Source organism: Polaromonas sp., from assembly GCF_030689685.1.
GTDB lineage: Bacteria > Pseudomonadota > Gammaproteobacteria > Burkholderiales > Burkholderiaceae_C > Polaromonas.
Genome location: NZ_JAUYEY010000041.1, coordinates 1 through 54,662, shown reverse-complemented (window position 1 = coordinate 54,662; position 54,662 = coordinate 1). Strand labels below are relative to the sequence as shown.

General features: G+C 61.3%; 62 protein-coding genes and 1 pseudogene. 42 read left to right on the top strand and 21 right to left on the bottom strand.

Features of this window, described 5'->3' with window-relative positions:
- Positions 1–334: 334 nt before the first annotated feature.
- Positions 335–730: a hypothetical protein gene (locus Q8O29_RS10640; RefSeq protein ID WP_305562565.1), complete on the top strand. Its 396-nt coding sequence runs from the start codon at positions 335–337 to the stop codon at positions 728–730.
- 86 nt (positions 731–816) lie between these two features.
- The gene (locus Q8O29_RS10635; protein ID WP_305562563.1) at positions 817–1,374 is read left to right on the top strand and encodes a DUF3455 domain-containing protein; all 558 of its coding nucleotides are present in this window, start codon (positions 817–819) and stop codon (positions 1,372–1,374) included.
- Positions 1,375–1,465: 91 nt separating this feature from the next.
- Here Q8O29_RS10635 and Q8O29_RS10630 read toward each other — a convergent pair whose 3' ends face one another.
- Positions 1,466–1,915, bottom strand: a complete 450-nt coding sequence (locus Q8O29_RS10630; RefSeq protein ID WP_305562561.1) for a hypothetical protein — start codon at positions 1,913–1,915, stop codon at positions 1,466–1,468.
- 146 nt (positions 1,916–2,061) lie between these two features.
- On the opposite strand from Q8O29_RS10630, the gene Q8O29_RS10625 reads away from it, so the two are divergent.
- The 10 genes from Q8O29_RS10625 to Q8O29_RS10580 all read left to right on the top strand — a co-directional run bounded on the left by Q8O29_RS10625 (position 2,062) and on the right by Q8O29_RS10580 (position 9,208).
- Positions 2,062–3,843 carry a glutamine--tRNA ligase/YqeY domain fusion protein gene (locus Q8O29_RS10625; protein WP_305562559.1) on the top strand — a complete coding sequence of 594 codons (1,782 nt, stop codon included), beginning with the start codon at positions 2,062–2,064 and terminating at the stop codon, positions 3,841–3,843.
- Between the two features lie 3 nt (positions 3,844–3,846).
- A complete protein-coding gene (locus tag Q8O29_RS10620) occupies positions 3,847–4,080 on the top strand; it encodes a hypothetical protein (protein ID WP_305562557.1) in 234 nt (77 codons plus the stop codon).
- The gene (locus tag Q8O29_RS10615) at positions 4,077–4,292 is read left to right on the top strand and encodes a DUF2283 domain-containing protein (RefSeq protein WP_305562555.1); all 216 of its coding nucleotides are present in this window, start codon (positions 4,077–4,079) and stop codon (positions 4,290–4,292) included. Before Q8O29_RS10620 ends, Q8O29_RS10615 begins: the two co-directional genes overlap by 4 nt.
- 43 nt (positions 4,293–4,335) lie before the next feature.
- Positions 4,336–4,527, top strand: a complete 192-nt coding sequence (locus Q8O29_RS10610; RefSeq protein ID WP_305562553.1) for a DUF2283 domain-containing protein — start codon at positions 4,336–4,338, stop codon at positions 4,525–4,527.
- A gap of 178 nt (positions 4,528–4,705) precedes the next feature.
- Positions 4,706–4,924 carry a hypothetical protein gene (locus tag Q8O29_RS20370; RefSeq protein WP_371134206.1) on the top strand — a complete coding sequence of 73 codons (219 nt, stop codon included), beginning with the start codon at positions 4,706–4,708 and terminating at the stop codon, positions 4,922–4,924.
- Positions 4,925–4,966: 42 nt separating this feature from the next.
- Positions 4,967–6,364, top strand: coding sequence for a phospholipase D-like domain-containing protein (locus Q8O29_RS10600; RefSeq protein WP_305562549.1), 1,398 nt, complete (start codon positions 4,967–4,969; stop codon positions 6,362–6,364).
- A gap of 99 nt (positions 6,365–6,463) precedes the next feature.
- A complete protein-coding gene (locus Q8O29_RS10595) occupies positions 6,464–7,267 on the top strand; it encodes a cyclopropane-fatty-acyl-phospholipid synthase family protein (protein WP_305562547.1) in 804 nt (267 codons plus the stop codon).
- Between the two features lie 110 nt (positions 7,268–7,377).
- Entirely contained in the window at positions 7,378–7,596 is a 219-nt protein-coding gene (locus tag Q8O29_RS10590) for a hypothetical protein (RefSeq protein WP_305562545.1), read from the top strand.
- Between the two features lie 17 nt (positions 7,597–7,613).
- Positions 7,614–8,492: a peptidoglycan DD-metalloendopeptidase family protein gene (locus tag Q8O29_RS10585; protein ID WP_371134205.1), complete on the top strand. Its 879-nt coding sequence runs from the start codon at positions 7,614–7,616 to the stop codon at positions 8,490–8,492.
- A 191-nt stretch (positions 8,493–8,683) separates the two neighbouring features.
- Positions 8,684–9,208: a hypothetical protein gene (locus tag Q8O29_RS10580; RefSeq protein WP_305562543.1), complete on the top strand. Its 525-nt coding sequence runs from the start codon at positions 8,684–8,686 to the stop codon at positions 9,206–9,208.
- 92 nt (positions 9,209–9,300) lie between these two features.
- Here Q8O29_RS10580 and Q8O29_RS10575 read toward each other — a convergent pair whose 3' ends face one another.
- Positions 9,301–12,168, bottom strand: coding sequence for a PAS domain S-box protein (locus Q8O29_RS10575; RefSeq protein WP_305562541.1), 2,868 nt, complete (start codon positions 12,166–12,168; stop codon positions 9,301–9,303).
- Positions 12,169–12,330: 162 nt separating this feature from the next.
- On the opposite strand from Q8O29_RS10575, the gene Q8O29_RS10570 reads away from it, so the two are divergent.
- The gene (locus tag Q8O29_RS10570; protein ID WP_305562539.1) at positions 12,331–13,044 is read left to right on the top strand and encodes a haloacid dehalogenase type II; all 714 of its coding nucleotides are present in this window, start codon (positions 12,331–12,333) and stop codon (positions 13,042–13,044) included.
- The gene (locus Q8O29_RS10565) at positions 13,044–13,613 is read left to right on the top strand and encodes a pseudouridine synthase (protein WP_305562537.1); all 570 of its coding nucleotides are present in this window, start codon (positions 13,044–13,046) and stop codon (positions 13,611–13,613) included. Before Q8O29_RS10570 ends, Q8O29_RS10565 begins: the two co-directional genes overlap by 1 nt.
- 169 nt (positions 13,614–13,782) lie before the next feature.
- Here Q8O29_RS10565 and Q8O29_RS10560 read toward each other — a convergent pair whose 3' ends face one another.
- The 4 genes from Q8O29_RS10560 to Q8O29_RS10545 form a co-directional block, all read right to left on the bottom strand.
- Entirely contained in the window at positions 13,783–14,298 is a 516-nt protein-coding gene (locus Q8O29_RS10560) for a DUF2242 domain-containing protein (protein ID WP_305562571.1), read from the bottom strand.
- 161 nt (positions 14,299–14,459) lie between these two features.
- The gene (locus tag Q8O29_RS10555) at positions 14,460–14,735 is read right to left on the bottom strand and encodes a zf-TFIIB domain-containing protein (protein WP_305562535.1); all 276 of its coding nucleotides are present in this window, start codon (positions 14,733–14,735) and stop codon (positions 14,460–14,462) included.
- Positions 14,736–14,774: 39 nt separating this feature from the next.
- The gene (locus Q8O29_RS10550) at positions 14,775–15,104 is read right to left on the bottom strand and encodes an HPF/RaiA family ribosome-associated protein (RefSeq protein ID WP_305562533.1); all 330 of its coding nucleotides are present in this window, start codon (positions 15,102–15,104) and stop codon (positions 14,775–14,777) included.
- A 220-nt stretch (positions 15,105–15,324) separates the two neighbouring features.
- Positions 15,325–16,185: an MBL fold metallo-hydrolase gene (locus tag Q8O29_RS10545; protein ID WP_305562531.1), complete on the bottom strand. Its 861-nt coding sequence runs from the start codon at positions 16,183–16,185 to the stop codon at positions 15,325–15,327.
- A 105-nt stretch (positions 16,186–16,290) separates the two neighbouring features.
- Here Q8O29_RS10545 and Q8O29_RS10540 point away from each other — a divergent pair, with 105 nt between their 5' ends.
- The 5 genes from Q8O29_RS10540 to Q8O29_RS10520 are packed head-to-tail and all read left to right on the top strand — an operon-like array spanning position 16,291 to position 19,658.
- Positions 16,291–16,623 carry a helix-turn-helix transcriptional regulator gene (locus Q8O29_RS10540; protein WP_305562529.1) on the top strand — a complete coding sequence of 111 codons (333 nt, stop codon included), beginning with the start codon at positions 16,291–16,293 and terminating at the stop codon, positions 16,621–16,623.
- Complete coding sequence (locus Q8O29_RS10535; RefSeq protein ID WP_305562527.1) at positions 16,620–17,054, top strand: YeeE/YedE family protein; 435 nt, start codon at positions 16,620–16,622, stop codon at positions 17,052–17,054. The genes Q8O29_RS10540 and Q8O29_RS10535 overlap by 4 nt, the downstream gene beginning before the upstream one ends.
- A 23-nt stretch (positions 17,055–17,077) precedes the next feature.
- The gene (locus Q8O29_RS10530) at positions 17,078–17,512 is read left to right on the top strand and encodes a DUF6691 family protein (RefSeq protein ID WP_305562525.1); all 435 of its coding nucleotides are present in this window, start codon (positions 17,078–17,080) and stop codon (positions 17,510–17,512) included.
- Between the two features lies 1 nt (position 17,513).
- A complete protein-coding gene (locus Q8O29_RS10525; protein WP_305562523.1) occupies positions 17,514–17,858 on the top strand; it encodes a TIGR01244 family sulfur transferase in 345 nt (114 codons plus the stop codon).
- Between the two features lie 51 nt (positions 17,859–17,909).
- Positions 17,910–19,658 carry a SulP family inorganic anion transporter gene (locus Q8O29_RS10520; RefSeq protein ID WP_305562521.1) on the top strand — a complete coding sequence of 583 codons (1,749 nt, stop codon included), beginning with the start codon at positions 17,910–17,912 and terminating at the stop codon, positions 19,656–19,658.
- A gap of 244 nt (positions 19,659–19,902) precedes the next feature.
- On the opposite strand, the gene Q8O29_RS10515 is transcribed toward Q8O29_RS10520, so the two are convergent.
- Positions 19,903–21,231, bottom strand: coding sequence for an ATP-binding protein (locus tag Q8O29_RS10515; protein WP_305562519.1), 1,329 nt, complete (start codon positions 21,229–21,231; stop codon positions 19,903–19,905).
- Positions 21,228–21,893 (bottom strand): response regulator, encoded by a 666-nt coding sequence (locus Q8O29_RS10510; protein WP_305562517.1) that lies wholly within the window; start codon positions 21,891–21,893, stop codon positions 21,228–21,230. Before Q8O29_RS10510 ends, Q8O29_RS10515 begins: the two co-directional genes overlap by 4 nt.
- 113 nt (positions 21,894–22,006) lie before the next feature.
- On the opposite strand from Q8O29_RS10510, the gene dsbD reads away from it, so the two are divergent.
- From dsbD to Q8O29_RS10450, 12 genes are all read left to right on the top strand, one after another.
- Positions 22,007–23,794 (top strand): protein-disulfide reductase DsbD, encoded by a 1,788-nt coding sequence (gene dsbD, locus Q8O29_RS10505; RefSeq protein ID WP_305562515.1) that lies wholly within the window; start codon positions 22,007–22,009, stop codon positions 23,792–23,794.
- 2 nt (positions 23,795–23,796) lie between these two features.
- On the top strand, positions 23,797–24,606 hold the full coding sequence (locus tag Q8O29_RS10500; protein ID WP_305562513.1) for a TlpA disulfide reductase family protein: 810 nt from the start codon (positions 23,797–23,799) through the stop codon (positions 24,604–24,606).
- A gap of 34 nt (positions 24,607–24,640) precedes the next feature.
- Entirely contained in the window at positions 24,641–25,408 is a 768-nt protein-coding gene (gene dsbG, locus Q8O29_RS10495; protein ID WP_305562511.1) for a thiol:disulfide interchange protein DsbG, read from the top strand.
- A gap of 187 nt (positions 25,409–25,595) precedes the next feature.
- Positions 25,596–26,090 (top strand): hypothetical protein, encoded by a 495-nt coding sequence (locus tag Q8O29_RS10490; RefSeq protein WP_305562509.1) that lies wholly within the window; start codon positions 25,596–25,598, stop codon positions 26,088–26,090.
- A 325-nt stretch (positions 26,091–26,415) separates the two neighbouring features.
- Positions 26,416–27,120 carry a substrate-binding domain-containing protein gene (locus Q8O29_RS10485; RefSeq protein ID WP_371134203.1) on the top strand — a complete coding sequence of 235 codons (705 nt, stop codon included), beginning with the start codon at positions 26,416–26,418 and terminating at the stop codon, positions 27,118–27,120.
- Complete coding sequence (locus Q8O29_RS10480; protein WP_305562507.1) at positions 27,110–28,621, top strand: multicopper oxidase family protein; 1,512 nt, start codon at positions 27,110–27,112, stop codon at positions 28,619–28,621. The genes Q8O29_RS10485 and Q8O29_RS10480 overlap by 11 nt, the downstream gene beginning before the upstream one ends.
- 12 nt (positions 28,622–28,633) lie before the next feature.
- The gene (locus tag Q8O29_RS10475) at positions 28,634–28,936 is read left to right on the top strand and encodes a hypothetical protein (RefSeq protein ID WP_305562505.1); all 303 of its coding nucleotides are present in this window, start codon (positions 28,634–28,636) and stop codon (positions 28,934–28,936) included.
- Positions 28,937–28,971: 35 nt separating this feature from the next.
- The gene (locus Q8O29_RS10470; RefSeq protein WP_305562503.1) at positions 28,972–29,601 is read left to right on the top strand and encodes a c-type cytochrome; all 630 of its coding nucleotides are present in this window, start codon (positions 28,972–28,974) and stop codon (positions 29,599–29,601) included.
- A complete protein-coding gene (locus Q8O29_RS10465; protein ID WP_305562501.1) occupies positions 29,601–30,695 on the top strand; it encodes a c-type cytochrome in 1,095 nt (364 codons plus the stop codon). Before Q8O29_RS10470 ends, Q8O29_RS10465 begins: the two co-directional genes overlap by 1 nt.
- Complete coding sequence (locus Q8O29_RS10460) at positions 30,692–31,453, top strand: MBL fold metallo-hydrolase (RefSeq protein ID WP_305562499.1); 762 nt, start codon at positions 30,692–30,694, stop codon at positions 31,451–31,453. Before Q8O29_RS10465 ends, Q8O29_RS10460 begins: the two co-directional genes overlap by 4 nt.
- 51 nt (positions 31,454–31,504) lie before the next feature.
- A complete protein-coding gene (locus tag Q8O29_RS10455) occupies positions 31,505–32,950 on the top strand; it encodes a bifunctional UDP-sugar hydrolase/5'-nucleotidase (RefSeq protein WP_305562497.1) in 1,446 nt (481 codons plus the stop codon).
- Position 32,951: 1 nt separating this feature from the next.
- Entirely contained in the window at positions 32,952–33,197 is a 246-nt protein-coding gene (locus tag Q8O29_RS10450; RefSeq protein WP_305562495.1) for a hypothetical protein, read from the top strand.
- Positions 33,198–33,275: 78 nt separating this feature from the next.
- Here Q8O29_RS10450 and Q8O29_RS10445 read toward each other — a convergent pair whose 3' ends face one another.
- Complete coding sequence (locus tag Q8O29_RS10445; protein ID WP_305562567.1) at positions 33,276–33,500, bottom strand: hypothetical protein; 225 nt, start codon at positions 33,498–33,500, stop codon at positions 33,276–33,278.
- 397 nt (positions 33,501–33,897) lie between these two features.
- Here Q8O29_RS10445 and Q8O29_RS10440 point away from each other — a divergent pair, with 397 nt between their 5' ends.
- The 7 genes and pseudogenes from Q8O29_RS10440 to Q8O29_RS10410 form a co-directional block, all read left to right on the top strand.
- A complete protein-coding gene (locus tag Q8O29_RS10440; RefSeq protein WP_305562493.1) occupies positions 33,898–34,623 on the top strand; it encodes a DUF1028 domain-containing protein in 726 nt (241 codons plus the stop codon).
- On the top strand, positions 34,620–35,624 hold the full coding sequence (locus Q8O29_RS10435; RefSeq protein ID WP_305562491.1) for an ABC transporter ATP-binding protein: 1,005 nt from the start codon (positions 34,620–34,622) through the stop codon (positions 35,622–35,624). The genes Q8O29_RS10440 and Q8O29_RS10435 overlap by 4 nt, the downstream gene beginning before the upstream one ends.
- Positions 35,621–36,712, top strand: a complete 1,092-nt coding sequence (locus Q8O29_RS10430) for an ABC transporter ATP-binding protein (RefSeq protein WP_305562489.1) — start codon at positions 35,621–35,623, stop codon at positions 36,710–36,712. The genes Q8O29_RS10435 and Q8O29_RS10430 overlap by 4 nt, the downstream gene beginning before the upstream one ends.
- Positions 36,713–36,803: 91 nt before the next feature.
- Positions 36,804–38,351 (top strand): ABC transporter substrate-binding protein, encoded by a 1,548-nt coding sequence (locus tag Q8O29_RS10425; protein ID WP_305562487.1) that lies wholly within the window; start codon positions 36,804–36,806, stop codon positions 38,349–38,351.
- A gap of 50 nt (positions 38,352–38,401) precedes the next feature.
- Positions 38,402–39,343 carry an ABC transporter permease gene (locus Q8O29_RS10420; RefSeq protein ID WP_305562485.1) on the top strand — a complete coding sequence of 314 codons (942 nt, stop codon included), beginning with the start codon at positions 38,402–38,404 and terminating at the stop codon, positions 39,341–39,343.
- A gap of 3 nt (positions 39,344–39,346) precedes the next feature.
- Positions 39,347–40,231: an ABC transporter permease gene (locus tag Q8O29_RS10415; protein ID WP_305562484.1), complete on the top strand. Its 885-nt coding sequence runs from the start codon at positions 39,347–39,349 to the stop codon at positions 40,229–40,231.
- Between the two features lie 236 nt (positions 40,232–40,467).
- Positions 40,468–40,879: pseudogene (locus Q8O29_RS10410) on the top strand (IS6 family transposase); the annotation flags it as partial.
- A 70-nt stretch (positions 40,880–40,949) separates the two neighbouring features.
- Here the strand turns inward: Q8O29_RS10410 and Q8O29_RS10405 are convergent.
- Positions 40,950–41,339, bottom strand: coding sequence for a DUF302 domain-containing protein (locus tag Q8O29_RS10405; protein WP_305562482.1), 390 nt, complete (start codon positions 41,337–41,339; stop codon positions 40,950–40,952).
- Between the two features lie 160 nt (positions 41,340–41,499).
- On the opposite strand from Q8O29_RS10405, the gene Q8O29_RS10400 reads away from it, so the two are divergent.
- Together Q8O29_RS10400 and Q8O29_RS10395 are read left to right on the top strand one after the other, a co-directional pair.
- A complete protein-coding gene (locus tag Q8O29_RS10400; RefSeq protein ID WP_305562480.1) occupies positions 41,500–41,799 on the top strand; it encodes a MarR family winged helix-turn-helix transcriptional regulator in 300 nt (99 codons plus the stop codon).
- Between the two features lie 241 nt (positions 41,800–42,040).
- On the top strand, positions 42,041–42,427 hold the full coding sequence (locus Q8O29_RS10395) for a TerB family tellurite resistance protein (RefSeq protein ID WP_305562478.1): 387 nt from the start codon (positions 42,041–42,043) through the stop codon (positions 42,425–42,427).
- A gap of 13 nt (positions 42,428–42,440) precedes the next feature.
- On the opposite strand, the gene Q8O29_RS10390 is transcribed toward Q8O29_RS10395, so the two are convergent.
- The 10 genes from Q8O29_RS10390 to Q8O29_RS10345 all read right to left on the bottom strand — a co-directional run bounded on the left by Q8O29_RS10390 (position 42,441) and on the right by Q8O29_RS10345 (position 48,962).
- Positions 42,441–43,511, bottom strand: coding sequence for a flavodoxin family protein (locus tag Q8O29_RS10390; RefSeq protein ID WP_305562476.1), 1,071 nt, complete (start codon positions 43,509–43,511; stop codon positions 42,441–42,443).
- A 219-nt stretch (positions 43,512–43,730) separates the two neighbouring features.
- Positions 43,731–44,033, bottom strand: a complete 303-nt coding sequence (locus Q8O29_RS10385; RefSeq protein WP_305562474.1) for a P-II family nitrogen regulator — start codon at positions 44,031–44,033, stop codon at positions 43,731–43,733.
- A gap of 4 nt (positions 44,034–44,037) precedes the next feature.
- Positions 44,038–44,985 carry a sodium-dependent bicarbonate transport family permease gene (locus Q8O29_RS10380; RefSeq protein ID WP_305562473.1) on the bottom strand — a complete coding sequence of 316 codons (948 nt, stop codon included), beginning with the start codon at positions 44,983–44,985 and terminating at the stop codon, positions 44,038–44,040.
- A 25-nt stretch (positions 44,986–45,010) separates the two neighbouring features.
- Complete coding sequence (locus Q8O29_RS10375; RefSeq protein WP_305562471.1) at positions 45,011–45,526, bottom strand: universal stress protein; 516 nt, start codon at positions 45,524–45,526, stop codon at positions 45,011–45,013.
- Positions 45,523–46,497 carry a TerC family protein gene (locus Q8O29_RS10370; protein ID WP_305562469.1) on the bottom strand — a complete coding sequence of 325 codons (975 nt, stop codon included), beginning with the start codon at positions 46,495–46,497 and terminating at the stop codon, positions 45,523–45,525. The genes Q8O29_RS10375 and Q8O29_RS10370 overlap by 4 nt, the downstream gene beginning before the upstream one ends.
- A gap of 101 nt (positions 46,498–46,598) precedes the next feature.
- On the bottom strand, positions 46,599–47,618 hold the full coding sequence (locus Q8O29_RS10365) for a TerC family protein (RefSeq protein WP_305562467.1): 1,020 nt from the start codon (positions 47,616–47,618) through the stop codon (positions 46,599–46,601).
- Positions 47,619–47,680: 62 nt separating this feature from the next.
- Positions 47,681–47,836, bottom strand: a complete 156-nt coding sequence (locus Q8O29_RS10360; protein WP_305562465.1) for a hypothetical protein — start codon at positions 47,834–47,836, stop codon at positions 47,681–47,683.
- Complete coding sequence (locus tag Q8O29_RS10355) at positions 47,833–48,249, bottom strand: TerB family tellurite resistance protein (RefSeq protein WP_305562463.1); 417 nt, start codon at positions 48,247–48,249, stop codon at positions 47,833–47,835. Before Q8O29_RS10355 ends, Q8O29_RS10360 begins: the two co-directional genes overlap by 4 nt.
- Before the next feature lie 29 nt (positions 48,250–48,278).
- Positions 48,279–48,539: a zf-TFIIB domain-containing protein gene (locus Q8O29_RS10350; protein WP_305562461.1), complete on the bottom strand. Its 261-nt coding sequence runs from the start codon at positions 48,537–48,539 to the stop codon at positions 48,279–48,281.
- 195 nt (positions 48,540–48,734) lie between these two features.
- A complete protein-coding gene (locus Q8O29_RS10345; protein WP_305562459.1) occupies positions 48,735–48,962 on the bottom strand; it encodes a hypothetical protein in 228 nt (75 codons plus the stop codon).
- A 98-nt stretch (positions 48,963–49,060) separates the two neighbouring features.
- On the opposite strand from Q8O29_RS10345, the gene Q8O29_RS10340 reads away from it, so the two are divergent.
- On the top strand, positions 49,061–49,951 hold the full coding sequence (locus Q8O29_RS10340; protein ID WP_305562457.1) for a LysR family transcriptional regulator: 891 nt from the start codon (positions 49,061–49,063) through the stop codon (positions 49,949–49,951).
- A 1-nt stretch (position 49,952) separates the two neighbouring features.
- Here Q8O29_RS10340 and Q8O29_RS10335 read toward each other — a convergent pair whose 3' ends face one another.
- A complete protein-coding gene (locus Q8O29_RS10335) occupies positions 49,953–52,295 on the bottom strand; it encodes a xanthine dehydrogenase family protein molybdopterin-binding subunit (protein ID WP_305562455.1) in 2,343 nt (780 codons plus the stop codon).
- A gap of 298 nt (positions 52,296–52,593) precedes the next feature.
- On the opposite strand from Q8O29_RS10335, the gene Q8O29_RS10330 reads away from it, so the two are divergent.
- Positions 52,594–54,492: a galactose oxidase early set domain-containing protein gene (locus tag Q8O29_RS10330; protein WP_305562453.1), complete on the top strand. Its 1,899-nt coding sequence runs from the start codon at positions 52,594–52,596 to the stop codon at positions 54,490–54,492.
- Positions 54,493–54,662 lie beyond the last annotated feature (170 nt).

The window sequence follows — 54,662 nt, the reverse complement described above, 5'->3', positions numbered from 1 at the left end:
GAGTCTGGGCGGCAGAAGGCGTCGAAGCGAGAAGTGGCCCCGGCGAGGACAGTTTTTGCCGGGTTTGCAGCCTCATAGCCGTAGCTATGGGGCAAAAAGCCGGTGAAAAATGGACCGTCGCGGCCGCTTTGCAGCCGACGTACCTTCTGCCGCCCAGGCTCCTAGGACAAACCCGAAGGCCGCAGATCGCGCCAGGAAGCGCACCTGCATGCCTTGGGGGTGACCGCCTACACCTTTTGGCCTCCTTCGGCGGTGTACTGGCTACAAGCAAGAAAGCAGCGCAAATAGGCAGCGCAACAGCCAGCAGAGCAAAAGTTGACAAGGGGTGATTGCAATGAGAAGCACACACAACACAATTCGCGCATTGGCCATAGGCATTGGCTTGACCCTGCTGGTCATCACCGGCACGGCCGGCATGATGGCTGTTTTTTCCGGGCCCGCGCCGGCGACCGATATTTACCGCCGTGTCGCCATCACCCCCACTTTCGAGCCCACAACCCACCAGGCCACCGGCCATGACACGGTGTTGTATGAGCCTGTCGTTCTTGCCAACGGTCGTGTTCAATGGGTACTGACCGAAGAACCCGACACCTCGTCAATTTATTCAGGCGCAGCCAGAACCGTCAGCTACACGCTGGTGGTCAAGCCTACCGGTCTGAGCCTAGCCGTGAAGAACTGCAACCGTTCAACCAATAACGCCTACAACATTGCATGTAATTTGGTGAGTTGATCGCCTGGCAGGGCCACCAGGCTGAACTGTTATCACGGGAAAGCATCTTGAAAACATACCCCACCTCTCACCGTCTCCGTCGCCCCTTGCAACGCCTGCCCGCGCTGGTGCTGGTTGTTGCCGCCGCCCTGCTGGCGGGATGCAATTCCCGGCCCATAAATTTGACTCAGTACCTGACCCAGCAACCCACCTTGCCCTCAGACATCCGCGTGCCCGCAGGCCATCAGGCGGTGCTTGAAGCCCGCGGCATCGGCCAACTGCAATATGAATGCCAAGCCATCAACCGCGCACCCTTTCAGTACGCCTGGCTGCCCAGGGACCGCAGCATCGAACTCAGAGACAGTGCCAACAACAGCATCGTGCTGGCGCGCAGCGCCCGCAACTGGTTGCACCGCGACGGCTCCGAGCTGGCGGTCAAGGAGTTCATCGAAGTGAACAACGGCGACCCCAACCTGCCGCTGCAGCGCGCCCGGGTCGAACCCGCCACCCAGCCCGGCGCACTCCACAACATCAGTTATATCCAGCGCATCAGAACCCTGGGCGGCTTGCCGTCAACGCGCAATTGCAGCTCAGCCGAACTCGGCATGCGCGTCTCCGTGCCTTACGAGGCCGACTACGTGTTCTGGCGGCCCCTGGCCTCTTGAGCTGAACCCAACCATTAAAAAAGCCCCCACACATGCAGTTTGGGGGCTTTTTTACAAATTGACGCAGTTTGAAAGCGCCTGGCGCCCGTCTTTAACGATGGTGATCGTCTCCATGACCGTTCCCATGACGACGACCCTGACTGCGGTGCCCACGATGACCGTGACCCTCATCGCGGTAATGATGCCCGTCACGGTAATACACCGGGGGCGGTGCCAAATAAACCGGTGCCTGCACATAAATCGGGTGCGGACGATAAACCGGCTGCGGCTGCACATAAACTGGCTGCTGCTGGTAGCTATAAACTGGCTGCTGATGGTAACCATACACAGGCTGACCATACACAGGCGAGGTATAGACCGGGTAGGCGTTGCTCACGCCAATCACCACGCCGGGGGGGGCCACCCCGACAGAGAAACTCACATCGCCACGGGCATGAGCGCCGCTTGAAAAGCCCAGTGCGGCCACGGACAGCGCGGCGGCGCCACCCGCCATTAGCAGGGTCCGGGCGGACGAAACAGAACGGGGGATTGACTTGATCATCTTGCTTTCTCCTGGTTGTGGCGCTGGCGCTTGTGTGTATTAAACGCGGCACACCGTAAACCGCCTACCGAATGCTCGGTGAAGTGCGTAGCAAAACGTAAGCTTCAAACCCGCCGGCCCAGCGGCCACCGCCTAGAATCAAGGCCATGACCTCCCCTGCCGACAAAGAAACCCCCAAAACCAGCAATTTCCTGCGCCAGATCATCGAGCACGACCTGGCCAAAGGCACGTATTCGGGGCGGCAGTGGGGCGGCAGCCCCGGCGACGCCGCCCACCACGCCACCGGTCAGGCGGACCCGGCCAAGGTGCGCCTGCGTTTTCCGCCCGAGCCCAACGGCTACCTGCACATCGGCCATGCCAAAAGCATCTGCCTGAACTTCGGTCTGGCGCGCGACTATGGCGGCGTCTGTCACCTGCGTTTTGACGACACCAACCCGGAAAAGGAAGACACCGAGTATGTGGATGCCATCAAGGACGCAGTGCAGTGGCTGGGCTTTGACTGGCATAACCATGACGAGACCAACCTGTATCAGGCCAGCGACTACTTCGACTTCATGTACCGCGCCGCCGAGTATTTGATCGAATCCGGCAACGCCTATGTGGACGAACAAAGTGCCGACGAGATGCGCATCCACCGCGGCGACTTCGTCAAGCCCGGCACCAACAGCCCCTTCCGCAGCCGAACGCCGGCCGAGAACCTGGCGCGCTTCCGCGAGATGCGCGACGGGAAACTCGCCGACGGCGCTGCCGTGCTGCGCGCCAAGATCGACATGGCCTCGCCCAACATCAATATGCGCGACCCGGCGATCTACCGCATCCGCCGCGCGCACCACCACAACACCGCAGACAAGTGGTGCATCTACCCGATGTACACCTACGCGCACCCGGTTGAAGATGCGCTGGAGCAGATCACCCACAGCATCTGCACGCTGGAGTTTGAGGACCAACGCCCGTTTTACGACTGGCTGCTCGACAAACTGGCCGAAGGCACACTGATTGCCAGCCCGCACCCGCGCCAGTACGAGTTTGCACGCCTGAACCTGACCTATGTGCTGACCAGCAAACGCAAGCTGGCCCAGCTCGTCAATGAAAAAAGAGTGAGCGGCTGGGACGACCCGCGCATGCCCACCATCGTCGGCCTGCGCCGCCGCGGCTACACACCCGAGGCGATTCATTTGTTTGCTGAACGTATAGGCGTGACCAAAAGCGACAGCTGGATCGACTACAGCACGCTCGAAGGCGCGCTGCGCGACACGCTGGACCCGGTCGCCCCGCGCGCCATGGCCGTGCTCGACCCAGTGAAGCTCGTTCTGACGAATTGGGACGAGGTCATGGGCGCCGATGTGCTCGATGACTGCAGCGCCCCCGTTCACCCGCACCACCCCGAGCAGGGCACGCGCCAGTTCAAAATCGGCAAGGAAGTCTGGATAGAACGCAGCGACTACGAAGAAACGCCGCCCAAGGGTTTCTTCCGCCTGTTCCCTGGCAACAAGGTGCGGCTTAAATATGGCCACGTCATCGAATGTGTGGGAGCGACCAAAGATACGAACGGCAAGGTGACCGAAGTGTTGGCGATACTGATCCCCGACACCAAAAGCGGCACGCCGGGCTCGGATGCCGTCAAGGTCAAGGGCGTGATTACCTGGGTCGGTGTCAACGATGCGGTGCAGGCCGAAGTACGGCTCTACGACCGCCTGTTCACCGAGGCGCACCCCGAGGCGGATGGCAAGGATTTTCTGGAGAACCTGAACCCCAACAGCCTGTCGGTGGTGACGGCTTATGTCGAGCCTTCACTGGCCAAGGTTGAAGCCGGCCAGCGTTTCCAGTTTGAGCGGCATGGGTACTTTGTCACTGACTTGAAGAATCACGCTGCGGGGAAAGCAGTGTTCAATCGGGTGACGGGGATGAAGGACAGTTGGACCAAATAGAGCATGGAGACAACCGCCTATTTCCGCAATGATGTGATGGCCAAAAGGCCTTATATCCGGGAAGAATGGTTGTTGCTGGCACTGTCGGCACCTGTTCGCCGCGAGGTTCAAACAGAGGACGGCCGCATTCGCCATTGGGTGTGGATTGAAGAGCTCAAGCGCTACCTGCGCGTGGTCACCCTTGAAGACGGCGTTACCGTGCACAATGCATTTCCAGATCGGAGATTCTCACCATGAAAATTTCGTACGACAAGGCGACCGACTCGCTCTATATCCACCTGGCCGACCGGGCATCGGTGGACTCTGACGAAGTGAAAGACGGCGTCGTTCTCGACTTCGACGCCAACGGCGCGCTGGTGGGCATTGACGTGCAGCACGCCAGCCAACGGGCGGACATCCACAACTTGTCAGTGTCCCATCTACCGCTAGGGGCACTGCTGGCCGCGTGAGGTCTGGCAGAAAAACCCGAAGCCCGTCGCCTGAAACCCGGCCATGAAAAGCATCTATTTCGAGAACGACGACATCCTGCAAATCCGCGTGTCGGACAAACCTGTCGTGCCCGAAGTGTCACAAGACTGGCACACCAATATCAGCTATGCAGAAGATGGCTCGATGGTTGAGATCGTGCTGCTTGATGCGAAGAAAGAAGGCTTGTTGCCCATTGAGTTTAGAAAAGCAGCGTGATGCGCAAGCCCGAAAGTTATCAACGCAGGCGGAGCACGCCAACACAAAATTCCAGGATTGAAGAAGCTTTGAAACTCGCGTCCAGGCAGGCCAAACGACAACTCGCGGCTTTAGGGCTGAAGTTGCCAACGCAAAGCTGGACAGGGTCGCCGGTGCGTAACCCCGCAGTTTGAGATACGTGCGACACACAAAAGCGGATGACAAGTTTTCTGGAGAGTCGAAACCCGATGATGGGGCGTTTGTAGAACCTTCACTGATCAAGGTCGAAGCCGACCAGCGCTTCCAGTTTGAGCGGCAGGGAAACTTTGTCACTGACTTGAAGGATCACGCTGCGGGGAAAGCGGTGTTCAATCGGGACGGGGATGAAGAATCGGTGGGAAAAATAGACCACTCGTAATCCTCGTCGGCGTCAAAAGCATAAAGCCAAAAGAAGACTAACGTGAAAATAGTAATGGGAGAGTTAAACGGCGTGCGCCTCTTGGACATCCTCCAAGGCGCTAAGGGCTGTAGCAGAGTTACAGCAGCAGTAGCATATGCAACGGCAAAAAATCCATTCTTTGAACATTGCAAAGCAAACAATATATTTCTTGCTTTTTATGGGCTTCTGGACGAAGGAGAAGCTGTAGCATTACCGGTTCTCGATCAATTTCTTACCGATGGCCCAAGTTCTGTTAATTGCCGCTTGATATACGGTCACTTCCATTCAAAAATTATTTGGTGGCATGGCTATGGGGCATACGTTGGCTCCGCTAATCTAACAAGCAATGCCTGGTTTACAAATGTGGAGTGCGGCGTTTTTTATGAAGAATCCGAGTTATTAGAGAGTACCTTGGGAATTTATCTGGAACAGCAGTTTGACTACTTGAAAGCGAACTCGACTTCCTTGACAAAAGAACTTCTCGAAGCAATTCGAACAGCATCTATTGAAAATGGCAAGGCGCGTATTGAGTCACTTAAGCGCGAACTAAAAACAAACTTTCGAGATGCACTCAAAGGAGTTAAGAGGCACCCAGGTTTAACCTCTAAGACCAAGCCTGATGGATTTACAAAATTTGTGGAGGAGTGGTCGCAGACCCTAGAGTTGCTGCGAGGACTTCGTAAAGAATTCATTGGCCTCAACTTGCGTCCCGAATGGGTATCCGACGAAGCAAATCCGACTGTTCACTTCGATCAGTTTCTTCATGCTTACTACTACGTGAAAGTGCGGGGTCGAAAGGACGATGATGAAGAGGTCGGCGAAGAAAGCAAAAAAAGTGTCGCGCTCGTTAATAGCTCATATCTGAAAAATCGTGAAAATTCCGGGCGAGCACTAATAGATGCTGCGAAGTGGTGGGCCTCCTTGACAAAAGCTCCATACGGCGAAGATGTTTTCATCAAAAATTTGGCGCCTCAGATGCAATCCGAATTTTCAGAAGAAAGACTTTCTCGCTGGACTCTAGAGGACTTCCAAGCTGCATTTCAGAATGTCCATGCTTTTAAAGCCCATGCCCGTCAAGTACAAAACGCGAAGCTCGGTTTGCCTAAAGGACATACAGAACCCGTAGGCAAGCGCTTAGATTTAGTCGCAAAATGGCTATGGGAGCAAGAGCGCGAGGAATCTCAACATAGCATTGTGGAGTTGTTGCGCTTCCTCATTTGGGGTAAGGCGCCGAGCAACGTGGCTGAACGCTTATGGATCGCCACAACCAACCCGGAATGGCGATTTGAGCATTTCGGACCAAGCTCATTAGGTGAGGCGCTCGGATGGGCTCGTCCTGATGAATATCCACCCAGAAACAATCGCACCAATAAAGCTCTAAGGTCTTTGGGATACGACGTTCGACTATTTTCTTCATAGTAGTGATTGACCTGATCACAATTGGGAATTTATCAATTGAAGCTGTAAACGTAAATGCAAAAAGCTCTTGCTCCAATTTTTTTATACGCTCTCTTTGCATTGACGTTTTATTTCTTAGCGCTCGAAGCCCACGCCCAACCCCTCGAAGAAGTCCCCTTCATCATCTCCCCCGACAACGTCACGCTCGAAATGTTGAACAGCGCCGGCGTCAAGCGCGGCGACCATGTGATTGACCTCGGCTCGGGTGACGGCCGTATCGTGATCCTGGCAGCCAAGCGATTTGAAGCGACCGGCCTGGGCGTGGAGATCGACCCGTCGTTGGTGGAGCGCAGCAAGGCCAGCGCACGCAACGCCGGCGTGGCGAACAAGGTCGAGTTTCGGGTGCAAGACCTGTTCAAGACCGACCTGGCGTCGGCCACCGTGATCACCATGTATCTGCTGCCGGAGTTCAACCTGCAGTTGCGCCCTGCCCTGCTCGCGCTCAAGCCGGGCACTCGCATCGTCTCGCACGACTGGGACATGGGCGCCTGGAAGCCCGACCGCACGACGGTGGTGGCTGTGCCCAACAAGGCGGTGGGCCGCGAGAAGTCGAGCCAGATCCACCTGTGGACTGTGCCCGCTCAAGTCGATGGACTGTGGTGCGCAACCGGGCTGCTGCGCGGCGCCAGTATCACGCTGACACAAACCTACCAAGCCTTTGCCGGCACGCTGGCCTGGCGCAATCGCACGCGGGCGCTGGCCGGCACCATCAGCGGCACCGAGCTGCGCACGCCAGCGGGCAGCAGCGGTGAGCTGGTGCTGCAGGCGGCAGACGATGTATTGCGCATCGCCTCGGCGCAGGGCCATATGGCGCTGGCGCAGGGCGCGAGCTTCCGCCGCGCGGCGGGCGCGAGCTGCGGCTGAACAAGCTGCTGGCGCCCGGCGGAAAAAACGCCTTTGACTGACATCAGGCCGTCCTGCCTTCAGGCTTAATGGCATGAAGTGATAACCTGCAACCCTTCAAGGAAAAAACCATGCCCCAATTCGCAACCATCGTTGGTGACGTGACCTACACCCCTGGCGATGGCGCGCCCATCCCGATACCACCGGGGCGTGTGGAAGTGGCGCTGGAGCCGGACAGCGCCACCCTGAGCTGGGACGCTGGCGACGGCGTGGCGGGCGTGACCGCCATTCCCAAAATCCAGTTCGACGACTACCTGCGCGACGGCAAAATCGTCTGGGAAAAGGCATAAACGCCACCCACGTCACTGTGTTTTCTTCTGCAGTCCCAAACCTCACAAGCCTTGCACTTTCCCGCCGCACGGCGCTGCTGGGCGCATTGGGCCTGCTGGCCCTGCCCCGCACAGCGTTTGCGGCATCACCTTCCAATTCAACCGTCTGGCCGCGCGCTTTGCAGGTGCCCGGCGGCGTGGCGCGGCTGTCGCTGGGCCCGTCGGCGCAACGGCCGGTGGCGCACCAGGGCGAGCTGCCGCTGCTGGTGATCGGCGACGTGATCGAGTGGACAGCGCTGGTCGGCGTTGCACTTGCTGCCGCGCCGGGCGAAGCCAGCATCAGCGTCCAAACGCCGGAAGACGGCCTGCGTCAAGTGCGCTACACCATCGCGCCCAAACGCTACAGCGAACAACAACTCAAAGTCTCGCCGCGCACGGTGGACCTGTCGCCCGAGGACCTGGCGCGTCACGAGCGTGAGCGCGCGCACCAGGAAACCGTGATGGCGACCTTCAGCCAGCCGCTGCCGGCCTCGCTGCGCATGCGGGTGCCGGTGCCAGGGCGCAAGTCGAGTTCGTTCGGGCTGCGGCGTGTGTTCAACGGCCAGGCGCGCAACCCGCACAGCGGCATGGACATCGCGGCGGGCACCGGCACGCCGGTGCTGGCGCCGCTGCCGGGCCGGGTCATCGACAGCGGCGACTACTTTTTCAACGGCGGCACGGTCTGGCTAGACCACGGCGGCGGGCTGCTGAGCATGTATTGCCACCTGAGTGCGATGGACGCCCAGCCGGGCGACCTGCTGCCCACCAGTGCGCGCCTGGGCGCCGTCGGCGCGACCGGCCGCGTGACCGGCCCGCACCTGCACTGGGGCGTGATGCTGAACCGCACCATGGTGGACCCGGCGCTGTTTTCGGCCTGAATTTCATGTCAAAATGGCCTCCAGCCCTTGCCGGACAAGCGTAAGCAGCTATTAAAATAGGAGCAGATTCGCGCCTGCAATGTCATGCCCGTTCTGGGCAGGCACCTCTAAGAAAGATTCTTGGCTAGGTTGTATCCACTAGTAGAAACCCTGAAGATGGAGCATCTTCCAACCCACCCCAAGGAAACCCCATGACTGCCAAAAACCTGTCCACCGTGGCCACCGACCTGATCGAAGCCTACGGCAACACTGCCAAAAACATGATCGATGCCTACCGCGCTGGCGGCGAGCGTGTGGTCAGCCTGCTGGAGCAGCGCTGGAACAAGGCCCTGCGCGAGTCGCGCTCGGAACTGACGGCCGAAACCGCCAAAAACGCTCGCGCCGCCCAACTGGCCTTCAGCGTTTATTACACCAGGGGCCTGAGCCTGACCAGCAGCGGCGCCCAGCAGGTCGTGAACCAGCTCGTCAAGGTTCTTGAGTCCGGCGTCGAGCGCGCTTCTGCCAACGCTGCCCTGTTTGAAGAAAAGACCGGCGTCAACACCCTGTCCACGATTGCCCAGGTCACCGCGCCCGGCGCCTTGGCGCTGAGCAAGCTGGCCGCACAGCTCGAGCAGAAAACCGCCGACCTGGCCGGCAAGATCGCCGGTGACGACGTCACCACGGTCAGCGCCAAACGCGCGTCGGCCTTCAGCCAGCGCCGTGCCAAAGCCGCCTGAATCCGGCTTTTTATAAGTAAAAAGTGGCTCCAGCCCATACCGGGCGGGCGCCATCAGCTATCAAATCAATAGCATCCTAGGTGAGTGGTCACCTACATCGCTTGCCCGAGGGTGAAATAAAAGGTCGCACCCTCGCCAGGCTTGCTGTCTGCCCAGATGCGCCCGCCGTGGCGCTCAATCACGCGTTTGACCGTCGCCAGGCCGATGCCGGTGCCAGGAAAATCGCCCAGTGAATGCAGGCGTTCAAAGGTGCCGAACAGCTTGTGCGCAAACGCCATGTCAAAGCCGACGCCGTTGTCACGAACGTAAAAGACGGCCTCGCCGCCTGCGGCCGGCTTGCAGCCCACCTCGATCCGGGCCACTTCTTGCCGGGCACTGAACTTCCACGCATTGCCGAGCAGGTTTTGCAGCACTGCGGTGAGAAGCCGTGGGTCACCGTGGGTGCGCAGCCCGTCGTCGATTTGGAATTGCACCTGGCGCTGCGGCTCGCGCTCGCGGTACGCCTGCTCAATCGCCCGTGCCATGGCCGACAGATCCACCGACTCTGACTTGATCTCTTCGCGCGACAGGTGCGCCAGGGTCAGCAGACCTTCGATCAAATCGCCCATCTGCTTGACGCCTGCGCGTATGCGCTCCAGGTAGTGCAGGCCCTTGGCGCTGACATTGCCCGCATCACTTTTGAGCAGCAACTGGCTGAACCCGTCCACGGTATTGAGCGGCGAGCGCAGGTCATGCGAAACCGAATAGGCAAACGACTCCAGCTCCTTGTTGACTTCGGCGAGCTGGCCGGTGCGAAGCAACACCCGCTGCTCCAACTCGCTGTTGAGACTGAGGATTTCTTGCTGTTGCTGCCTGCGCTCCGTGATGTCGCGCTCGACCGCGACCCAATGCGTGAACTTGCCGGACTCGCCGGCAATCGGAGCGATGTCGATCTCAAGCCAGAGCAGGTTGCCGTTTTTGGTGTGGATCGCCATTTCAGTGCGCACCGGATGGCAGCGGTCTATCGCGGCACGTATGCGATGCAACTCGGTCTGCTGGTGCGTGGTCCCCCAGAGCAGCATCACACTCTGCCCCAGGGCTTCTTCACGGCTGTAGCCGGTCTGGCGTTCAAAGGCATCGTTGACAAACACAACGCGCGGGCCGCCGTCCTTGTCCGACCGGGCCTCGGTGATAACCACCATGTCGTTGAGGCGGGACACCGCCGTCTCCAGCAGGCGCAACTGCGCCTGTTCCTCGCGCCGCTGGGTGATGTCCTGAAAATACACGGCGGTTCCGGCTTCCGTCGGATAAACGTGAAAAACAAACCACGTCTGCAGCGGCCGGTAAAAGGCCTCGAAGCGGGTGGTGCGCTGCTCGGCCACCGCCGCGCGGTATTCCTGCTCGACGGGGGTGCCCGCAATGTCGGGAAACTCCTCCCACAGGTTTTTGCCAAGCAGCTCGCCGGTGGGCCGCTGCAGCATGCGCTCGGCCTGGCTGTTGAGGAAGGTGAAGCGCCAGTTGCGGTCCATCAGGCTGAAACCGTCGGTGATGCTCTCCAGCGTGGACATCATGCGTGCCTCCAGCGCCAGCGTGCGTGTCTCGGCGGCCCTCTGCTCGGTGATGTCCTGGAAAGCGCCCTGCAGCCGGATGATGTTTCCGTCGGTATCACGTACCGCCTCTCCCAGTGAGCGAACCCAGATGCGCCGCCCTTTCGCGGTCATTTTGGGCAGGATGAATTCATACGGTGTGCCCTTCGCAGCGCAGGCTTCAACCAGCCGAATCACCTGGGGCCGGTCTTCAGGCAGAAAGTAGCCGATGCCCTCGTCCAGGGTCGGCACGTAGCCCGGCGGCACCTCATGGATGGCGCAGTTTTCATCCGACCAGGTCAGCTTGCGTTCGGGCAGGTCAATGGTCCAACCGCCCAGGCGCGCCATGCGGCCGGCAATGCGGTTCATGAACATGTTCTTTTCAAGCTGCTCGGTCGCGTCCTTGAGGTCGTGGATGTCGGTGAACGTGCCCAGCCATTGGGTGGCCTGGCCGGCGGCCTCGGACAGCGGGTGTGCGCGGCCCAGCATCCAGCGGTAGCTGCCGTCGGACCGGCGCAGGCGGTATTCGATCTCGTAGGTTTCACCGCTTTCGCTTGCCTCCTCCCAGCGCTGGGCAACACGCGCCCGGTCGTCCGGATGGATCAGCTGCGTCCAGCCCCGGCCCAGGCTTTGGTCCATGGACAGGCCGGTGTATTCCAACCACGTCTGGTTGAAATAGGTGAGCCAGCCATCCGCACGCATCATGCAGACAATCTGTGGCATGGCGTCTGTCAGCAGGTGAAACTGCACCTCGCTCGCGCGCAAGGCTGCCTCGGCGAGTTTGCGTTCGGTGATGTCCTGCACCGTGCCCGACAGGGTGGCGGGACGGCCTTGCGCATCCACAACCGACTCACCGAGCCCATGCACCCAACGTACCTCGCCATCGGCCCTGACGATGCGGTGCTCAATGTCGAGCTTGCCTCGGCCAGCGAAGAAAAGTTTTTGCGCCGCTTCATAATCTTCGCGGTCCTCCGCAAACACATGAGACAACACGCCCTGGTAACCGCCAACCGGCGAGGTCGCCGTCCCGCGCGCCAGCCCGTAGATGTCATAGGTCTCATCCGACCACCAGACCCGGTTGCTGGCGATGTCGAAGTCCCAGTTTCCGATCCGGCCTATGCGTTGCGCGGTGCGCAGGCGGTCGCGTGTCAGTTGCAGCGCATGTTCGGTATTTTCCAGCGCCTGGTCGCCCACACCATCGAGGCGCCTGTCCTGCTGCTGCCGGCGCAGCGGCGCCAGCACCAGCCCCTCGCCCGCCCATCCCGCAAGCACCAGGCCGAGCACCGCCATCGCAACAACAAGCGTCGTCGGCAGCGCCGAAGACAAGGCGGTCACAAACAGGGGCAACAGGCCTAGCAGCGCCACCAGAACCAGCCGGGGGCGCAAACCAGTCAACCAAACTCTCCAGCCCATAAGTTTCATCAAGGCTCTTTCATGAGACGCCTTCTGCTTTTCGTGAGCACCAGGCCCAACAACGCAACGTTCAAAACAAGTGTAGCGCCTGGGCTCTGGCGAGCCCGCCTTTTCAGCGCGGTGCGGGTTGCCGATAATGCAGGCATGAACAAACCCCCACAGCCTGTCCACGCGAAAGTACTGGCCTTCGATGTTTTTGGCACCGTGGTCGACTGGCACAGCAGCATCGCCCGCGAGGTGCAAGCGCTGCGTCCCGCAGTGGACGGCGATGCGTTTGCGCTGGCCTGGCGCGCAGGTTATCGGCCGGCGATGGCCCGCGTCATGTCGGGCGAACTCGGTTGGACGCGGATCGACGATCTGCACCGCCTCATCCTCGACAGCATCCTGCCGCAGTTCGGCCTCGATGATTTGAGCGAGGCCGACCGGCAACACCTGAACACCGCCTGGCACCGACTCGAGCCCTGGCCCGACGTTGTGGCAGGCCTGAATCGACTGAAGTCGCGCTACACCATTTGCACGCTGTCCAACGGCAACATCGGTCTGCTCACCAACATGGCCAAACGCGCCGGCCTGCCCTGGGACTGCGTGTTGTCGGCCGAGGTCTTCCGGGCCTACAAGCCCGCCCCGGCAACCTACCTCGGCGTGGCCAAGGTGTTTGATCTGGCACCGGCCGAGGTGATGCTGGTGGCTGCACACCAGGACGACCTGGCCGCCGCGCGCGACTGCGGTTTGCAGACCGCCTATATCGAACGGCCGAACGAGTTTGGCGCCGCCCAGCCCAAGGACGTGTCACCCGACCCCGCCAACACCTGGCACGCGAAAGACTTTCTCGCGCTGGCCGATCAGTTGGGCTGCTGATGCTGCCTGCGCCACCGCCGCGCCTGATTGTGTTCAACAAACCGTATGGCGTGCTGAGCCAGTTCACGCCGGAAGGACGCTGGCGCGGACTCAAAGACTTCATCGCCATCCCGGACGTGTATGTGGCCGGGCGGCTTGACGCCGACAGCGAGGGCCTGCTGCTGCTGACCAGCGACGGCAAGCTGCAGGCGCGCATCAGCGATCCGCGCTTCAAGATGGAGAAGACCTACTGGGTGCAGGTCGAGGGCCTGCCCGGTGACGCCGCGCTGCAAACGCTGCGCGATGGCGTGGTGCTCAATGACGGCATCACGCGCCCGGCCCGTGCCTGCCTGATGACGCCGCCGCCAGCGCTGTGGCCGCGCGACCCGCCGGTGCGTGTGCGCCAGGCCATCCCGACCGCGTGGGTGGAACTGGTTATTCGCGAGGGGCGCAACCGGCAGGTGCGGCGCATGACCGCTGCGGTCGGCTTTCCGACCCTGCGCCTGGTACGCGCCAGCATCGGCCCCTGCAGCCTGGACGACCTGGCGCCGGGCGCGTGGCGCGAGGACCTGGCCGAAGCCTGGGCCTGACGGCGCTTCACCGCGTCCGTTGCGGATCATGCGCTCCCCTTCGTCCTGCAGCGCCATGAGTTCGCTGCGCAACTGGCGACGCTCCTGCGGCGTCGCCAAGCCATCGGCCTTGACGCGGGCCTAGGAGCCTGGGTATCCGGATGCGCGCCCTGCTTGGCCCGCACGCGCATCAACGAGGCGTGGCGGGGCTGCCGGTGATGCCGACACTGTCGTCCATCACCAGGTAGCGCTTGACCAGATCGAAGAAGCGGTCATAAAAAGCATCGGCGGTGATGGTTTCGCTGCCGACCTTGACCATCGCGTCGTTGCTGGAACTAAACGGCAAGGACACCGAGCCGATGGCACCCACGCCGAGGCTGGCGGAGTTGTTGCTTTTCTTCAGCGCGTAACTGTCTTGCAGCGCAGTGACAAAACCGAGGCTGACGCTTTTGTCGGCGGTCTCGGGCACACACACCACACGAATGGCCATCTGCAAATGTGCTTCGGGCTCGGGCTGAAAACTTTTGTGCCCGTCCACCAGGTCTTCGCGTGCCGTCTTGATGATGTAACCCTGGCTCAACAGTGCGCGTCGTGCGGCCTCGCAGGTTTGCGCGGCCGTCGCATCGAACAGCCGCGAGTAGGTCGCGGTCGATCCAAATTGCTCCTGCAAGGGAAACTGCGTGACCGGCGCCACACATGCTGCCATCAGCAGCACACTCAAGCCGGCCGCCGACAAGCGGGCAAAGGGTTCAACGATCCGGGACAGCTTCACAGCCGGGCACTCCTTCAGCACAAAATCGGGCGAACTTGCAGGACGGCGCATTCCCGCTTCATACACACCCTACCGGACCATCAGCCCGTGTGGGCTCAATCAAATATCTCGCTGAGCCAGGACTTCTGCTTGCGCGGATAACCGCGCCTGCTGTGCCGGTAGTCGGAGTCCACGAAGTCCGGATGCGCAGGCTGGGGCGCGTGCCGGGCCGGCGCGGGTACGGGGGCGGGCGCTGCCGTAGAAAAGTCAATCAGTTTGTCGAGCTCGCCACGGTCCAGCCAGACGCCGCGGCACTGGGGACAGTAGTCAATTTCGACACCCTGGCGCTCAGACATCAGCAAGGTGGCATCGGGGCAGTGGGGACATTTCATCAAGGGTTTCCCGTGAAAAATTAAAGGGATGCAACCACCTCAGCGCTGGTGGCCGATGGCACGCCTGGCGCTGCGCGGCGGCTGGAGTTTGCGCAGCAAGGCGCGGACAGCGCGCGCCAGCGCGCTTTGCAGCGCGGAACCCCAGTCGCGCGTGACCGATGTCACCACCACCGAGCCCGTACCCTCGGCCGTCAGTTCCACCTCGCAGCGTTTGTCGATGCCATCGTCGGCGCCCTGAACATCCGAAACCCGGACCCGTGCGCGCGGCGCCAACCAGCCGAGGTGCCGCGTGGCCTGCCGCACGCGGCGCACCGCCAGGCCGCGCAGTTGCTCCAGCCACGGTTCACGCGATTCAAAAATGATTTGCATGGATGCACTCCATTGAGTTGAAAAGTATCACCATACGCGCTTACGAGTTTCTGTAAAAGCAGACAATAACGAAGAGACCTTTCGGATAAAACTGACTATGAGCAAAGCCTCCTCGCCAAAGGCAAACCGGAAGCGGTAGTCGTGATCCTTGGTCAGATGAATCACAATTTATTTTTCACTCATTGCATCGACTTTTTTCAAGTTAAGGACGGGCACGGGATCACAACGCGTTGAGTGGAATTTTCAGGTAGGACACGCCGTTGTCCTCCTTCGGTGGCATCTCGCCGGCACGGATGTTGACCTGCACCGAGGGCAGGATCAGCACCGGCATCTCCAGTGTGGCGTCACGCGCGCTGCGCATCTTGACGAAGTCATCCTCGCTGACGCCGTCGTGAACGTGGATGTTTTTCGCCCGTTGCTCGGCCACCGTGGTTTCCCAGACTGCCGGACGCCCCTCCGGCGGGTAGTCGTGACACATGAACAGGCGTGTGTTGATCGGCAGGCTCAGCAGCTTGCGCATCGAGCGGTACAGACTGTGGGCATCGCCGCCAGGGAAGTCGCAGCGCGCCGTGCCCACGTCGGGCATGAACAGGGTGTCGCCCACGAACACGGCATCACCGATGCGGTAGGCCATGCAGGCCGGGGTGTGCCCGGGCACCGACAGGGCCTCGGCGGTGAGCGCGCCGATGGCAAACGTTTCGCCGTCCTGCAGCAGGTGGTCGAACTGGTGGCCATCCGGCTGGAACTCCGCTTCAAGGTGGAAGATGCGCTTGAACACATCCTGAACATCGGTGATGGCCGCGCCAATGGCAATTTTCCCGCCCAGCTTCCCGCGCAGATAGTGCGCCGCTGACAGATGGTCCGCATGGGCATGGGTTTCCACAATCCAGTCGACCCGCAGGTTCTTTTCCTGCACGAATGCGATCAGCTTGTCGGCCGAGGTGGTGCGGGTACGGCCAGACTTGGGGTCGTAGTCGAGCACCGAATCGATGATGGCGCAGGCTGAGCCTTCCTTTTCATAGACCACGTAGCTGACGGTCCAGGTGGCGAGGTCGAAAAAACTTTGTACGGTGGGTGTCATGCAATGGTCCTTGTCGCGTGAGCTTCTATTCAATCATTATATTGACAAATAGATTGTTTGTAAATATACTATTGTTGTCTTAAATCAAAAAGGAGTGAGATCACCATGCAGGCAAACACCCTCATGGACCTCGCCATCTTGCGCAGCGCCGCCGACGAGGCCAGCCGCCTGATGAAGGTACTGGCCAACCCCGACCGGCTGCTGTTGCTGTGCCAGCTGGCACAGGGAGAGCAGCGGGTGAGTGAACTGGAAGCGCTTGTCGGCATCGCGCAACCCACGCTGTCTCAGCAGCTGGGTGTGTTGCGTGACGAAAACCTCGTCAGTACACGCCGTGAAGGCAAGAGCATCTACTACCAGATCGACAGCCCGCAAGCGCTGGCCGTGATGAATGTGCTGTACGAACAATTTTGCGACAACTCGAAGAGGAAAAAACGATGACTATCGACTGGAATCATTTCACGCCCTGGGCCTCGCTGGCCGGCGGCATCTTGTTGGGCCTGGCCGCAGCACTGTTCATCCTGGTGAACGGACGCATCCTGGGCATCAGCGGCATCGTGGGTGGCCTGTTCCGCCCGAAAGCGGGCGATGTGGGCTGGCGCCTGTCGTTCATGCTCGGCCTGCTGGTCGCACCGATGCTGTACTTCCTGGTGGTCGGACCCAGCCCGGTGCGTATCGACGCGGGTTGGACCACGGTGGTCGTTGCCGGACTGCTGGTGGGCGTGGGCACGCGTTACGGTGCGGGCTGCACCAGCGGTCACGGCGTCTGCGGCTTGTCACGCCTGTCGCCCCGCTCGCTCATAGCCACGCTCGCCTTCATGGGCGCCGGCTTTATGACCGTGTACCTGGTGCGCCACGCACTGGGCTCGTGAACCGAATGAAAAAGGAAACACCTATGAAACACCGCATTTCCGAATTCGTGGTCGGGCTGATTTTCGGCATCGGACTCATCCTCTCCGGCATGACCGACCCCGGCAAGGTGATCGGCTTCCTGGACCTGTTCGGCGCCTGGGATCCTTCGCTGGCGCTGGTAATGGGCGGCGCCATCCTGGTTGGCGTGTTCGCCTTCGCGCTGGCGAAAAAACGCACCACCACCTTCCTGGGCAGCGCCCTGCACCTGCCCAATTCGGGCGATATCGACAAACGCCTGCTGCTAGGCAGCCTGATATTTGGCGTGGGCTGGGGCCTGGCGGGCTTCTGTCCCGGCCCGGCCATTGTTTCAATGGGAGCTGGCCAGCCCAAGGCGGTGGTGTTCGTACTGGCCATGCTGGCGGGCATTCTGCTGTTCGAGCTGAGCGAGCGGCGCACGCAGCGGCTGGGTGCGCGCTGACATGGCAGTCCCGATTCGTTACCTGAACGCGGCGTTCGCGGTCACCGCACAGCTCACGGTCGGTGACGTCCCCGGCCTTGCCACCCAGGGCTTCACCGCCCTGATCAACAACCGCCCGGATGGCGAGGGTGGCAGCGCCCAGCCGCTGAGCCGCGACATCGAACAGGCCGCGCGGACGGCCGGTCTGCACTATGTCTACCTGCCTGTGGTCAGCGGCGCCATCACGCCGGCGCAAGCCGTGGCCATGCGGCAGGCGCTGGCCAAGGCTCCCGCCCCGGTGCTGGCTTTCTGCCGCTCGGGCGCACGCTCGGCTCAGCTTTATCAGTTGGCCCAGACCGCCGAGTGAAGCCCCGCTCCTGGCCAGCCCCTGCTCATTTATCATGACAAGGACCACTTCATGAACTGGTTACCTGTCTGGCTCCGCAGCTACCGGCCGGCCTGGCTGGCCGGTGACCTCACTGCGGGTGTGATCGTCACGGTGATGCTTATTCCGCAAAGCTTGGCCTACGCCCTGTTGGCCGGGCTGCCGCCCGAAGTCGGCCTGTACGCCAGTATCCTGCCCATCGTGGCTTACGCCCTGCTGGGCTCAAGCATGACCCTGGCGGTCGGACCGGTAGCGGTCGCTTCACTCATGACAGCCAGCGCCTTGCAGCCGCTCGCCGCCGCCGGATCGGCCGAATACGTGACACTGGCGATCCAGTTGTCGCTGATCTCGGGCGTGATGCTGCTCGCTTTCGGCGCCCTGCGCCTGGGCTTTCTCGCGCATTTTCTGAGCCACCCGGTCATCAGCGGCTTCATCACCGGATCCGCAGTGCTGATCGCCGTGGGCCAGCTCAAGTACATCCTGGGCGTCAAGGTGGCGGGCTCGGACGTGCTGGAGACCCTGGTCGGCCTGGCCGAGGCGCTGCCGCAGACCAAGCCAGTCACCTTCGCCATCGGTGTGGCCAGCCTGCTTTTCCTGCTGCTGGCCCGTCGTTATCTGGCTCCACTGCTGACGCGGCTGGGCGTGCCAGCCAAGGCGGCCGAGCTGATGGCTAAGCTGGCGCCCATGGTGGCCGTGATCGCCTCCACCGCCGTGGTGGCCCTGTTCAAGCTGAACGAGACTGCTGGTGTCAGTGTGGTGGGCGCCGTGCCGCAAGGATTGCCGCAACTGACCTTGGCACTGCCCGGCATCAGCACGCTGGGCCAGCTCTGGCTGCCTGCGCTGCTGATCACGCTGATCGGCTTTGTCGAAAGCGTGTCCGTGGCGCAGTCGCTGGCGCTCAAGCGCCAGCAGCGCATCCAGCCTAACCGCGAGCTACTGGGCCTGGGCGCCGCCAATGTCGCCAGTGCACTGTCGGGCGGCTACCCGGTGACCGGCGGCTTTGCACGCTCGGTGGTGAATTTCGCGGCCGGGGCACACACGCCGCTGGCGGGGGTGATCTCGGCCGCGTTGATGGCGTTGGTGATTGCCGCCCTGACCGGCCTCTTCTACTACCTGCCGCATGCGGTGCTGGCGGCCACCATCATCGTGGCGGTGACTTCGCTGATCGACCTGAAGACGCTGAAGGAAGCCTGGCACTATGACCGCGCTGACGCGCTGTCGCTGCTGGCTACGGCGGTGGGCGTGGTGGCGTTGGGTGTGGAAGCAGGCATCCTGATGGGTGTGGCGCTGTCACTGGCAGCTCTGGTCTGGCGCAGCAGTCACCCGCACATGGCCGTGGTCGGGCGGGTGCCCGGCACCGAGCACTTCCGCAACGTCGAGCGGCATGCCGTGGAAACCGTTCCTGGCCTGCTCGCCCTGCGCGTCGATGAGAGCCTGTTTTTTGCGAATGCTACCGTGCTGGAAGACAGGGTCGAGGCGCTGCTGGCCCAAGACCCGTCAGTGCGGCGCGTGGTGCTGATTTGCTCCGCCGTCAACCAGATCGACGCCACCGCTCTGGGCGTGCTGACCCAGTACGAGCGCAGCCTGGCGAGCAGAGGCATCGAGTTCACGCTGGCCGAGGTCAAGGGCCCGGTGATGGACCGGCTGCGCTCAACTGAACTTGGTAAGCGCTTGCAGGGCAAGGTATTTTTGAGCGTGCATGAGGCGTTTGAGCATGCCGTCCAGGCGGGCAATCGCCCAGTGCCGAGTTGGCCTGGGCGTCGGCAAGGTCCCGCAGTGTAGGACGGTCTCTGGGAGGCGGCTCACGCCAAGGCGCGGCACCAGTTCGCAGTTTATCGATCTTTTCCAAATACACGACAGTGATTGAACGGCTCTCACCCTCGCCCTTTGGGAGAGGGGACGGGGTGAGGGATTGAGCGTTCCGACTGTCGTGAGTTTTGAAACGCTCAATAGAAGTAAATTGCGTTTTCACACAACCTTGACCCTGCGCGGACATAAGAGCACACCACGGACGATGACATCCCGCTCAATTTTTGCAAACCAGGCGCGACAGCGTTAATTTCGCCTCCAGCCCACCCTCGGGGCGCTGCAGCAGTTCGAACGATCCACCGAAGCGCTCGGCAATGGCGGCAACGATAGACAACCCCAGTCCGCTGCCTCGACCTGATCCGCGCCGCCAGAAACGTTGCGTAGCCAGAATCAGCTCTTCATCGCTGAGTCCCGGCCCGCGATCAAACACGTGAAAACTGATTGATTCCGGCGAGCGCCGTATTTCCAGCCCGACGCTATTTTCTGCGGAAGAGTGTTGCAAGGCGTTATCGAGCAGGTTACGCAGTGCGGTGACTGCCAGCGCTTCGGGTAACGCAAGTTCAGCAGCGTGGCCGTCGCTGCTCAGAACGATGCGCCCCGGAGCGTGAGGGGCCGCATCGCGCATCGCAAGGCGGGCGACTTCGTCCGCCTCGGCGACACGCCCGTCATCCCAGGAAAAGGCGCCTTCCACTTGCGATAGCGTCAGCAGTTGTGAGAGCGTATGCTGAAGCCGTGCTACGCCCTCTTCGGCATAGTCCATGGCCACTTCAGCCTCTTGGCCATGGGTGATGCGTACGACCTGAAGATGGGTTTTGATCGCGGTGAGCGGCGTGCGCAATTCATGGGCAGCATCGCTGGTAAAGCGACGTTCGCGACCGATGGTTTCGCTCATCCGCGCCAGCAGATGGTTCAGGGTGTTGACCAGCGGGAGCAAGTCGCGAGACATGGGGGCATTTTTTATTGGAGTCAGTGCATCCGGCGTTCGGTTGGCCAGCACCTGCCTCAGGCGTTCAAGGGGTCGCAAGCCACTTCCAACACCCAGCCAAAGCGTCAACAGGCTGCCAATCAATGCGATGACAAAGGGAACGACCGCTGCAAGTGTCACATTGCGCAGCAGTGTGTCCCGCTCCGCCAGGCGATCAGCCGTGGTCACACGCAAACCGCGCGTTTCCAGGGTGTAACTGCGCCAGCGCTCGCCCCTGAACTCGCGGTCGGAGAAACCAGGCGTCGCCATTGCTGTAGTCTCGGGTGCTGTTCCGGGCGTGCGCGCGATGACCTCGCCGCGTAAAGTCACCTCGCACGCCAGACCTTTTGCCGTTGCCGGCATGCTCAATGTCGAGGGCCCCGCTTGTCCGGTTCTACCATCCCACGCGGCCGGGTTCTGCGACATCAGCCCAGCCACCATCTGTGCCGACATGGCGAGGCGCTGGTCCAACGTACGGTGCATCTCCTTGTCCAGATCATGCAGCATCCAGACCGCGACCCCACCCCATAGCAAAAGCATCGACACACCGATCATCAGAAGCAGTCGCAGCCGCAGTGTCATGCGCTGTCCATGCTGAAGCGGTAGCCCACGCCACGAACCGTCTCAATCACGTCGGCCCCCAGCTTGCGCCGCAAGTGATGGATATGCACATTCAGCGCATTGCTTTCTATTTCTTCGCTGAAACTGTAAAGACTGTCCTTGAGTTGGTCGGGGCTCAAGATGCGCCCGTGGGCCTGCAGCAGGACAGCCAGCAGTGCCAATTCGCGCCGGGATAAAACGACTGCTTTTCCGTTTAGCGAGACTTCGCCGCTTGCCGGATCAAGGCGCAATGCGCCGTGCTCAATAAGATCGACGCTGCGTCCTGCGGCCCGGCGCAGCAGCGCGTGCAGTCGGGCAACCAGTTCGCTCAGATCGAAAGGCTTGAGCAAGTAGTCGTCCGCACCGGCACGCAGCCCGGCAACGCGAGCTTCCACCGCATCGCGCGCCGTCAGTACCAGCACGGGCAGCGCCATGCCACCCGCCCGCAAGCGCTGCAGCAGGCTCATGCCGTCCTCATCGGGCAGCCCGAGATCAAGTATCACCACATCCCAATGCACCGTCGACAGCGCGGCCTCAGCCAGAGCCGCAGTGGCGACTCCATCCACCGTCAAATTGTGCGCGCGCAAACCCGCCAGGATGCCGTGGGCAATCAGTTCATCGTCTTCAATCAGCAATACGCGCATGGCCTGTTTTGTGCTCCATGCCACATAGTATCTGCACCGGAATTACCTGGACGTTAACGCTGCCTTAATCTGGCCAAGCAAAGATAACTTCTTGATTTGACGAAAGGGCACTTATGCTGAGGTTGGTCTGGTCGGTTTTGATGTTGGCAATGTTCTGGGCCCTGCCAGCGCATGCCGAGCCTGATTACCTGCAACCAGAACAGGCCTTTCGTCTGAGCGTTACCAAACAGGTTGATGGTCAGATGCGCCTGACCTGGACGATCAGCAAAGGCTACTACCTCTACCGCAAGCAGATGAAGGTTGAGGGGGATCCGGCCGACAGTGCGCAACAAATTAACTGGCCTGCCGGCAGGCTCAAGACCGATGAGACCTTTGGCGAAAGCGAGGTCTACCATGACAACGTGACCGTACTGGTCAAAGCACCGGATGCGCAGGCACTGACGATGGGCTGGCAGGGTTGCGCCGATGCGGGTCTTTGCTATCCGCCACAAACCCAGCGCGTGAATTTAGTCGATGTCGCGGCGACGCCGGCAGCCAGCATGGGCGCGGCCGTTACCAGCGTAAGTCGGGCTGCGACAGGCACACTCGGTGAGGATCAGGACCTGGCTGATCGCCTCTCACGCATCAATCTGGGGTGGATGCTTGTCGTGTTCTTCGGCTTGGGCCTGCTGATGACGTTTACGCCCTGTGTTTTACCGATGGTGCCGATTCTCTCCAGCCTGATCGCAGGCAGTGGGGCAACGCCCCGGCGCGGTTTTGTCCTTTCATTGGCCTTTGTGCTGCCGATGGCGCTGACGTATGCCGGCGTCGGTGCGGCTGCGGCGCTGGCCGGCGCCAATCTGCAGGCCATGTTACAGAACCCCTGGGTGCTCGGCACCTTCGGTCTGGTATTTGTCGTGCTGGCGCTGGCCATGTTCGGATTTTATGAGTTGCAACTGCCCGCTGTGATGCGTAACCGTCTGAACAAGGCCAGCCAGGGCCAGCGAGGCGGCACGGTGGCAGGAGCCGCCACGATGGGCGTGCTGTCGGCGCTGCTGGTCGGGCCCTGCATGACCGCGCCACTGGCTGGTGCGCTGCTTTATATCGGCAATACCGGCGATGTACTGACCGGCGCCCTGGTGCTTTTTTCCATGGGGCTGGGCATGGGGGTGCCGCTGTTGCTGGTCGGGACCCTCGGCGCACGGCTGCTGCCGCGTCCCGGCGACTGGATGAACCGGGTCAAGGTGCTGTTCGGCTTTATCCTGCTAGGCACCGCCATTTGGTTCGTGGCGCGGGTATTGCCCGCAGCGCTGACGCTGGGGCTGTGGGGGGCCTGGTTGCTGGCCATCGCGCTCAGTTTGCTAGCGCTGCGTCAGAAGCTCGGCACCGAAACTGGTCGTCTGTTGCCACGCTATCTGGCCTTGCTGCTTGGCCTGTGGGGCGGGGCCATGGTGATCGGTGCGGCCGGGGGGGCCCATGATCCCCTGCAGCCGCTGACCTTCGGAGCAAGAGACGCCCCGCTCACCCAGGCGGCTGTCGGGAATGATTTCATGACCCGTTTCGGGCCGGTCAAGTCCCAGCAGGCACTCGAAGCGCGTATTGCCGAGGCCGGACAGCGCGGGCAGTGGACACTGGTGGATTTCTACGCCGACTGGTGTGTGTCGTGCGACGTGATTGAGCGCGTGGTGTTTGCCGACCCACGTGTGCAACAAGCGTTGGCCGACATGCAGTTGCTGCGCCCTGACGTCACCGCCAACAATGCGGATGACCAGGCGCTGATGCGCACGCACCAAATTCTCGGGCCGCCCACCATGCTGCTGATCGGCCCCGATGGCAAAGAGCGCCGTGCCGAGCGCGTCATCGGTGAACTCAGTGCCGACGAATTTCTCGCCCGCCTCGCGCGTGCGAAACAAGGAGCTTGAGCATGCTGAACGTCAATCTGGGACCCTTCTCCGTACAAGTCAGTCATTTGCTTGTGCTGGCGTCCATGCTGATTGCAGCCGGGGTCGGCCACTTGGCCGGACGGCGTCAGCAAGCGGGCATTGTCAACGTTTTGAGCGACATGGCGTGGACCGCACTGCTGGTTGCACGCATTGCTTTCGTAGCGATATGGTTTGACCTGTACCGTAACGCGCCATGGTCCGTCCTGGACATTCGCGACGGGGGCTTTATACCCTGGGTTGGACTGGCAGCGGCCGCGCTGGTGGCAATCTGGCGCGGCTGGCACCGCGCGGCACTGCGCAAACCGCTGGCCTTGGGGTTGACCGCAGGGGCGATTGCCTGGGCAGCGATGTCCGCTGCATCCGGAACCTTCGACAGCACCCAAACGCCGACCCTGCCCACCGTGGTGTTGACAACGCTGGCAGGCGAGCCGTCTGATCTCGCTACGGTCGCCAAGGGCAAGCCCATGGTGGTCAATCTATGGGCCAGTTGGTGTCCTCCTTGCCGCCGCGAAATGCCAGTCCTCGCTGCAGCGCAGAAGCAGGAAACAAAGGTGACTTTTGCGTTCGCGAACCAGGGCGAAGACGCGGCGACCGCTCAACGCTACCTGCGCGCCGGGGAGCTGGGTCTTGCCAACGTGCTGCTTGACGCGAATGCCGAGCTTGGCCGCGCAGTCGGCTCGACGGGACTGCCAACCACGCTTTTCTACGATGCCAGTGGACGTTTGGTCGACACCCATCTGGGAGAACTATCGGCCGCCTCACTGGCCAGCAAATTAGACCAATTGCGCTAGTGCACCCATCTCTCAACCAAGGAATAAATTTCCCATGACCAAAAAAACGTATGTTCAATTTGCAATTTTTCTGGGTTTGCTCGGCATGGCTATGGGCGCACAGGCCAAGGAATGGCCCGCACCGATCAAGGCGCTCGAAGCCAAAGGCGTTGAGGTGGTTGAGACTTTTGAAGCCCCGGGCGGGCTGACCGGCTATGCCAGCATACTGGAGCAACAGCCGCTGGCAATCTATCTGACCGCCGATGGCAAGCAGGCGATTGTCGGCTCCATGTTCGATGCGAAAGGGATAAACCTGAGCCATGAGCCGTTGAACAGGCTGGTGAGCAAACCCATGACCGCGAAAATCTGGAAACAGCTTGAGGGGAGTACCTGGATTGCCGATGGTGTCAAGAATGCCCCCCGTGTCATTTACACATTTACCGACCCCAACTGCCCCTATTGCAACAAATTCTGGAACGATGCCAGACCGTGGGTCACGGCCGGCAAGGTTCAGGTGAGGCATGTCATGGTGGCCATTCTCGGGCCAACCAGCCCGGGGAAAGCGGCGGCTCTCCTGTCCGCGCAGGACCCGCAGGCCGCGCTGACTCAGCATGGACAACAACATCGCAGCGGTGGTGTGAAGCCCCTGACTCAGATTTCGCCTAAAGTCCGCGCGCAACTCGACGCCAACCAGACGTTGATGCAGCAACTGGGATTTTCTGCCACACCGACGACCCTTTACAAAGACACCGACGGCAATCTGCAAAATGTGCAAGGTGCACCATCGGCGGAGATGCTGAGTCGCATCCTTGGGCCGCGCTGAGCCTGCTCGGAGGGTCGGAAAACTCCCTGACTCACGACCGGTCAGAATTGAGCGCCTAGGATCTCTGCCAAAGGCACCCGTGCAAGGAAGCATCTGCCGGGAACCTGGAACCATGTAGTCATTTCGGCAGCAGTTTTCGGAACGATTTATTCAATAGAGCGCAGGCATACTTCACATGGAATCGCAAATGACTATGCAATCGATAACAAGCGCGTTCAATCAAAAGAGCTTGCTCAAAGGGCTTGCCAAAGAGTCGGTTCGATCAGGAACCATTGCATCAATCGCGATGATTCCCTTTGGATTTCTGTTCCAACTTCTTGGGCTTCGCGTTGGGCACTATGGGAAAAAACTACTCGAGGTATTTTTCACCAACCTTCCCGAACTGACATTTCGCCTATTGATGTTCATCGAACATTTCGTCATCGGCTGGCTATCAGCGGCCCCCTTGCTCATCCTGCTTGTACTGTCAAAAAACCGACTTCCTGCATGGTCTGTTGGCGCAATTTACGGCGTTGTCTACTATGTCGTCCTCAATTCTCTCGTTCTTCCGTTGAGTTTCGGAGATAGAACACCCTGGGCACTTGGTTTCTCTGTGGTGTACCCGAGTTTGATTATTCACATCGTCTTTGGCATTTCCATCGCACTCACATCAAAACGTTTTGTTTGTTCTTTTTCGAAATAGTCCAGGCTTAGTCGCAATCCTCCAAGGCTGGTCAATAAATATTGCGTAGCAGGTCGACACCAGAGTGATCCGCGTATTTGGGCAGAGTGCAAGACACCGCTTTATTCGGTCGAGCGGATGCGGCACTGTCCTACGTCCAAGTCCCCCAGCGCGGGCCAGCCTCAAGCAGCCATGCCCAACCTTTCGCTGGAGTTGCGGTCCGCTTGGTTTATCGACTTTTCAAAACGACTTTCTTCAGGCGGATAATGATCAAACCTTCCCAACTTCTTTCGGCATTCGCAACGGCATTGGCGCTGGTTTTGGCCGGAGGTGCTGCAGCGCCAGTTTGGCGACAGACGTGATCAACGTGTATGGCCCCGGTGGCCCGGCGCCCGCGATGAAAGAGGCCGCTGAGACCTTTGGGGTCGACCAAAAAATCACGGTGAATGTGGTCGCCGGGCCGACCCCCGAGTGGGTCGAGAAGGCCAAGCAGGACGCCGACGTCGTGTTCAGTGGCGCTGAAAACATGATGAGCGACTTTGCCAAAGCATTGCCCGGCGCGTTTGACCTCAAAGACGCGTACCCATTGCACCTGCGGCCGGTAGCGATCCTGGTGCGGCCCGGCAACCCCAAGCGCATCCGCGGCTTTCGCGATTTGCTCGTGCCGGGCGTCAAGGTGTTGACAGTGGCCGGTGCCGGACAAACCGGGTTGTGGGAAGACGTGGCGGGGCGCACTGGTGACATCGCCATGGTTCGTGCGTTTCGCAAGAACATGGTGTTTCCGGAGGCCACTAACAGTGCCGCAGCCAAGACGCAATGGACGCAGCAAAAGGACATCGACGCCTGGCTGATCTGGAACGCCTGGCAGGTGGCCAACCCCGACCTGGCGCAGCTCGTGCCGATGGACGAGCCGTTTCGCATCTACCGCGATGCCGGCATGGTGCTGACGCGCAAAGGCAAGACCGAGCCAAAGGCCGCCGCGTTCGTCGAGTTCCTTAAATCGCCGAACGGACAGAAGATCTTCGCCAAGTGGGGCTGGGATGCGCGATGACTCCACCGACGCAAAGCCGCGAGGCACCATGAAGGTTAAGCGCCGCTCGCTTTTTCTGGGCGCCGCCGCCGTGATTGGCGGCGGGGGCCTCTACGCGACGAGCAGGCTTTGGCGCGCCGATTCCCTTAACCCGCAGCCTTTGCAGATTCCCCCTCTACTGGACTCGCGCAGCAGTGGTCAATCAGTTTCATTGACCGCGCGAGCCGCTCGAACCCAATTCTTTGCGGGCCGCGAGAGTCCAACGCAGGGGTACAACGGCAGCTACCTCGGCCCGACACTGCGGCTGTACCGTGGCGACGATGTGCAAATATCGGTCACCAATGCGCTTGCAAGCGACACCAGCGTTCATTGGCACGGCCTGCTTATCCCCGCCGAGGTGGACGGGGGCCCGCATCAGCTCATTCGCCCGGGGGAAACCTGGCGCCCCGTGCTAGCCGTGCGCCAACCAGCCGCGACACTGTTCTACCACCCGCATGTCCACGGCCAAACGGCCGCGCAGGTCTATTCAGGACTCGCCGGTGTGCTGCTCATCGCCGACGATTCACAGCGCGATCTGGGGCTTCCTGACGAGTACGGTGTCGATGATCTGCCGCTCGTCCTTCAGGATCGTGAGTTCGACGACGGGCGCATGGTCCTGCCGCCTGGGATGATGACCGCGATGCAAGGGCGCCGCGGCGACACGCTAATGGTCAACGGAACCCCGCATGCGGTGGCCCGCGTGCCCGCGCGGCTGGTCCGGCTGCGCTTGGTGAACGGCTCCAACGCGCGCATCTACGAACTGTCGTTCGACGACGACCGGGCGTTCCATTGGATCGCTACCGAGGGCGGATTGTTGGACGCCCCGGTGCAGTTGCGATCGGTAAGCCTGGCGCCTGGGCAACGGGCCGAAGTTTTGGTGGACTTCTCCGACGGTCGAAAGACCACGCTGGTGACGGCGCCGGACGCAAACGCGTCGATGGGAGGAATGATGGGGCCGCCAGGGGGCGGCAGCGACTCGTTCGCCGGCGGCCCGGCGCCTGTCCTGATGTTCGAGCCTGGCTTGGCGGCCGTTGCCGAGGCGGCACGCAAGCCGATTGCTCTGCAGCTTGCAAAGCATGAGCGTGTGGACGTATCGCGGGCCATCAAACGTCGCCGCTTCACACTGGACATGGGCATGGGTGGCATGGGTGGTGGCGGTGGTCTTTCGATCAATGGCCGGGCGTTCGAGATGGGGCGGATCGATGAACGGGTTCGCCTTGGTGATGTCGAGATCTGGGAAGTTTCGGCTCAGATGATGTCGCATCCCTTTCATGTGCACGGAGTGCACTTCGAAGTGCTTCGACGAGGCGGTGGCCCACCGGCTATTCGCGATCAAGGCTTGAGAGACACGGTGTTGGTGAAAGAACCGGTCGAACTGCTCGTGCGCTTCACGCAGCCGGCTCGTGAAGCGCCGTTCATGTACCACTGCCACATCCTTGAACACGAGGACGGCGGCATGATGGGCCAGTTCGTGACTGATTGATCGGCGGCCACCATGACACCTCTGTACGTCTTTCCGCTGGCGTTTCTTACCGGCATCCTGTTCAACCTCAACATCCTGCGGAAGCGGCTCCTTGCTCTGGGCATGCACGCAGAATCTTTCTCGCGCGCCGGCGAGGTTGGCGGCTACGGTTGCCGGCGACTGCGCCGCGGCAGTTGCGCGACCGGGTCGGCGCCGACAACGTGCTTCGGCTTCACGCGGCGATGCCTTCGGCGACACGAGGCCTCTCAGCGCCCGTTGGCCGGACACTCACGCACCGAGGATGGTGACAAGTTTCCGAAGGAGTCCGAATCGTGATCGCAGTTTGGTGTGGATTCGGACTTGCCTTGGGCATGGCGTTGAGCGCAAACAGTCATGCCGACGGCGCGGCGATCGCCAAGGCGGGCGCCGGGGCTGCCCCGGCCTGCCAGACCTGTCACGGGGCGGCAGGCGAAGGGGTCCCGCAGGGCGGCTTTCCACGCCTGGCGGGTCTGGGCGCATCCTACATGCAGCGGCAGCTAGATGCCTTCGTGGCCGGCACACGCGTCAGCTCCGTGATGATGCCGATCGCCAAGGCCTTGGCGGTTGTCGACCGCGCCGAGGTGTCGGCGTATTACGCAGCGTTGCCCGTGCAAGCTGTACCGGCTGCGGTCCTGCCAGCAGCACCTGCGTCGGCCCCCGCGGTAGCGCCAGCGTCTGCCAGGGTCGGCGCTACCCTGGCTATCCGTGGCCGCTGGGCCGACAAGCTGCCGTCGTGCGAGCAATGTCATGGCCCTGGCGGTCGGGGCGTGGGTTCGGATTTCCCGGCCCTGACCGGGCAGGGCGCAACTTACCTTGCAAACCAATTGATGGCATGGAAAACGGGCGCGCGACCACCCGGCCCGTTGGGTCTGATGGCCGCGGTCGCCAAGAAGCTGTCTGACGCCGAGGTGCGCGCAGTTGCCGACCACTACGCCTCGCTACCTGTACGGGGCGCTCGGTGATGAATGCTCGGCAAAATATCTATACCGGCGGCGCGCTGGCAACGCTGGCGATCATCGTCGGCCTCTATGCGGGAGGTGTTTTTGACTACTTTGGCATGCAGGCCCACACCGAACGAAAGATGGCCGCGCTGAGGAGTGCTCCGCCAGACCCAGTGGTGTCGGCAGCGTCGGCGCCGAGACCGCCGAATGACTTGGCAGGCGACCCGCCGCGTGCCGAGCTCACTGCGCCGGCTGCTGCGGCCGGCGCAGGCGTGGCGTTTCGGCCGCCGTCGGAGGCCGACCTGCCGGCCGGCGAGTTTGGTGACGTGATTCGCCGTGGCCGCGAGATCTTCATCGACACGCCCCGTGCCGCGCCCGCGTATGTCGGCAACAGCCTGCGCTGCGTCAGTTGCCACCTCGACGCCGGGCGGCTGGCGGACTCATCACCGCTGTGGGCCGCGTTCGTCAGCTACCCCGCATACCGCAGCAAGACCAAGAGCGTCACCACGTTCCAGCAGCGCCTGCAAGGCTGCTTCGAGTACAGCATGAACGGCCGGGCGCCGCCGCTCGGCGCGCCGGAGCTGGTGGCGCTGGAGAGCTACGCGTACTGGCTTGCGACCGGTGCACCTCTCAACCCGAAAATCGCCGGCCGCGGTTACCCGACGCTTGCGCTGCCGGCGCAAAGGGCCGACTTCGCCCGCGGCGAGAAGGTCTACGCTCAGAACTGCGTGCTGTGCCACGCCGCCGACGGTGCAGGCCAGCGCACGCAGGACGGCACTGCGGTATTCCCGGCGCTCTGGGGGTCGGACTCATTCAACTGGGGCGCCGGCATGGGCCGCATCAGCAACGCCGCGGCCTTCATCAAGGCAAACATGCCGCTCGGGCTGCCTGGTACGCTGAGCGAACAGCAGGCCTGGGACGTGGCGCTGTACATGAATAGTCACGAGCGGCCGCAAGACCCGCGCTACACCGGCAGCGTGCAAGGCACACGCAACGATTTCCACGCCACCGATGATTCGATGTACGGTCGCGAGGTGGCGGGCAAAGTGCTCGGCGCCAGCGGCGCGCCGAAGCCGTTCAAGCCGTTCAAGCCGTCAAAGGAAAGCCGCCCATGATCTTCAGGCAACTCTTCGAACCGGTATCGAGCACCTACACCTACCTGCTGGGCTGCGAGACGACCGGGCAGGCGATGTTGATCGACCCGGTCGTCAACGCCATTGACCGCGACTTGCAGGTCTTGCAGTCCCTGCGGCTGACGCTGGCGCTGACGCTCGACACGCACATCCACGCCGATCACATCACCGCCGCGCTGCATCTGAAGCAGCGCGTCGGCAGCCGGATCGCCGCTCCTGCGATCGACCGGCTGCCATGCGTCGATGTGGGCATCGAGGAAGGCACGCCGCTGCAACTCGGTGGCATCCAGGTGGACCCGCTGCATACGCCCGGCCACACCGAAGGCCACTTCGCTTACCGATGCATAGACAATGGCAGCGATCGGGTCTTCAGCGGCGACGCCTTGCTAATCGACGGCTGCGGTCGTACCGACTTCCAGAACGGCGACGCGACGGCGCTCTACAAGAGCGTGACCGAAAAGCTTTTTGCGTTGTCCGATGAGGTGCTGGTCTATCCGGCGCATGACTACCAGAACCGTCGCGTCTCTTCGATCGGCCAGGAGAAAAGCCGCAATCCGCGCCTTGGACACGGGCGAACGCTGGAAGAGTTCAAGACCATTATGTCCGGGCTCAACCTGCCGTATCCGAAGTTCATCGACTATGCGGTGCCCGGAAATCGTCACTGCGGCGTGTGCCCGCAAGACCTGCCCGAGCAGATGCGCGAATACTGTGAGCACATGGCCGAGAGTCCGCAAGGCTGAGTCCAACGCGCAGGCCTCCGCTGATGTTGATTCCGCCCAGAAAGGCACCCTATGTCCGAACGTAAACTCACCATCTTGCAGATCAATGACCTGCACGGCTACCTCGAACCCCACCCCGAGGTGTTTCGCGCGCGCGGCGGGTCCAGGTACCAGACCTGCGGCGGTCTGGCGCGAATCGCCAGCGTGTTCAAGCAGGTGCGGGCGCAACGCCCCGGCGCCGTGCTGGCGCTGGACAACGGCGACACCTTCCACGGCACCTTCGTCGCGGTGAACTCCCAGGGCGAGGCCATGGTTCCGCTGATGAACGCGCTCGAATTCGACGCCATGACGGCGCACTGGGAATTCGCCTACGGGCCGGCGCAGTTCCGCAAGCTCGCGTCGAGCCTAGCCTATCCGGTGCTCGCGATCAATTGTTTCGAGGTCGACAGCGACCGCCTGGTGTTTGCGCCCAGCCGCATCGTCGAGCGGGGCGGGGTGCGCATCGGCATCGTCGGCATCGCCTCCAACATCATTGACAAAAGCATGCCGCCGAGCTATTCGACCGGCGTGCGCTTCACCCTGGGCAACACCGAACTGCCGGCCCACATCGAGCGGCTGCGCACCGAGGACCGTGTCGACCTGATCGTCGTGCTGTCGCACCTCGGCTTTGCCCAGGACGCCAAGCTCGCGGCCGAAGTCGCGGGCATTGACGTGCTGATCAGCGGCCACACCCACAACCGGCTGTACCGCCCGGTGTGGATCGGCTCCACACCGATCATCCAGTCGGGTTGCCACGGCTCGTTCGTCGGACGGCTCGACCTGACGGTGAGCGACGGCAAGGTCATCGATGTTCAGCACGAGCTTATCTGCACCGACGACTCGATCGCAGCGGACGCCGACATCGACGCGATGGTTCGCGACACGATGGCACCGCACCGGGACTTCCTCGACCAAGTCGTCGGCCAGGTTCGCAGCCCGCTCGACCGTGCCACGTCACTCGAAGCGTCGATGGACAACGTGCTGCTCGACGCGATCGCCGGCGCCGCCGGAACGCGCCTGGCCTTCTCCAACGGATGGCGCTACGGGGCGCCGATCCTGCCCGGCGAAGTGACGCTGGGACAGTTGTGGAACATCGTTCCGACCGACCCGCAGGTGTCGACCGTCGAGCTCACCGGCGAGGAGTTGCGCGCCATGCTGGAAGCCAATCTCGAACGCACCTACTCGGCCGATGCGTACTGTCAAATGGGCGGATTCGTCAAGCGCTGCCGCGGCCTGAACCTATACTTCAAGATGGAGAATCCGAAAGGTCACCGGATCGAGGACCTGCTCGTCGACGGCAAGCCGATCAAGGGCGGCCGCATCTACCGCGCGGCGATGCTGGGCGAGCAAGGCGTACCGAAAAAGTACGGCAGTAACCGGCAGAAGATCGACATGCGAGCGGTCGATGCCTTACAAGGGCTGTTCGCGCGCACCAGCCAGGTCAGGGGGAGCCGGCGCGGCAGCGTGGTGGCGATCTGACATGGCCGAGTTCTTCAAGACCTCAACGATCTGGGTTGTGGACTTCCGCTACGAGGGCAAGGCGCGCCGCTGGTTTAAAGCCTTTGGCCCAAACGACGACGTGCAAGCGCACATGAGCGCCACTTTACATGACCTGTACGGCAAGCGCGCATGGCTCGTGGAGGTGCGCAAGGCCACCGAAGAAGAAGAGCTGGAGTACCTGCGCGGCGAAGAGCCCAAGAACGTCTATTGCCCTACCGGCCGGTGATAGGTTATGTCATCGAGTCCGGCTGGAGCCGTCACGCTGCCCAGATGAAATTCGCTGCTAACGCGACCGCCACCATGGTCAGCAGGAAGTTGGGCCACACGCCGAAACCGCTCCAGTGGCCGCGTGGGTCTCCTGCCCGCCCAGGCCGCGCCTGATGCGACAGAACCGTGGCGGGGAAACCACGGCGACACCGACGCCGATCAGCAGCAGGCCCACGCCGGGCCATGGCGAGAAGCCGCGCTGCGATGCGTGCAGTGGCTGGTCGCTGAGGTCGAGGCGTTCGACCACGAAGCCGAAGCCCATGATGGCGATCGCAGTCCATTGCCAGGGGAGCAAGATGCGCTCGGCGGCGAATAAGACGCGGGGTCATTCAGGGACGACTTGGGTGGTGGGCATCGGCTGCAGTTCATCACGTGCACGACATCGCAAGCAGATCCAGGCTTGCGGGGGAGCAGCCCGATGAGGGTGTCCCGAATTTTGTGTAAACGGCGGTTGCATGAGACAGCGCCTTGATGGGCGTTGCTTACGGCACATAAACCCAACACTGGCCCATTTTTTGCTTGGCAATAGGCTGTTCAGCAACGCGTTCAACATGAATGACGGCAGGTTATGTTTTAATGGAATTCGAAATTCTCGCATCGGTTGTTGTCGCACTGCCAACCGCCGCAGCACATTGCGTATCGCCCTTTGGGGGAAGTCCATGACTTGGTCCATCGTTGCACGGGATGTCTCCGGCGCATTCGGCGTTGCCATTGCAAGCAGGTTCTTTGCTGTTGGCGCCTTGTGTCCGCATGCGCTTGGCGGTGTCGGCGCGCTCGCCACCCAGGCATTGGTAAACCCGCTGCTTGCCGCGCCTGCTCTTGAAGGGATGGCGCAACAGCGGGAGCCGGCCGAGTTATTGCTGGCGCTGCTGGCAACGGACGCCGGCAGTGCGCATCGGCAATTTCACATGATCGACGCCAAGGGCCGTGGCGCCGCGCACAGTGGCGCGGAATGCATTGACTGGTGCGGGCATACGCTGCGTGAGGACTTCTCTGTCGCCGGAAACATGCTGGCCGGCCCGCAGGTCATTGAGGCCACCGCCGACAGCTATGCGGCACATGCCGCGCTTCCTTTTGCTGAAAGGCTGATCCGCGCCATGGCTGCCGGTGAAGCGGCCGGTGGCGACAAGCGCGGCAAGCAGGGGGCCGCGCTACTCATCTACAGCGACCAGGATTATCCGGCGCTCGATTTGCGGGTCGACGATCACGCAGAACCCCTTGTCGAACTTCGCCGCCTGTACGAGGTCAGCCTGGAGCGCTTTCAGCCCTTCGTCGCCTGCCTGCCCAGCCGCGAGAGTCCGAGCGGCATGATTGACCGCAGCTTGATCGAAGCGGAAATCGCACGCTTTCACGCCGCTCGCCAGACCTGCGGGACACCCGCATGAGTGCATTGCTCGAGGTCCGGAACCTGATAACACGGTTCAAGGTTGACGGGGGTGAATTCACGGCGGTCGACGGCATCAGTTTTTCGGTGGAGGCCGGACGCACGCTGGGCATTGTCGGCGAATCCGGCTGCGGCAAAAGCGTCACGTCCCTGTCCATCATGGGTTTGCTGCCGAAGGGCCAGGGACGAATCGCGGCTGGATCCATCAACTTTGATGGTGTCGATCTTGCGCAGTTGCCCGTGCCTGCCATGCGCGCCCTGCGCGGCAATCGGATCGCGATGATTTTCCAGGAGCCGATGACTTCACTCAATCCCGCCTTCACGATCGGTGACCAGTTGATCGAAGGAATACGCTGCCACCGTGATCTTGGTTACGCCGAAGCGCGCGAACACGCCATTGAAATGCTGCGTCGGGTGCGCATCCCGTCGCCGGAACGGCGCATTGACGAATACCCGCACAAGCTTTCTGGCGGCATGCGGCAGCGCGTGATGATCGCCATGGCGCTTTCCTGCGAGCCCAGCCTGCTGATCGCTGACGAGCCGACCACCGCGCTCGACGTGACCATCCAGGCGCAGGTGCTGGAACTGATGCGCACGCTGCGCGAGGAAACCGGCACTGCGACCATCCTGATCACGCACGACCTGGGCGTGATCGCCGAGCTGGCGGACGATGTCGTGGTGATGTATTCAGGCCGCATTGTCGAGCGTGCGAGCGTGGCTCGCCTGTTTGCCGAACCGCAGCATCCTTACACCATCGGCCTGCTCGGCTCAATTCCCAAACTGCACCTGGAGCAGGACCGGCTGGCCGCGATTGAAGGGCAGGTTCCCACGCCAATGAGCGTGGTCCAGGGATGCCGCTTTGCACCGCGCTGCCCGTTCGCGGATGCGCAGTGCCGCGTCGTCCAGCCACCGCTGATTGATCTGGGTAATGGCCACGAAGCGGCCTGCTGGAAAGCGCCGCTGGAAACCCAACTTGACCCCGTCGTGGAGCTGGCCGCTTGAATTCCTCAATATCCACGCCGCTGTTGCGCATTGAAAACCTGGTCAAGCACTTTCCGATCCAGAAAAGCCTGTTTCGCCGTGACACGGCGGTGGTGCATGCGGTAGACGGCATTAACTTCGAGCTGGCTGCTGGAGAAACCATGGCGCTGGTAGGTGAATCCGGCTGCGGTAAATCCACGGTGGGACGGCTCGCACTGCGACTGCTGGAGGCCACATCAGGCAAGGTCTGGTTCGACGGCGAAGACATGACGAGCCTGAGTCCGGCAGAAATGCGCATGCGGCGACGCGATGTGCAGATGATTTTCCAGGATCCCTACTCTTCACTTAATCCGCGCATGACGGTGGAGCAGACCCTGACGGAGCCGCTCGCGCTGCACGGTTTGGCGCGCGGCAGGCACCGAGAACGTGCAGCCGAACTGCTCGACCTGGTCGGACTCGCACCTCAATACCTGCAGCGTTATCCGCACGAATTTTCTGGCGGACAAAGGCAGCGTATCGGCATCGCGCGCGCGCTGGCGGTTGAGCCGCGACTGATCGTCTGTGACGAGCCGGTGTCGGCGTTGGACGTGTCGATCCAGGCTCAAGTGGTGAACCTGCTGCAGGATCTGCAACGGCGGCTGGGTTTGTCTTACATATTCATTGCGCACGATCTGGCGGTCGTGAAACATATTTCGTCGCATGTGGCTGTGATGTACCTCGGCCAGATTGTTGAGTACACAGACAAGAAAAACCTGTTTGCGCAGCCACGCCATCCTTACACTCAGGCCCTGCTTTCGGCGATTCCGCTCCCCGAACCCGGGCTGCAGCGCCACCGTGTTCTGCTGCAGGGTGATGTTCCGAATCCGATCAATCCCCCATCCGGTTGTCGTTTCCGCACCCGCTGTCCGCATGCGCGTGCGCGCTGCGCCGAAGAGGTTCCGGCCTTAACGGCAGAAGACGGGCACAGCACCGCATGCCATTTCTGGAAGGAAATTGCGGCAACCGCCGGTACGCTGCCCGAGACCAGCCTTCCGCCACCCAATGTGCGGCTGCAAAAGCTGCAGGCGGCGTTTCAGCTGAAAAAAACGGAGGCCACCGCATGTATTTGAGCCATTGAATCATCCCGAGTGGCTCCCAAAAAGAGCGTCCAGCAGCAACCCGTCCGACTTCAGTAAGCACCAACCCAGGAGACTCCACGACATGCAGACATCTACACCAACCGCGTCGCCAATCGGCCGCTTCGGCCTGCGATGGGGCGCCGCCCTTGCGATCACCGCAGGATTTTTCATGGCTGGCGCACAGGCTCAAACCTTGCGCATCGGCCTGGCCGAAGATCCCGATGTACTCGATCCGACCATGGCGCGCACCTTTGTCGGTCGCATTGTGTTTTCATCGCTGTGCGACAAGCTGCTGGAGATCGACGAAAAGCTCAACATCGTGCCGCAGCTAGCCACCTCTTATATCTGGGCGCCCGACAACAAGGCCCTGATCCTGAAGCTGCGCAAGGGCGTGACCTTTCACGATGGTGAAAAATTCGATGCTGCCGCTGTCAAATTCAATATTGAGCGCCATAAAAACCTGGCCGGCTCCAACCGCCGCGGCGAGCTGCTGCCTGTCTCTGGCGTCGACGTGCTGGACGACCAGACCGTTCGCCTGAATCTGTCGGCACCGTTCTCCCCGCTGCTGGCAGTTCTTGCTGATCGCGCGGGCATGATGGTGTCGCCCAAGGCGGCGCAAGAAAATCCAACGGGTTTCGGCAGCAAACCCGTGTGCTCGGGCCCCTTCAAGTTCACCGAGCGCGTCGCGCAGGACCGCATCGTGCTGGAGCGCTACCAGAACTACTGGAACAAGTCCGAAGTTCATTTCGACAAAGTCGTTTTTCAGCCCATCGTCGACGCGACTGTACGGCTGGCCAACCTGCGTTCGGGGCAACTCGATTTCATCGAGCGCGTGGCACCATCCGATATTGCCCAGATCAAAACGGACAGCCGCTTCCAGGTCGCGCGTATCGTCGAACTGGGTTACCAGGGCATCACCATCAATACCGGCAAAAGCGACCAGGCCCAGAAAAATCCGCTGGGCCGCGATGCGCGCGTGAGGGAAGCGTTCGAGCTGTCGCTGGACCGGGCCGGTATTGTGCAGGTGGCCATGGACGGAGAAGCCGTCGCCGGCAATCAGTGGGTACCACCAAGCAATGCGTTCTATGCGAAAAACAATCCGATCCCCAAGCGTAATATCGCGCGCGCCAAGGCGCTGTTAAAGGAGGCCGGGGTCACCAATCCGACTTTCACGCTGATGACGCCGACCACCTCCGACGCCCAGCGCATGGCGCAGGTGGTGCAAGCGATGGCCAAAGAGGCCGGTTTCGACGTCAAGATTCAGTCGACCGAATTTGCGACTTCGCTCAGTCTGGCGGACAAAGGTCAGTTTGACGCGTACATGCTGGCGTGGAGCGGTCGCGCTGATCCGGACGGGAATCTGTTCAGCTTCCACGGTTGCAAGCAGCCGCTCAATTATGCGGGCTATTGCAAGCCGGAAGTCGACGATTTTCTGAACCGCTCGCGCAGCACGCGTGATCTGACCGAACGCGCCAAGTTGTTCGAGCAAGTCTCCGCGCAGGTTGGCAAGGATCGCCCGATCATCTATCTGTTCCATCGCAACTGGTTGTGGGCATACAACAAGAAGTTGACGGGCGTGCGCACCATACCTGACGGCCTGATACGCGTGCAAGGACTGCAGTTCAAGTAACTTGTTAACCGGGCTCGTAGCTGCGAGCCCGGTTGCGCTTCGGAACCACCATGCTTCATTACTTTCTCAGGCGGCTGATTGCCATCGTCCCGACGGTCTTCTTTGTGACGGTTATTATTTTCGGGCTGCAGCAACTGCTTCCGGGCGACCCCGCCATCATGCTTGCCGGTGAGGACCAGGATCCGAATGTGATCGCCTACCTGCAAAAGAAAATGCATCTCGACGAACCGCTACCGGTGCGTTATGCGTACTGGATCGGCGGCGTATTTACCGGTGATCTCGGAGAATCGCTGCGGATTCAAAAACCGGTGCTCGAGCTGATTCTGGAAAAACTGCCGGTCACGCTGCAGCTGGCGTCGATGGCGATGCTGATTGCGCTGGTGATCGGGATCCCCGCCGGCATCATTTCGGCGGTTGCAAAGGATACCGTTTGGGATTACGCGGCCAATGTGGTGGCCTTATGGGGATTGTCGACGCCGAACTTCTGGCTCGGAATTCTGATGATCCTGCTGTTCTCGGTATCGCTCGGATGGTTGCCGGCATCGGGCTATGTGAGCCCGTTCGAAGACCTGAAGGCCAATCTCGCCGCCATGATCATGCCCGCTTTTGTGCTTGGCAATGCCATTGCCGCAGTGCTGATGCGCCATACCCGCAGTGCCATGCTGCAGGTGCTCAACGCCGATTACGTACGCACTGCGCGCGCCAAGGGGCTTGGCGAACGCGCGGTCGTGCTCAAGCATGCGCTGCGCAATGCGCTGACGCCCATCATCACACTCAGCGCGCTGGAGTTTGGCACGCTGCTGTCAGGCGCAGTGCTGACGGAGCAGGTGTTCTCAATCCCCGGCTTTGGAAAATTGATTGTGGACGCGGTGTTCAACCGGGACTATGCCGTGGTGCAAGGCGTGGTGCTTTTCACAGCGACGGTATACATTGTGCTGAATTTATTGGCCGATCTCGCTTATTTTGTTGTCAACCCGCGTCTGCGAGGATAGGTCATGAGTGCTATTGTGGTCGATTCGAATCCGCCTGTTGAGGTGCGTGAGCTGACGCCGGCACGGCGTGCCTTGCGGCGCCTGCTGCGTCGCCGTGGCGCGATGCTCGGGCTGGTGATCGTCGTGTTTTTTATCGCGATCGCGCTTTTCGCGCCCAGCATCGCGCCGCAGGATCCGCTAGAAACCAGCTGGAGTGCGGTGCGCAAGGCGCCCAGTGCCCAATATCTGTTTGGTACCGACGAAATTGGCCGCGACGTGCTTTCACGCGTCATCTGGGGCGCTAGAGCCTCGCTGATGGCCGGGCTGGTGTCGGTCTGCATTGCCATGGCATTGGGCGTACCCATCGGCCTGCTCGCCGGTTACGTGGGGGGCTGGACGGACAGCCTGATTTCACGCTTCACCGACGCCATGCTGGCGGTGCCTTTTTTGATTCTGGCCATTGTGCTGGCCGCTTTTTTAGGCCCCAGCCTGACCAATGCGATGATTGCCATCGGCGTGTCAGCCACCCCCATCTTTATCCGCTTGACGCGGGGGCAGGTGCTCTCGGTCAAGGTCGAGGATTACGTCGAAGCGGCGCGCGCTGTCGGCAATCCGCACTGGCGGATCGCGTTGCGGCACATCCTGCCGAACATCCTTCCGCCGCTGATTGTGCAGGCGACCCTGGCCATTGCCGCGGCCATCATTGCGGAGGCAAGTCTTTCCTTCCTGGGTCTGGGCCAGCAGCCGCCGACACCGAGCTGGGGAAGCATGCTCAATACCGCCAAAAATTATGTCGACAATTCGCCGTGGATGGCGATCTGGCCCGGGGCGTCGATCTTCCTGCTGGTGCTGTCGTTCAACCTGCTAGGCGATGGTTTGCGCGACGCGCTCGATCCGCGTCACAAATAGGTGCCATCACCGCCTGCCCGGCGCATGCAGCGGCTTCGAGCGTCGGTTCGTGCGTGGAGGTCAAAAAGGAAGCTGCTGAACGTGCATGTGTCAGGCCCTTGCCCACCAACAACAGATTATTGGCGGGCATGGCGTGCCGCTGCGCCGGTTTTGTCGCGTTAACCAGGTGCGCCTGAACACGTATGCTTCTTCACTGTAAAACAAAGCAAGATCATGACATGCTCGACACCAAAAGAATGTGCTTTCCCATAGATGTGATCCTGGTATGCATCCGCTGATACGCAGCTTATCCGCTGAGCTACCGCCATCTTGAGGAAATGATGCAGGAGCGTGGCGTACAGGTCGACCATTCATCGATCAGCCGGTGGGCGATTCGATTTCTGCCCCTGCTGGAAAAGGTGTTTCGCAGACACAAACGCCCAGTGGGTGAGAGCTGGCGAATGGACGAGACCTATATCAAAGTCAATGGCCAGTGGAAGTACCTTTATCGTGCAGTAGACAAGGCAGGCAAGACCGTTGACTTCTTACTGACTGCCAGGCGTGACAAGAAGGCAGCGATGCGGTTTTTCGAGAAGGCCATGCGTGCGAATGAGGTTCCTGAGAAGGTGACTATGGACAAGATCGGCGCCAACAAGGCAGCCATCGACCACATCATCGAAAACAATCAGCGCGAATCGTCCAACGCCCGAAGTCAACTGGGAGGAATTGAATCCATACCTCACTGCCCGAGACTTTCACAGACCTGCCGCAGCCGCTGCGCCGCGTCCTTCGCAACATGCTGGACCTCGGGTTGTTTCACCATCTCCATCATCACCATCGGATCGATGAACGCGACGGTGATCTGACCTTCGGCTTCCTGTCGAACAACTATGTTGCAGGGAAGCAGCAAGCCGATGTCAGGGTCGGCCTGCAAGGCCTTGTGCGCTAGCGGCGGGTTGCAGGCACCAAGGATACGGTACGGTGGCATGTCGATTCCGAGCTTTTCTTTCATCGCGCCCCGAATGTCGATGTCGCTCAGGACGCCGAAGCCTTCGTGCTTTAGTGCCGCCGTGACGCGCTCCACGGCCTCGTCAAACGAAAGATTGAGCGTCGCGTGAAATCCATACATAGTGTTTCTCCTGAGTGGGGTTATTGAGCGGGAGGACTTGATTTCGTCTGAATGCAGAGTTTCATGAGTTCGACTCGTTCGCCTTCAATCGGTTCCTTCAGAATTTCCGAAATCGCAGAGGCCCTGAGCTGTAAGGTGGCGGGCAAATGCGCTGATCAGCATGGGCGAACTCTCCAACGCACTCGGCATGGACCGCACCACAGTGGTCGCTGCATTGAAACCCCTGACCGGGCGCGGGCTGGTGAATGTCGGGGTGGATGCCGCAGACCGCCGGGCGCGCAGCATTGTCCTGAGCGACAAAGACCGGCTTGCCCTGCAAGAGGCTCTGCCGCGATGGGAGTCTGCGCAGGCAGGCCTTCTGGCGGCCACCGCTGTCGGGCTGACCTCCCGCGGCGTTCCCATGGTGTCGTTCCAGCGGTTGAGGAAGGCGAACATGGCCACACCCCAAGCATCTCGGTGATCTCGCTGTCGCTCCAGTGCTGCTGCAACTGTGCAAACTGTTCGTCGGTGACCGCGTTGGGCTGGCTCGCAGCCACCCGTGCAAAGTCAAGCGCCAGCCGCTCTTTCTCGTTGTACAGCGAACTCGTCTGATAGGTCCAGACCTCGGCCCGCTTGGCGTCGCTGATACCGAAATTTTTAGCCCCCGCAAGGTGTGCGCTTGGCAGTACAGGCAACCGGCTACCTTGCTCAGCACATGGCCGATGAGGCGCCGAAAACCCAGATCGACCTCGCCGGCCGGGTCCATCACCGCCGCATTGAGTTGCGCCAGCGCCTGCACCAGCTTGGGCTCGCTGCGAGAAAAATTCGCGCTGGCCGATGACAAGATCGCGCGCTTGTTGGAGCTGGCCGAGGAGACGGCCAAAACAACGCACGATTACCGCCGCTTTACCACCACCCTGAACGAGCACTCAATACATCCGCAAAAAATTGAAGTCATTGAAAACATGCGGCGGGTGGCCTATGCCGACGCGCACCTGGATGCGCGCAAGAACCGCCTGATCAGCAAGGTCGCCGGGCTGCTTCACGTCACGCACAGTGAGTACATTGGCGCCAAGATGCGCGCCAAGGAAAACGCCGCGCCCGCCTGACAAACTGTGTGAGTTATTTGGACCGCTGCCGCGCCAGGCCCTGGTCGAGCTGCGACAGTTTTCCGGCGCGCAGTTCCTTCACCGCATTCGCCACCGCCGCAGCCACGTTGCGCACCTCGCCCTGCATGGCGGTGTCGGCGTCCAGTGCCTGGTGGCTGGTTGCATACGGCTCGTAATAACCAACATACCGGTCCAACCGGGCCTGGCTGCCCGCATCTATCAGCCCCATCCAGTCCAGCCAGTCCGACAGGCCGCGCCGCGAGCCCTCAATGCCGGCCACGTCGCCATGCACCACCAGACCGTACACCCGCCCGGCCAGGTGTTTGGGGTAGTCCCAGCCTTGGAGTTCGAGCGCCTTGGCCTCGGCCGGTTTTTTGCCGTGGGTGGTGGTCGGGTCGGGGTTGCCGCCGTCGGCGCAGACCAGCCGGTCGATCATGAGTTTGAGCGGGCTTGGCGACTGGTACCAGTACACCGGTGTCATGATGATGACGGCGTGCGCTGCGGTCCAGCGTTCGTAGATCTCGTTCATCCAGTCGCTGGTCTGGCCCAGCGAATGGTTGGGGTAACAACTGCAAGGCCAGTGGCACAGCGGCATCGCGGTCGACGCACAGCCCTTGCATGGGTGAATGTTCAGATGGTAGCTTGATGTGAGCAGGCTCAGGTCCAGCACGTCGGTCACCATCTTCTCCTTCTTCAATACCTTCTGCGCCCACTCGACCATGCGGAAGGTCTTGGAGATTTCGCCGGGACAGGTGCCGTCGTTGCGGGCCGAACCGCAGATCAGCAACACGCGGGAGGGCGTTGCCGGTTTCTTCCACGCTACGGCAGCCTTGTTGATGCGGCTTTTCGCGTCCAACCATTCCACCGACAGGTCGTGGCCGGGGTCGGCATAAGCGCGGCCAGCCTTGCGCGTCACCGGCGCCTTGCGGCCCTCTTTGTAGGCATCCCAGGCAATCTGCTCGACCCGCGAGATGGCTTCTTCCTCGGCCTGGAAGGCCGGGTCCATGAAGGACTGCATAAAGCGTTCGTGGAAAGTGCTGCGCGACAAAACGGCCGGCGCCTGGCCTTTGCGGATATCGGTCATTCGGCCAGTGTAGGCAGGCGCCCGTGGAGCAAACCGTTGTCTAGGCGCTGTCCTACGCGGTTTACGGAAGATAACCTCCTACCAGCCGGCGCCCTTGGAAAGATTGCGAATTGCTATCAAATAAATAGCTGCATATAACCGTAGGGTATGGGCTGAAGGCCTTTTTTTCTTAAACTTTAAGCCTGCAGGCGCGCTGAATGAGCGATCCGGAGGCGATAGTCAGAACTTCAAGGGCCTCAGCACGTCCACCTCACCAACGTACATCACCATCGAGTAGTTGTCAGAGTAGCGCTCGCTCAGCGCAGCACAGATCGCGTGCGCTGTCGCCACGTCACACAGCACCTCCAGCCGTATGTTTGCCTGCGGCCCCCAGGTGGCGTCGCGCTTGCCGCCGCTGCCCTTGCCGCGTGCATCGGTGATGGTGTAGCCGCGCGCACCCAGTTGCTCAAGTTCCCGAACCAGGGTGTCTTCGATGGTAGCCTCGGTGATGATCGTCAGGAGTTTGCGGGCAGTCATTTCCATGGTTTCAAACTCCCAGGGTGTGAAGCGACCGGGCCAGCCGGTGATACAGCGGAATGCCCACAATCAGGTTGAACGGAAAGGTGATGCCGAGAGCCGCGCCTATCGACAGCGCGGGGTTGGCCTGCGGCACGGCGATGCGCATGGCCGCCGGCGCGGCAATGTAGGACGCGCTGGCATACAGCGTGGCCAGCAGCGTGATGCCGCCCACCGACAGGCCCAGCCACCAGCCAGTGAGCAGGCCCAGGCCCGCCGCCGCCAGCGGCATCAGGACAGCAAACGCGATCAGGAACATGCCGGCGCGACGCAATTCACCAAAACGCCGCGCGACCACCAGGCCCATTTCAAGCAGAAAAAACGCAAGCACACCTTTGAAGAGATCGAAGAACAGGCGGTCCAGGGGGGCGATGCCGCCGGCACCAGCCATCCAGCCAATGACCAGGCCACCTACCAACAGCACAATACTTTTACCGGCAAACACCTCGTGCAAGACCTGCCGCCAGGGCATGTCACGCTCCTCACGCCGCGCCAGCAATACGCCGATGACCAGGGCGGGAAACTCGAGCAGCACGAGAAAGACCACCATGTAGCCCTCTGCGGTCTCGCCCAGCCGGGCGAGATAAGCCGCGCCTACCGCGAAGGTCACCACACTCACCGAACCATAGTGTCCGGCGATCGACCCTGCATCGGCGCGGGAAAGGCTCCCCAGCTTGCGTAGCACCGGGTAGGCAACCAGGGGAATCAGCGCGCCCACCGCTACCACCCACAACGCTGGCAGGGCTACTTCTGACAGCGGATAACGCGCAAGCTCGACACCTCCTTTGAGGCCGATGGCGAGCAGCAGGAAGATGCTCAACGACTCGTAAAGGACGCCCGGTATCTTGAGATCCGAACGCACGAAACCAGCCAGCGCGCCCAGCAAGAAGAAGAGGATGACGGGTTCAAAGCTGGACATCATGGATCCTGGACCGTCGAGCGCCTCACCGCACCAACAGGACGGATGATTTGGCCAGGTGCACCACCTTGTAGGCCACCGACCCGAGCAACACGGATTCGGCAGCCGTCTGCCCGCGCGAACCCATGGCAATGCCGCGACTGCCGAGTGCCTCAGCCAGGCGGACAATCTCCGGGGCCTCTTCCCCCATGAGGGACTGCAGACGCCAACTGACGCCTGCCGCGTCGAGGAACCGACGCGCCTGTGCGGTTGCTGCCCAGCCGCGCCGCGCCAGTTCGGTCTCTGCAGCCTCTTTGTTCAGCCAGGACTGAACGTGGACCAGATCGACCCCGGCGCCCTGCTCCACAGCAGCCATGCGCCCGACCATCTCGACAGCGCGCAGGGAGCAGGCTGAGCCATCCACCGCCACGAGCCAGCGATCATTGCCTGCGGCTTCATCGCTCGCCACGCCCTTCCAGGCGACGGCAACAAGCCTTCCCATGTCGTCACGCTGCTCAATAACAGGCACGGGCATGTCGTCCTGCAATGCAACTTTACTCATGATTTGGTCCTTGAGAGGGTTCGACCCGAAAACTTCAAACTGAGAATCACGGAAATCAAAATGATCGAACCGACAATCGCCAGAGACCACTGCACGGGCATATGGAACCAGGGCATGACCAGCATCTTGCCGCCTATGAAGACCAGCACCAGCGCCAGGCCGTACTTGAGCAGGTGAAAGCGTTCAGCCATGTCGGCCAGCAGAAAATACAGCGCCCGCAAACCCATGATAGCGAAGATGTTGGAGGTGAATATGATGAACGGGTCGTTGGTGACCGCGAAGATGGCCGGAATACTGTCAACCGCAAAAACCAGGTCGCTGACCTCGATCATCACCAGCACCAGGAACATCGGCGTCGCATAACGCAGACCGTTGATGCGGACGAAGAACTTCTCGCCATGAAAGCCCGGAGTGATGCGCATGTGGCCGCGCAGCCAGCGCAACACGGGGTTCTTCTCCAGGTCGGGTTTTTTATCGGCCATCACCAACATCTTGATTCCGGTTACTACCAGGAACAGGCCGAACACGTACAGAATCCAGGCAAATTCCGACACCAGCCAGACCCCGGCCAAAATCATGCCGGCGCGCATGACAATCGCACCTATCACCCCATACAACAGAACGCGCCGCTGTAGCTCGGGCGGCACCGCGAAGTAGGTGAAGATCATGACGAACACGAACATGTTGTCCACCGACAAGGTCTGTTCGATGAGGTAGCCGGTAAAGAACTCCAGCGCCTTGCGGTTGGCCATCTCGCGGCCGGCCGTTCCGTCCAGGTACCACCACAACAGGGCGCCGAAGGTGAGGGCCAGGGTCATCCAGGCCACGACCCAGCTCCCGGCCTCCTTGACCGTGACACGGTGGGCCTTGTTGCCACCGAGGACGAACAGGTCCAGGGCCAGCATGGCAATCACGAAGGCAATAAAGCCGGCCCACATGGGGCCGGTGGCAAAAGATTCGATATTGTTCATAAGCAAGTCTGTCAGGGTAGATTGAAAATAGGGGATGGAACACTGCGGCCGACTCGCCATCGCCAAGGTGGCGGTAGGCAAGGCCAGGCAGTCAGGCGCAATCAATAACTTGTCGCGCCCGGCCTGTCAGCAGGCCCCTCTCGTGGCTTGTCCAGCGCGAGTTGCTTGCCGCGTGTTTTCCAGAGCGAGACGATCACGCCACCTGCGATCAGGCCAAAAGTGACCGAGAGCGATACCACCGGCGGTATCTTGCCGATGATGCCGACCAGGAAAATCTTGGTGCCGATAAACACCAGGACCATTGCCAGTGCATATTTGAGGTACTTGAAGCGGTGAATCATGGCGGCCAGCGCAAAGTACAGGGCGCGCAGGCCAAGAATGGCAAAAATATTGCTAGTGTACACAATGAAGGGGTCGTTGGTGATGGCAAAAATCGCTGGTACCGAATCGACCGCAAAAACCAAGTCAATCACTTCCACCATACACAGCGCCAGAAACAAGGGGGTGACCCAGCGCACCGGCTTGCCACTCACGGGGTCGGGCGCCTGCACAAAAAAAGCGTTGCCGTGCAAGGTCGGCGTCACGCGCAGGTGTTTGCGCAAGAACTTCAGTATCGGGTTGTTGGCAATATCGGGCATGTGGTCTGCCACCAGCCACATCTTGATACCGGTGAGCACCAGAAAGGCACCAAACAGATAAAGCACCCAGCTGAACTGGCTGATCAGTGCCGCGCCCAGGCCAATCATGATGGCGCGCAGCACAATCACGCCCAAAATGCCCCAGAACAGCACCCGATGCTGGTACTGCCGCGGGATGGCAAGGTAGGTGAATATCAGCGCGATCACAAAGACGTTGTCCATCGACAGCGATTTTTCAATCAGAAAGCCAGTGAAATACTCCGTACCGCTCTGCACGCCAAAGTACCACCACACCCAGGCACCAAACAGCACGGCCATGCCGATGTAGCCGCCCGACAAAAACAGGCTTTCGCGCACCCCGATTTCCTTGTCGTCCTTATGCAGCACCCCCAGGTCAAACGCCAGCAGCGCGACCACCACAGCCACGAAGGCCAGCCAGACCCAGGCGGGTTTGCCAACGAAAGGCAGGTGCAGAAGCTCCATCAGGTTTTCCAAAATACGACTTTCTCAACCGTTTGTTTTAAAGGTGCAAAGCGGGCGGGCTCTCAGACCAGCCAGGCCGCCGTACCAGCCAGAATCCCACTGGCGCCGCAAGCGGCCATGAGCCGGGCATCGCGCCGGTTGTCGGCCACGTACTCGCGCCAGGCACACCACAGGATCAGCACCCCCAGCGCCGCAATGGGGAGGGCATAGGCGGTCATGCGCCCCCCGGCGCTTTCAGCATCGCGTGCTCCAGGCCCCAGTGTTCTACCGCAGCCCCCAGCACAATCGACTCGCCTTCGGCCACATGGCCGTCGGCCTCGACCACGGCGGCGCACAGGCCAACCAGCTTGCGCCGCAGTTCCGGATCGTTGATCTCGGCCATCAGCTCGGTCAGGGTCTTGGGGTCCACGCGGCACATATCGCCCCAAATCGAATGGGCGGCAGCCAGCAAGTCCTCGCAGAAGGTGTGAACCACTGCGTGGAACTCGTCCTTGCTAAGCCCAAGCTCCTCATGCGCGTTGAGGTGGTCAAGCATGTCGAGCTCTGTTTTGCACATGTTGCCGTCGGACAGAATGGCCAGCGCCACAATACGCGCAGCGGCGCGGGGGCTGTTCTGCGGATAACTTCTCATGGGTGAGTACTTTCTGCGGGTTGCAAGGTTCAGTCGAAGATGTCGCCCAGCCAGGACTTCTTGCGCCGGGGGTAGTGGCCGGGGTTGCGCGGATGATCAGAGTCGACAAAGTCTTCCCGCGCAGCCGCCGTGACCGAACGTGTAGGCGGCGCCACCGAAGAAAGCGCAATCAGTTTGTCGAGCTCGCCGCGGTCAAGCCACACACCTCGGCATTGCGCACAGTAGTCAATTTCGATCCCTTGCCGCTCAGTGATCAGGAGTGCAGAGTCGGGACAGGTCGGGCATTTCATGAAGGTCTCCAGAAGTTGGATTGAAAAAAAGGTTCTTGCAATGGCGCAGCAGACACCCTCCGCAGGTGGTTCAGGGCACAGTCAGCGGTCCAGCGCGATGGCGCGCGGGCCAGGAATTCGATGCGTTCGCTCCCGGTTCCAGTGGCGCAGCAAAGAAGCGGCAGCGCGTGACAAGGCACTTTGCAGTGCCACATGCTAGCTGCGTGCGATCGATGTCACCACCACCGGGTCCATGCCGTCAGTCATCAATTCCACCTGGCAGCGTTTGTCAATGCCACCACGCGCCCCATTCACATCGCTCAACTGGACCCGGGCCCGGGGCACCAGCCAGGCCAGCCGCCGCAGCACAAACCGCACACGGCGCACCGTCAGCACGCGCAGTTGGCTGGCTTCGGGGTCACGGGATTCAAATATCACTTGCATAACTGACTCCTTGCAGTTGAACAGGACGCAACGATAGGGCTTTGCTAAATATATAAAAAGAAGATAATTAGATACAAAAACTTCTGAAAAAACTGACAATGAATCCCGCCTTCAATTATCGACATCTGTATTACTTCTGGGTGGTAGCCAAAGAAGGCGGCATGGCGCGCGCCGCCGAGCGGCTGGACATGGCGGTGCAAACCGTGAGCACGCAGGTCCGCGAACTGGAACGTTCACTGGGCTACGCGCTTCTGAAACCGGCCGGGCGCGGGGTGGTACTGACCGATGCAGGCATAGCCGCCATGCGCCAGGCCGAGCAGATTTTTCAACTGGGTGAGCAGCTGCCCGAGCTGGTACGCGACGCTGTGGGCTCACCCACCGTGCGCCTGGTGGTGGGCATATCGGATGCCTTGCCCAAGCTGGCGGTCAGCCACCTGATGCAGCCGGTCATGCAGGAGCCGAACCTGCGCCTGCTGTGCCAGGTGGACGAGTTTGAAGACCTGCTCGGCGATCTGGCGCTGCACCGGCTCGACGTGGTGCTGGCCGACCGGCCGGCGGCACCCAACCCCAACTTCAAGGTGTATAGCCACTCGCTCGGTTCATCGCCGCTGGCCTGGTATGCGCCGCCATCACTCTACGCTGCGGCGCGGCGCGATTTTCCGCACTCGCTGGCCAAAGTCCCGGTACTGCTGCCCACAAACCAGGCGGCCGTGCGCTCGCGGCTGGCACATTGGTTCGAGCGTCTGGACATCAAGCCCAACACGGTGGGGGAGTTCGAAGACAGCGCCTTGCTCCAAACCTTTGGCGCTGCCGGCATGGGCGTGTTTCCGATGGCCGAGCTGGTGCACGACGACCTGGTGGCCCATTACGGCGTCAAACGCATTGGGGTGTCTGAGGGCGTGGAAGAGAATTTTTTTGCCATCGGTGCGCACAAGAAGGTGCTGCATCCGCTGGTGCAGCGGCTGTTGCCGGCGCAACGGCACCATTGACTTAGCGGGATTGCATCAGGGTCCACAGCCTGGAAGCTGACAGCGGCATCTGCAGGCGCGGCGACTGCGCAGCGAAGCCGGACCGCGCCAGCGCATCCGCCACGGCATTGACCACCGTGGGCCCGGCGCCAATCGTGCCGAGTTCGCCCACTCCTTTGACGCCCAGCGGGTTGTTAAGGCAGGGAGTCGATTCGTCCATCTCGGTTTTGAAATCGGGGGTGTCTTCTGCGCGCGGCGCGGAGTAATCCATCAGGCTGCCTGTCACCGGCTGCCCGGTTTCGCGGTCGTACACCAGGTGTTCCAACAGCGCCTGACCGATGCCCTGCACCGCGCCGCCGTCAAGCTGGCCGCGCACGATCATCGGGTTCACAACGCGGCCCACATCGTTGACCGAGGCATAGGCCACCACCGCTACCTGGCCCGTCTGCGGATCGATCTCGACCTCGCTGATGTGGCAGCCGTTGGGCCAGGACGGTCCGGCCACGGCGGTGGTCGAGTCCATGAAGATGCGCTGGTCGCCCTGGCGGGCCGCCAGCGCAAAAATGTCAATGGCCAGGTCGGTGCCTGTCACGGTGAATTGGCCATCGGCGTAGCTGATGTCCTGCTCGGCGGCTTCCAACTCTTTAGCCGCGAGCTGTCGGGCCTTGTCTATTGTGCGCTCGGCGCCCACGCGCACGGCCGAGCCGCCGGTGAACAGCGAGCGCGAGCCCGCGCTGCCGAAGCCGTCACCGCGGTCGGTGTCACCCAGCACGATGCGCACTTGCTCGGGCGGCACGCCGAAGGCATCCACCACCAGTTGCGTCAGCGAGGTCAGGATGCCCTGCCCCATGGCATTGACAGCGGAGAACACCTCGATCACGCCGTCGTCGGCGCGGACACAAAGGGTCACGCGTTCTTCCAGCGCATTGCCGCCTGTCCATTCCAGAAAAGTCGAAATGCCAAGTCCGCGCAGCAGCCCGAGCTGCTTCGATGCGGCGGCGCGCGCCTCGAAACCTGTCCAGTCTGCCAGCACCAGCGCCTGGTCCATCACGGACTCGAAGCGCCCGCTGTCATAGACCTGGCCCATGGGATTTTTGTAAGGCATCTGCGCCGGGGTGATGAAGTTGCGGCGGCGCAGCGCGATGCGGTCCATGCCGGTCTGGCGCGCGGCCTCGTCCATCAGCCGCTCCATGATGAAGATGGCCTCGGGCCGGCCCGCGCCCCGGTAGGCGCTGGTCGGCGCGGTGTTGGTCAGCACCGCGCGAAAATGGAAGTCGATGGTCTGGATGTCATACACGCTGGTCTGCACCCAGGGGCCAATCAGCAACTGGATGGCCGCGCCCGCGCCGGTCGGGTAGGCGCCGACATTGGCCAGCGAAGCCAGCCGCAGCGCGAGGATTTTTCCGCTCTCGTCAAGCGCCAGTTCGGCATGGCTTTGCAGGTCGCGGCCGTGGGTGGCGGAGACAAATTCCTCGCTGCGGTCGGCCACCCACTTGACCGCGCGTTGCAAGCTGCGCGCGCAAAAGGCCACCGCCACGTCTTCGGGGTACACGCCGGTTTTCATGCCAAAGCCGCCGCCCACGTCGCCGACGATCACACGCACGGCCTCTTTCGGAATGCCCAGCGCGTCGCACACCGAATTGCGTACGCCCGATGGCATCTGCGTACTCATGCGGAGGGTCAGGCGCTGCGACACGGTGTCGAAACCGGCCAGCACCGAGCGCGGCTCCAGGCTCAAGGCCGACAAGCGCTGGTTCACGATGTCGAGTGTGACGATGTGGCGCGCAGCCGCAAAAGCGGCGGCAGTGGCAGTCGCATCGCCGTAACGCGTCTCGGCCGCGATGTTGTCCGGCGCCTCGGGGCACAGCGTCGGCGCACCAGCGGCCGTCGCGTCGTTCACGTCCACCACCATGGGCAGCTCGTCGTAGTCCACCCTCACCGCCTCGGCCGCGTCGCGCGCCTGGCGCAGGCTCAGGGCGACGACGGCGGCCACCGGCTCGCCGACAAAACGCACGCGTTCATGGGCCAGGGCGCGCCTTGGCGGTGTCGCGCAGGGCGAGCCGTCGGCGCGCACGAAGCCGCCAATGCCGGGAATTGGCTTGACACCGGCAGCCACCAGTTCGGCACCGGTGATGATCTTCAGTACGCCCGGCATGGCCAGGGCCGCCGCAGTGTCCAGCGCGGCAATGCGTGCATGGGGATAGGGCGAACGCACAAAAAACAAATGGGTCTGCTGCGCCAGTGTCACGTCGTCGGTGAACTGGCCGGCGCCGGCCAGCAGCGCGTCGTCTTCGAGGCGGCGCACCGACTTTCCGCTGCCAAAACGCGCCGAAGTTGAAAAATCAGATTGGGAGAAAGTCTTCAAAAAATGTCCTTCGGTAGTCAACGCACCAAATACCCGATGGTTTGCAAGCTGAAACAAATGTGAACGCAATATCGATGTGACTGTTTGAAGCCGCCGTCACAGCCGGCAATACCCCCTTTTTTTTGCTCAGCCGATTGCCGTATGCAAATCAATCAATACCGCAGAGACCCAAAGAAAAATGTCCTACATCGGCTATCGCCAATAGCTCACGAAACCGGGATTTGCGAGAGTTACAGTTTTTTATGAGCACTTACGTTTTTTTCTGCATTCTGCCTGCCACCTTTAGGTAACCCATCATATGCCCTACCACTTCACTCCTGCGTCCCGTCCGATTGCGCTTTCTTCCGCTTTTTTCCTTGCAAATCTGCTTGCAATGCCGCTTGCGTCACTGGCGCAAACGCCCTCGGCCTCTCATGCCCATGCAAGGAACGCCAAGGCTTGCCAGCCCGCAGATATAGAAGCGAAAAAACATCGACATGAAACGGAAACACTGGGTGCACGTCACGCCGACCAGCATGCCCACATGCGCCTGGTGCAATGCGAGGTCGAACGGGGTGTGCGCAAGGTTCCGGCAAAGGGCATCCTCAAGTCCGCCGATCAAACACTCAAAGACGACGAGGCGGCCAAACAAGCAGCGTTCAAAACCCGCAAAGGCAAACCTGCAGACCTTCGGGGGCTGGGCGGTGGGTCAGCGCTGGCGGAGCCTGGCGGCACCCCAACCCTTGCCGCTGCTGCAGCAGGCAATCTGGATCCGGCCACGATGGGCCGCTGGAGTGACCCGTTCATCATTCCTGTCGTGGGCGTTGCCGCAGTACTTTTGCACACGGGCAATGTCATGTTCTGGTCCTACGATCCAGTGGATTATCACAACCCGGCCAATTCGAAAAACGGGGTTGCGTTCATCTGGAATCCAAGCAGCCGCACCGGCTACAACATCCCTCCGCCAGAAAACGTCTGGTGCGCCGGTCAAACCATCCTCAGTGATGGTCGCGTCTATCTCGCTGGAGGCAACCTGCGCTACCCCGATCCCAACGCGCCGGGCGGCGCCACCAACTGGGCGGGGACACTGACCAACTACACCTTCAACCCCCTGAATGAACTTTGGGCCAAACAGCCCGACATGGTGCGCGGCCGCTGGTACCCGACGGTGACCCAGCTGGCCGACAACCGAGTTGTCATTACCAGCGGGATGGACGAAACTGGCTACGGCGCCATCACCAACGCCGTCGAGGTGTTGACGCCGGATCCCAACATCGACGGCATCGGCACCATCCAGGTCGTCTCCACGCACAATTCTTCGGGCCTGTACCCCTTGCAATTTCTGCTGCCCTCGGGGCAAATGCTGGAGGCCGGACCGAATGCCGCCAGTAGCTTCCAGCTAAACCCGGCGACGTGGAACTGGAGCGGTCTGCCGCGCATGAAAAGCGACCATTACTACCTGGGCAACGGCATTTCCTATACCGATGCCTCGCCCGCTCAGCCCCGGCAACTGATCATGGTTGCTGGCGGGCACACGGAGAAAATCCCGCTCGCAGCCAACGAATGGCTGGACGGTTTCAATCCGGCGTTGGGTTGGAAAACCTATCCGCAATGGCAGACGCCCCGGCACAACGCCAACACGGTCATCCTGCCCGACGGAACACTGCTGACCGTTGGCGGCAACAAAGGCTTGTACGGCTATGAAGACGCGGAATTCAGTACCGAGCTTTATTCCAAGGCAGCCATCGATACCACCGGTACGTGGTTGAAACTGGCACCGCACACTATTCAGGCCGCGTACCACTCCACTGCCATTCTGCTTCCCGACGCAACCGTCTTGCTGTCTCAAGATGACATGGACTACTCAGCGCAAGCCGCGTTCCAGCACAAGGCCCAGGTCTACTCGCCGCCGTATTTGTTCAAAGGCCCCCAACCCAAAATCACTGCCGCACCCACGAATGTCGCGTACGGCCAATCCTTCAATATTTCCACCGACCGCAGTGACATGGTCAGTGCGGTATTGGTGGCGCCTGGCGCCACGACGCATGGCAATGACATGCACCAACGTGCGATCAAGCTGCGCGTGCAGCCGCGCACCAACGGACTGACAGCGACCGTTCCGTCATCAAGCGCACTGGTTCCGCCGGGTTATTACATGCTTTTCGTGATGGACTCGCAAGGCATCCCCTCCGTCGCCAAATTCGTGCGGGTGACCTGATCCGGCGTCCGGCTTAAGTCATAAGATTCTGTAACTACTCAGCCCAACTTTAGGCAGACGTACTGGATTCAGCCGAAGCGGGGCTGAGGCGGTGCACCCTTGAAGGCGGCGACAAGGGAGTCAAAGATGTTCGCCCCTTGCTTGTGCATGGTCGCGGCATATGAGCGGAT

Bases quoted from the DNA above. Each gene is read 5' to 3' on its own strand.
- Q8O29_RS10640 (WP_305562565.1), top strand. From the start codon at position 335: ATGAGAAGCACACACAACACAATTCGCGCATTGGCCATAGGCATTGGC.
- Q8O29_RS10425 (WP_305562487.1), top strand. From the start codon at position 36,804: ATGCAGACATCTACACCAACCGCGTCGCCAATCGGCCGCTTCGGCCTG.
- Q8O29_RS10480 (WP_305562507.1), top strand. From the start codon at position 27,110: ATGCGCGATGACTCCACCGACGCAAAGCCGCGAGGCACCATGAAGGTT.
- Q8O29_RS10395 (WP_305562478.1), top strand. From the start codon at position 42,041: ATGAGGCGCCGAAAACCCAGATCGACCTCGCCGGCCGGGTCCATCACC.
- Q8O29_RS10390 (WP_305562476.1), bottom strand. From the start codon at position 43,511: ATGACCGATATCCGCAAAGGCCAGGCGCCGGCCGTTTTGTCGCGCAGC.
- Q8O29_RS10540 (WP_305562529.1), top strand. From the start codon at position 16,291: ATGCAGGCAAACACCCTCATGGACCTCGCCATCTTGCGCAGCGCCGCC.
- Q8O29_RS10365 (WP_305562467.1), bottom strand. From the start codon at position 47,618: ATGGAGCTTCTGCACCTGCCTTTCGTTGGCAAACCCGCCTGGGTCTGG.
- Q8O29_RS10450 (WP_305562495.1), top strand. From the start codon at position 32,952: ATGGCCGAGTTCTTCAAGACCTCAACGATCTGGGTTGTGGACTTCCGC.
- Q8O29_RS10455 (WP_305562497.1), top strand. From the start codon at position 31,505: ATGTCCGAACGTAAACTCACCATCTTGCAGATCAATGACCTGCACGGC.
- Q8O29_RS10565 (WP_305562537.1), top strand. From the start codon at position 13,044: ATGCTGCCTGCGCCACCGCCGCGCCTGATTGTGTTCAACAAACCGTAT.
- dsbD (WP_305562515.1), top strand. From the start codon at position 22,007: ATGCTGAGGTTGGTCTGGTCGGTTTTGATGTTGGCAATGTTCTGGGCC.
- Q8O29_RS10445 (WP_305562567.1), bottom strand. From the start codon at position 33,500: ATGGGCTTCGGCTTCGTGGTCGAACGCCTCGACCTCAGCGACCAGCCA.
- Q8O29_RS10520 (WP_305562521.1), top strand. From the start codon at position 17,910: ATGAACTGGTTACCTGTCTGGCTCCGCAGCTACCGGCCGGCCTGGCTG.
- Q8O29_RS10530 (WP_305562525.1), top strand. From the start codon at position 17,078: ATGAAACACCGCATTTCCGAATTCGTGGTCGGGCTGATTTTCGGCATC.
- Q8O29_RS10615 (WP_305562555.1), top strand. From the start codon at position 4,077: ATGAAAATTTCGTACGACAAGGCGACCGACTCGCTCTATATCCACCTG.
- Q8O29_RS10560 (WP_305562571.1), bottom strand. From the start codon at position 14,298: ATGGCAGCATGTGTGGCGCCGGTCACGCAGTTTCCCTTGCAGGAGCAA.
- Q8O29_RS10535 (WP_305562527.1), top strand. From the start codon at position 16,620: ATGACTATCGACTGGAATCATTTCACGCCCTGGGCCTCGCTGGCCGGC.
- Q8O29_RS10470 (WP_305562503.1), top strand. From the start codon at position 28,972: ATGGCGTTGAGCGCAAACAGTCATGCCGACGGCGCGGCGATCGCCAAG.
- Q8O29_RS10460 (WP_305562499.1), top strand. From the start codon at position 30,692: ATGATCTTCAGGCAACTCTTCGAACCGGTATCGAGCACCTACACCTAC.
- Q8O29_RS10490 (WP_305562509.1), top strand. From the start codon at position 25,596: ATGACTATGCAATCGATAACAAGCGCGTTCAATCAAAAGAGCTTGCTC.
- Q8O29_RS10415 (WP_305562484.1), top strand. From the start codon at position 39,347: ATGAGTGCTATTGTGGTCGATTCGAATCCGCCTGTTGAGGTGCGTGAG.
- Q8O29_RS10500 (WP_305562513.1), top strand. From the start codon at position 23,797: ATGCTGAACGTCAATCTGGGACCCTTCTCCGTACAAGTCAGTCATTTG.
- Q8O29_RS10385 (WP_305562474.1), bottom strand. From the start codon at position 44,033: ATGGAAATGACTGCCCGCAAACTCCTGACGATCATCACCGAGGCTACC.
- Q8O29_RS10510 (WP_305562517.1), bottom strand. From the start codon at position 21,893: ATGCGCGTATTGCTGATTGAAGACGATGAACTGATTGCCCACGGCATC.
- Q8O29_RS10525 (WP_305562523.1), top strand. From the start codon at position 17,514: ATGGCAGTCCCGATTCGTTACCTGAACGCGGCGTTCGCGGTCACCGCA.
- Q8O29_RS10435 (WP_305562491.1), top strand. From the start codon at position 34,620: ATGAGTGCATTGCTCGAGGTCCGGAACCTGATAACACGGTTCAAGGTT.
- Q8O29_RS10405 (WP_305562482.1), bottom strand. From the start codon at position 41,339: ATGTATGGATTTCACGCGACGCTCAATCTTTCGTTTGACGAGGCCGTG.
- Q8O29_RS10610 (WP_305562553.1), top strand. From the start codon at position 4,336: ATGAAAAGCATCTATTTCGAGAACGACGACATCCTGCAAATCCGCGTG.
- Q8O29_RS10380 (WP_305562473.1), bottom strand. From the start codon at position 44,985: ATGTCCAGCTTTGAACCCGTCATCCTCTTCTTCTTGCTGGGCGCGCTG.
- Q8O29_RS10375 (WP_305562471.1), bottom strand. From the start codon at position 45,526: ATGAGTAAAGTTGCATTGCAGGACGACATGCCCGTGCCTGTTATTGAG.
- Q8O29_RS10340 (WP_305562457.1), top strand. From the start codon at position 49,061: ATGAATCCCGCCTTCAATTATCGACATCTGTATTACTTCTGGGTGGTA.
- Q8O29_RS10625 (WP_305562559.1), top strand. From the start codon at position 2,062: ATGACCTCCCCTGCCGACAAAGAAACCCCCAAAACCAGCAATTTCCTG.
- Q8O29_RS10630 (WP_305562561.1), bottom strand. From the start codon at position 1,915: ATGATCAAGTCAATCCCCCGTTCTGTTTCGTCCGCCCGGACCCTGCTA.
- Q8O29_RS10355 (WP_305562463.1), bottom strand. From the start codon at position 48,249: ATGAGAAGTTATCCGCAGAACAGCCCCCGCGCCGCTGCGCGTATTGTG.
- Q8O29_RS10620 (WP_305562557.1), top strand. From the start codon at position 3,847: ATGGAGACAACCGCCTATTTCCGCAATGATGTGATGGCCAAAAGGCCT.
- Q8O29_RS10550 (WP_305562533.1), bottom strand. From the start codon at position 15,104: ATGCAAATCATTTTTGAATCGCGTGAACCGTGGCTGGAGCAACTGCGC.
- Q8O29_RS10440 (WP_305562493.1), top strand. From the start codon at position 33,898: ATGACTTGGTCCATCGTTGCACGGGATGTCTCCGGCGCATTCGGCGTT.
- Q8O29_RS10475 (WP_305562505.1), top strand. From the start codon at position 28,634: ATGACACCTCTGTACGTCTTTCCGCTGGCGTTTCTTACCGGCATCCTG.
- Q8O29_RS10465 (WP_305562501.1), top strand. From the start codon at position 29,601: ATGAATGCTCGGCAAAATATCTATACCGGCGGCGCGCTGGCAACGCTG.
- Q8O29_RS10330 (WP_305562453.1), top strand. From the start codon at position 52,594: ATGCCCTACCACTTCACTCCTGCGTCCCGTCCGATTGCGCTTTCTTCC.
- Q8O29_RS10545 (WP_305562531.1), bottom strand. From the start codon at position 16,185: ATGACACCCACCGTACAAAGTTTTTTCGACCTCGCCACCTGGACCGTC.
- Q8O29_RS10570 (WP_305562539.1), top strand. From the start codon at position 12,331: ATGAACAAACCCCCACAGCCTGTCCACGCGAAAGTACTGGCCTTCGAT.
- Q8O29_RS10370 (WP_305562469.1), bottom strand. From the start codon at position 46,497: ATGAACAATATCGAATCTTTTGCCACCGGCCCCATGTGGGCCGGCTTT.
- Q8O29_RS10360 (WP_305562465.1), bottom strand. From the start codon at position 47,836: ATGACCGCCTATGCCCTCCCCATTGCGGCGCTGGGGGTGCTGATCCTG.
- Q8O29_RS10580 (WP_305562543.1), top strand. From the start codon at position 8,684: ATGACTGCCAAAAACCTGTCCACCGTGGCCACCGACCTGATCGAAGCC.
- Q8O29_RS10345 (WP_305562459.1), bottom strand. From the start codon at position 48,962: ATGCAAGTGATATTTGAATCCCGTGACCCCGAAGCCAGCCAACTGCGC.
- Q8O29_RS10555 (WP_305562535.1), bottom strand. From the start codon at position 14,735: ATGAAATGTCCCCACTGCCCCGATGCCACCTTGCTGATGTCTGAGCGC.
- Q8O29_RS10515 (WP_305562519.1), bottom strand. From the start codon at position 21,231: ATGACACTGCGGCTGCGACTGCTTCTGATGATCGGTGTGTCGATGCTT.
- Q8O29_RS10590 (WP_305562545.1), top strand. From the start codon at position 7,378: ATGCCCCAATTCGCAACCATCGTTGGTGACGTGACCTACACCCCTGGC.
- Q8O29_RS10420 (WP_305562485.1), top strand. From the start codon at position 38,402: ATGCTTCATTACTTTCTCAGGCGGCTGATTGCCATCGTCCCGACGGTC.
- Q8O29_RS10350 (WP_305562461.1), bottom strand. From the start codon at position 48,539: ATGAAATGCCCGACCTGTCCCGACTCTGCACTCCTGATCACTGAGCGG.
- dsbG (WP_305562511.1), top strand. From the start codon at position 24,641: ATGACCAAAAAAACGTATGTTCAATTTGCAATTTTTCTGGGTTTGCTC.
- Q8O29_RS10400 (WP_305562480.1), top strand. From the start codon at position 41,500: ATGGGCGAACTCTCCAACGCACTCGGCATGGACCGCACCACAGTGGTC.